Annotated in this window: 58 protein-coding genes and 1 tRNA gene (1 of these 59 running past the window's edge); 41 read left to right on the top strand and 18 right to left on the bottom strand. The window is 71.0% G+C overall.

Annotated features, from left to right (window positions below; translation table 11 throughout):
* Positions 1–259, top strand: the 3' portion of a protein-coding gene (locus ACFYOY_RS43005; RefSeq protein WP_351895516.1) for a DUF1707 domain-containing protein. It extends 545 nt beyond the left edge of the window; 259 of the gene's 804 nt are visible here — the last part of the coding sequence; its start codon lies off the left edge, out of view; its stop codon occupies positions 257–259.
* A gap of 78 nt (positions 260–337) precedes the next feature.
* On the opposite strand, the gene ACFYOY_RS43000 is transcribed toward ACFYOY_RS43005, so the two are convergent.
* Positions 338–1,645 carry an SGNH/GDSL hydrolase family protein gene (locus ACFYOY_RS43000; protein WP_351895510.1) on the bottom strand — a complete coding sequence of 436 codons (1,308 nt, stop codon included), beginning with the start codon at positions 1,643–1,645 and terminating at the stop codon, positions 338–340.
* 247 nt (positions 1,646–1,892) lie between these two features.
* On the opposite strand from ACFYOY_RS43000, the gene ACFYOY_RS42995 reads away from it, so the two are divergent.
* The 5 genes from ACFYOY_RS42995 to ACFYOY_RS42975 all read left to right on the top strand — a co-directional run bounded on the left by ACFYOY_RS42995 (position 1,893) and on the right by ACFYOY_RS42975 (position 6,280).
* Complete coding sequence (locus tag ACFYOY_RS42995) at positions 1,893–3,245, top strand: DUF445 domain-containing protein (RefSeq protein WP_388593236.1); 1,353 nt, start codon at positions 1,893–1,895, stop codon at positions 3,243–3,245.
* 49 nt (positions 3,246–3,294) lie between these two features.
* On the top strand, positions 3,295–4,059 hold the full coding sequence (locus ACFYOY_RS42990; RefSeq protein ID WP_351895503.1) for a class E sortase: 765 nt from the start codon (positions 3,295–3,297) through the stop codon (positions 4,057–4,059).
* 47 nt (positions 4,060–4,106) lie between these two features.
* Entirely contained in the window at positions 4,107–4,427 is a 321-nt protein-coding gene (locus ACFYOY_RS42985) for a DUF6412 domain-containing protein (RefSeq protein ID WP_388593263.1), read from the top strand.
* Between the two features lie 164 nt (positions 4,428–4,591).
* The gene (locus tag ACFYOY_RS42980) at positions 4,592–5,254 is read left to right on the top strand and encodes a membrane protein insertase YidC (RefSeq protein WP_351895496.1); all 663 of its coding nucleotides are present in this window, start codon (positions 4,592–4,594) and stop codon (positions 5,252–5,254) included.
* A 159-nt stretch (positions 5,255–5,413) separates the two neighbouring features.
* On the top strand, positions 5,414–6,280 hold the full coding sequence (locus tag ACFYOY_RS42975) for a fumarylacetoacetate hydrolase family protein (RefSeq protein WP_388593231.1): 867 nt from the start codon (positions 5,414–5,416) through the stop codon (positions 6,278–6,280).
* Positions 6,281–6,331: 51 nt separating this feature from the next.
* Here the strand turns inward: ACFYOY_RS42975 and ACFYOY_RS42970 are convergent, their stop codons facing one another.
* On the bottom strand, positions 6,332–6,808 hold the full coding sequence (locus ACFYOY_RS42970) for a heme-degrading domain-containing protein (protein WP_351895481.1): 477 nt from the start codon (positions 6,806–6,808) through the stop codon (positions 6,332–6,334).
* Positions 6,805–7,905, bottom strand: coding sequence for a Gfo/Idh/MocA family oxidoreductase (locus ACFYOY_RS42965; protein WP_388593227.1), 1,101 nt, complete (start codon positions 7,903–7,905; stop codon positions 6,805–6,807). Before ACFYOY_RS42965 ends, ACFYOY_RS42970 begins: the two co-directional genes overlap by 4 nt.
* Positions 7,906–7,973: 68 nt before the next feature.
* On the opposite strand from ACFYOY_RS42965, the gene ACFYOY_RS42960 reads away from it, so the two are divergent.
* Positions 7,974–9,113 carry an ROK family transcriptional regulator gene (locus tag ACFYOY_RS42960; RefSeq protein WP_351896065.1) on the top strand — a complete coding sequence of 380 codons (1,140 nt, stop codon included), beginning with the start codon at positions 7,974–7,976 and terminating at the stop codon, positions 9,111–9,113.
* A gap of 116 nt (positions 9,114–9,229) precedes the next feature.
* Positions 9,230–10,849 carry a hypothetical protein gene (locus ACFYOY_RS42955; protein ID WP_388593224.1) on the top strand — a complete coding sequence of 540 codons (1,620 nt, stop codon included), beginning with the start codon at positions 9,230–9,232 and terminating at the stop codon, positions 10,847–10,849.
* Between the two features lie 33 nt (positions 10,850–10,882).
* Here the strand turns inward: ACFYOY_RS42955 and ACFYOY_RS42950 are convergent, their stop codons facing one another.
* Positions 10,883–11,071, bottom strand: coding sequence for an antitoxin (locus ACFYOY_RS42950; RefSeq protein WP_351895461.1), 189 nt, complete (start codon positions 11,069–11,071; stop codon positions 10,883–10,885).
* A gap of 208 nt (positions 11,072–11,279) precedes the next feature.
* Here ACFYOY_RS42950 and ACFYOY_RS42945 point away from each other — a divergent pair, with 208 nt between their 5' ends.
* The 4 genes from ACFYOY_RS42945 to ACFYOY_RS42930 all read left to right on the top strand — a co-directional run bounded on the left by ACFYOY_RS42945 (position 11,280) and on the right by ACFYOY_RS42930 (position 14,794).
* Positions 11,280–12,062, top strand: coding sequence for an HAD-IIA family hydrolase (locus ACFYOY_RS42945; protein ID WP_351895454.1), 783 nt, complete (start codon positions 11,280–11,282; stop codon positions 12,060–12,062).
* A 138-nt stretch (positions 12,063–12,200) separates the two neighbouring features.
* Positions 12,201–12,776: a hypothetical protein gene (locus ACFYOY_RS42940; protein WP_351895447.1), complete on the top strand. Its 576-nt coding sequence runs from the start codon at positions 12,201–12,203 to the stop codon at positions 12,774–12,776.
* 5 nt (positions 12,777–12,781) lie between these two features.
* Entirely contained in the window at positions 12,782–13,510 is a 729-nt protein-coding gene (locus tag ACFYOY_RS42935) for a class F sortase (protein ID WP_351895441.1), read from the top strand.
* 219 nt (positions 13,511–13,729) lie between these two features.
* Positions 13,730–14,794, top strand: coding sequence for a glycoside hydrolase family 6 protein (locus tag ACFYOY_RS42930; RefSeq protein ID WP_388593219.1), 1,065 nt, complete (start codon positions 13,730–13,732; stop codon positions 14,792–14,794).
* A gap of 25 nt (positions 14,795–14,819) precedes the next feature.
* On the opposite strand, the gene ACFYOY_RS42925 is transcribed toward ACFYOY_RS42930, so the two are convergent.
* From ACFYOY_RS42925 to ACFYOY_RS42915, 3 genes are all read right to left on the bottom strand, one after another.
* On the bottom strand, positions 14,820–16,775 hold the full coding sequence (locus tag ACFYOY_RS42925; RefSeq protein WP_351895431.1) for a kelch motif-containing protein: 1,956 nt from the start codon (positions 16,773–16,775) through the stop codon (positions 14,820–14,822).
* A 3-nt stretch (positions 16,776–16,778) separates the two neighbouring features.
* The gene (locus ACFYOY_RS42920; protein WP_388593216.1) at positions 16,779–18,611 is read right to left on the bottom strand and encodes a glycosyltransferase family 2 protein; all 1,833 of its coding nucleotides are present in this window, start codon (positions 18,609–18,611) and stop codon (positions 16,779–16,781) included.
* 328 nt (positions 18,612–18,939) lie between these two features.
* On the bottom strand, positions 18,940–19,620 hold the full coding sequence (locus ACFYOY_RS42915) for an FCD domain-containing protein (RefSeq protein ID WP_351895419.1): 681 nt from the start codon (positions 19,618–19,620) through the stop codon (positions 18,940–18,942).
* A 331-nt stretch (positions 19,621–19,951) separates the two neighbouring features.
* On the opposite strand from ACFYOY_RS42915, the gene ACFYOY_RS42910 reads away from it, so the two are divergent.
* Complete coding sequence (locus ACFYOY_RS42910) at positions 19,952–20,542, top strand: choice-of-anchor C family protein (protein WP_388593213.1); 591 nt, start codon at positions 19,952–19,954, stop codon at positions 20,540–20,542.
* Between the two features lie 121 nt (positions 20,543–20,663).
* Here the strand turns inward: ACFYOY_RS42910 and ACFYOY_RS42905 are convergent, their stop codons facing one another.
* From ACFYOY_RS42905 to ACFYOY_RS42885, 5 genes are all read right to left on the bottom strand, one after another.
* On the bottom strand, positions 20,664–21,440 hold the full coding sequence (locus tag ACFYOY_RS42905) for a hypothetical protein (protein WP_388593211.1): 777 nt from the start codon (positions 21,438–21,440) through the stop codon (positions 20,664–20,666).
* Positions 21,441–21,950 (bottom strand): hypothetical protein, encoded by a 510-nt coding sequence (locus ACFYOY_RS42900; protein ID WP_351895400.1) that lies wholly within the window; start codon positions 21,948–21,950, stop codon positions 21,441–21,443.
* Positions 21,947–24,184 carry a glycoside hydrolase domain-containing protein gene (locus ACFYOY_RS42895; protein ID WP_388593208.1) on the bottom strand — a complete coding sequence of 746 codons (2,238 nt, stop codon included), beginning with the start codon at positions 24,182–24,184 and terminating at the stop codon, positions 21,947–21,949. Before ACFYOY_RS42895 ends, ACFYOY_RS42900 begins: the two co-directional genes overlap by 4 nt.
* 30 nt (positions 24,185–24,214) lie before the next feature.
* Positions 24,215–24,742 (bottom strand): hypothetical protein, encoded by a 528-nt coding sequence (locus tag ACFYOY_RS42890; RefSeq protein ID WP_351895388.1) that lies wholly within the window; start codon positions 24,740–24,742, stop codon positions 24,215–24,217.
* Positions 24,743–25,143: 401 nt separating this feature from the next.
* Positions 25,144–25,217 (bottom strand) — tRNA-Lys (locus tag ACFYOY_RS42885).
* 196 nt (positions 25,218–25,413) lie between these two features.
* Between ACFYOY_RS42885 and ACFYOY_RS42880 the strand changes: the two genes are divergently transcribed.
* Positions 25,414–26,007: a lytic polysaccharide monooxygenase gene (locus ACFYOY_RS42880; protein ID WP_351895382.1), complete on the top strand. Its 594-nt coding sequence runs from the start codon at positions 25,414–25,416 to the stop codon at positions 26,005–26,007.
* Between the two features lie 73 nt (positions 26,008–26,080).
* Here ACFYOY_RS42880 and ACFYOY_RS42875 read toward each other — a convergent pair whose 3' ends face one another.
* Both ACFYOY_RS42875 and ACFYOY_RS42870 read right to left on the bottom strand, forming a co-directional pair.
* Positions 26,081–26,290: a DUF397 domain-containing protein gene (locus ACFYOY_RS42875; protein ID WP_351895375.1), complete on the bottom strand. Its 210-nt coding sequence runs from the start codon at positions 26,288–26,290 to the stop codon at positions 26,081–26,083.
* Positions 26,291–26,307: 17 nt separating this feature from the next.
* Positions 26,308–27,192, bottom strand: a complete 885-nt coding sequence (locus tag ACFYOY_RS42870; protein WP_351895368.1) for a helix-turn-helix transcriptional regulator — start codon at positions 27,190–27,192, stop codon at positions 26,308–26,310.
* A 154-nt stretch (positions 27,193–27,346) separates the two neighbouring features.
* On the opposite strand from ACFYOY_RS42870, the gene ACFYOY_RS42865 reads away from it, so the two are divergent.
* The 6 genes from ACFYOY_RS42865 (at position 27,347) to ACFYOY_RS42840 (ending at position 32,459) form a co-directional block, all read left to right on the top strand.
* On the top strand, positions 27,347–27,748 hold the full coding sequence (locus tag ACFYOY_RS42865) for an ATP-binding protein (protein WP_351895361.1): 402 nt from the start codon (positions 27,347–27,349) through the stop codon (positions 27,746–27,748).
* 49 nt (positions 27,749–27,797) lie between these two features.
* Positions 27,798–28,187, top strand: coding sequence for a hypothetical protein (locus ACFYOY_RS42860; RefSeq protein ID WP_351895356.1), 390 nt, complete (start codon positions 27,798–27,800; stop codon positions 28,185–28,187).
* A gap of 396 nt (positions 28,188–28,583) precedes the next feature.
* Entirely contained in the window at positions 28,584–29,387 is an 804-nt protein-coding gene (locus ACFYOY_RS42855; RefSeq protein WP_351895352.1) for a hypothetical protein, read from the top strand.
* A 53-nt stretch (positions 29,388–29,440) separates the two neighbouring features.
* A complete protein-coding gene (locus ACFYOY_RS42850; RefSeq protein WP_388593202.1) occupies positions 29,441–30,331 on the top strand; it encodes a helix-turn-helix transcriptional regulator in 891 nt (296 codons plus the stop codon).
* A 488-nt stretch (positions 30,332–30,819) separates the two neighbouring features.
* On the top strand, positions 30,820–31,383 hold the full coding sequence (locus ACFYOY_RS42845) for an ABC transporter permease (RefSeq protein WP_253209705.1): 564 nt from the start codon (positions 30,820–30,822) through the stop codon (positions 31,381–31,383).
* A gap of 26 nt (positions 31,384–31,409) precedes the next feature.
* Positions 31,410–32,459 carry an ABC transporter substrate-binding protein gene (locus ACFYOY_RS42840; protein WP_351895342.1) on the top strand — a complete coding sequence of 350 codons (1,050 nt, stop codon included), beginning with the start codon at positions 31,410–31,412 and terminating at the stop codon, positions 32,457–32,459.
* A gap of 57 nt (positions 32,460–32,516) precedes the next feature.
* Here the strand turns inward: ACFYOY_RS42840 and ACFYOY_RS42835 are convergent, their stop codons facing one another.
* The 4 genes from ACFYOY_RS42835 to ACFYOY_RS42820 form a co-directional block, all read right to left on the bottom strand.
* Positions 32,517–33,776, bottom strand: coding sequence for an MFS transporter (locus tag ACFYOY_RS42835; protein ID WP_351895336.1), 1,260 nt, complete (start codon positions 33,774–33,776; stop codon positions 32,517–32,519).
* On the bottom strand, positions 33,773–34,555 hold the full coding sequence (locus ACFYOY_RS42830) for an LLM class F420-dependent oxidoreductase (protein ID WP_351895330.1): 783 nt from the start codon (positions 34,553–34,555) through the stop codon (positions 33,773–33,775). The genes ACFYOY_RS42835 and ACFYOY_RS42830 overlap by 4 nt, the downstream gene beginning before the upstream one ends.
* A 77-nt stretch (positions 34,556–34,632) precedes the next feature.
* Positions 34,633–35,649 carry an alcohol dehydrogenase catalytic domain-containing protein gene (locus ACFYOY_RS42825; protein ID WP_351895324.1) on the bottom strand — a complete coding sequence of 339 codons (1,017 nt, stop codon included), beginning with the start codon at positions 35,647–35,649 and terminating at the stop codon, positions 34,633–34,635.
* Between the two features lie 75 nt (positions 35,650–35,724).
* Positions 35,725–37,290, bottom strand: a complete 1,566-nt coding sequence (locus tag ACFYOY_RS42820; protein WP_388593198.1) for an MFS transporter — start codon at positions 37,288–37,290, stop codon at positions 35,725–35,727.
* A gap of 345 nt (positions 37,291–37,635) precedes the next feature.
* Between ACFYOY_RS42820 and ACFYOY_RS42815 the strand changes: the two genes are divergently transcribed.
* From ACFYOY_RS42815 to ACFYOY_RS42715, 21 genes are all read left to right on the top strand, one after another.
* A complete protein-coding gene (locus ACFYOY_RS42815; protein ID WP_351895311.1) occupies positions 37,636–38,385 on the top strand; it encodes a helix-turn-helix transcriptional regulator in 750 nt (249 codons plus the stop codon).
* A gap of 450 nt (positions 38,386–38,835) precedes the next feature.
* Positions 38,836–39,087 (top strand): acyl carrier protein, encoded by a 252-nt coding sequence (locus ACFYOY_RS42810; protein WP_078641653.1) that lies wholly within the window; start codon positions 38,836–38,838, stop codon positions 39,085–39,087.
* A gap of 38 nt (positions 39,088–39,125) precedes the next feature.
* Complete coding sequence (locus tag ACFYOY_RS42805) at positions 39,126–40,367, top strand: beta-ketoacyl-[acyl-carrier-protein] synthase family protein (RefSeq protein WP_351895304.1); 1,242 nt, start codon at positions 39,126–39,128, stop codon at positions 40,365–40,367.
* Entirely contained in the window at positions 40,364–41,509 is a 1,146-nt protein-coding gene (locus tag ACFYOY_RS42800; RefSeq protein WP_351895301.1) for a beta-ketoacyl synthase N-terminal-like domain-containing protein, read from the top strand. The genes ACFYOY_RS42805 and ACFYOY_RS42800 overlap by 4 nt, the downstream gene beginning before the upstream one ends.
* Positions 41,506–42,735, top strand: coding sequence for a beta-ketoacyl synthase N-terminal-like domain-containing protein (locus ACFYOY_RS42795; protein WP_388593194.1), 1,230 nt, complete (start codon positions 41,506–41,508; stop codon positions 42,733–42,735). The genes ACFYOY_RS42800 and ACFYOY_RS42795 overlap by 4 nt, the downstream gene beginning before the upstream one ends.
* On the top strand, positions 42,732–43,724 hold the full coding sequence (locus ACFYOY_RS42790; RefSeq protein ID WP_388593191.1) for a hypothetical protein: 993 nt from the start codon (positions 42,732–42,734) through the stop codon (positions 43,722–43,724). Before ACFYOY_RS42795 ends, ACFYOY_RS42790 begins: the two co-directional genes overlap by 4 nt.
* Positions 43,724–44,953: a beta-ketoacyl synthase N-terminal-like domain-containing protein gene (locus ACFYOY_RS42785; RefSeq protein WP_351895280.1), complete on the top strand. Its 1,230-nt coding sequence runs from the start codon at positions 43,724–43,726 to the stop codon at positions 44,951–44,953. The genes ACFYOY_RS42790 and ACFYOY_RS42785 overlap by 1 nt, the downstream gene beginning before the upstream one ends.
* Complete coding sequence (locus tag ACFYOY_RS42780; protein ID WP_388593188.1) at positions 44,950–46,095, top strand: beta-ketoacyl synthase N-terminal-like domain-containing protein; 1,146 nt, start codon at positions 44,950–44,952, stop codon at positions 46,093–46,095. The genes ACFYOY_RS42785 and ACFYOY_RS42780 overlap by 4 nt, the downstream gene beginning before the upstream one ends.
* A 25-nt stretch (positions 46,096–46,120) precedes the next feature.
* Positions 46,121–46,912 (top strand): SDR family oxidoreductase, encoded by a 792-nt coding sequence (locus ACFYOY_RS42775; protein ID WP_351895268.1) that lies wholly within the window; start codon positions 46,121–46,123, stop codon positions 46,910–46,912.
* Positions 46,909–47,235, top strand: coding sequence for a DsrE family protein (locus ACFYOY_RS42770; protein WP_014060981.1), 327 nt, complete (start codon positions 46,909–46,911; stop codon positions 47,233–47,235). The genes ACFYOY_RS42775 and ACFYOY_RS42770 overlap by 4 nt, the downstream gene beginning before the upstream one ends.
* Positions 47,235–47,642, top strand: a complete 408-nt coding sequence (locus ACFYOY_RS42765) for a hypothetical protein (RefSeq protein WP_351895257.1) — start codon at positions 47,235–47,237, stop codon at positions 47,640–47,642. The genes ACFYOY_RS42770 and ACFYOY_RS42765 overlap by 1 nt, the downstream gene beginning before the upstream one ends.
* A gap of 3 nt (positions 47,643–47,645) precedes the next feature.
* Positions 47,646–48,041 (top strand): hypothetical protein, encoded by a 396-nt coding sequence (locus ACFYOY_RS42760; protein ID WP_351895247.1) that lies wholly within the window; start codon positions 47,646–47,648, stop codon positions 48,039–48,041.
* Positions 48,042–48,091: 50 nt separating this feature from the next.
* Positions 48,092–49,384 (top strand): beta-ketoacyl synthase N-terminal-like domain-containing protein, encoded by a 1,293-nt coding sequence (locus tag ACFYOY_RS42755; protein ID WP_351895241.1) that lies wholly within the window; start codon positions 48,092–48,094, stop codon positions 49,382–49,384.
* A gap of 38 nt (positions 49,385–49,422) precedes the next feature.
* Positions 49,423–50,466 (top strand): ACP S-malonyltransferase, encoded by a 1,044-nt coding sequence (locus tag ACFYOY_RS42750; RefSeq protein WP_388593183.1) that lies wholly within the window; start codon positions 49,423–49,425, stop codon positions 50,464–50,466.
* Between the two features lie 34 nt (positions 50,467–50,500).
* Positions 50,501–50,755, top strand: coding sequence for an acyl carrier protein (locus ACFYOY_RS42745; RefSeq protein ID WP_211125396.1), 255 nt, complete (start codon positions 50,501–50,503; stop codon positions 50,753–50,755).
* A 1-nt stretch (position 50,756) separates the two neighbouring features.
* On the top strand, positions 50,757–51,218 hold the full coding sequence (locus ACFYOY_RS42740; RefSeq protein ID WP_388593180.1) for a 3-hydroxyacyl-ACP dehydratase: 462 nt from the start codon (positions 50,757–50,759) through the stop codon (positions 51,216–51,218).
* Positions 51,215–51,766, top strand: coding sequence for a 3-hydroxyacyl-ACP dehydratase FabZ family protein (locus ACFYOY_RS42735; RefSeq protein WP_388593177.1), 552 nt, complete (start codon positions 51,215–51,217; stop codon positions 51,764–51,766). The genes ACFYOY_RS42740 and ACFYOY_RS42735 overlap by 4 nt, the downstream gene beginning before the upstream one ends.
* Before the next feature lie 33 nt (positions 51,767–51,799).
* Positions 51,800–52,585: a 3-oxoacyl-ACP reductase FabG gene (gene fabG / locus ACFYOY_RS42730; RefSeq protein ID WP_388593174.1), complete on the top strand. Its 786-nt coding sequence runs from the start codon at positions 51,800–51,802 to the stop codon at positions 52,583–52,585.
* A 95-nt stretch (positions 52,586–52,680) separates the two neighbouring features.
* The gene (locus ACFYOY_RS42725; RefSeq protein ID WP_351895202.1) at positions 52,681–53,436 is read left to right on the top strand and encodes a DsbA family protein; all 756 of its coding nucleotides are present in this window, start codon (positions 52,681–52,683) and stop codon (positions 53,434–53,436) included.
* A 129-nt stretch (positions 53,437–53,565) separates the two neighbouring features.
* Positions 53,566–54,495: an alpha/beta hydrolase gene (locus tag ACFYOY_RS42720; protein WP_059148455.1), complete on the top strand. Its 930-nt coding sequence runs from the start codon at positions 53,566–53,568 to the stop codon at positions 54,493–54,495.
* 54 nt (positions 54,496–54,549) lie between these two features.
* A partial coding sequence (locus ACFYOY_RS42715) for a biotin carboxylase N-terminal domain-containing protein (RefSeq protein WP_344316556.1) occupies positions 54,550–54,650 on the top strand: 101 nt, incomplete at its 3' end.

Here is a 54,650-nt window from a genome sequence, read left to right as displayed (position 1 = left end):
GGTCGAGGGCGAGCCCGGCGCGCCGCGGGTGACCGTCACCGGCCTCGCGCTCTTCGGCGGGGTCAGCGTCGAGCGCAAGCTCCGTAAGGAGGAGCACAAGCGCCTCAAGGAGGAGCGTCGCCGGGTGAAGGCCGAGCGCAGGGACGAGCTGCGCGCCGAGCGCCGGGAACTGCGGGGCGCACGGCGCGATGAGCGCCGTGAGGAGCGGGAGGAGCGCCGGCTGTCCCTGGAGAAGGACCGCAGCCGCGACGACTACTAGGGCCGTCATGACGGCCCTAGGGCCGTCACGGGCCCGTAAGGGGTCCAGGGCCCTCCAGGGATCGGCGAGAAGCTCCGGCTAGAGCTCGGCCGCCGTGCGGCCCCGCAGGTGGTCCAGGTCCAGCGCCCGCGCCATCGCCCGGTAGCCGTTGTCGCTCGGGTGCAGATGGTCGCCCGAGTCGTACATCGGGCGCAGCCGCAGCGGGCTGATCGGGTCGCGCAGCGCCTTGTCGAAGTCCACGACCTCGTCGAAGACCCTCCCGGCGCGGATCTGGGCGTTGACCCGCTCGCGTACGGCGTCCAGCTGGGGCGTGTAGCCGCGGTGCCCGTAGAAGGGCGTCAGAGTGGCTCCGATGACCCGCAGGCCCCGGGCATGGGCCTGTTCGGTCAGCCGCTTCAGGCCCCACACGATCCGGTTGGGGTCGGTCTCATGGGGGATGCGCAGTATGTCGTTGACGCCCAGCTCGACGATGACGGCCTTGACGCCCGTACGGGACAGCACATCGCGGTCGAAGCGGGAGAGCCCGCTGGGGTTGTTGGGCGGGTACTGCGTGCCGTCGCTCAGCACGCGGTTCCCGCTGATGCCCTGGTTGAGCACGCCGAAGCGGGGCGCGCCGGGCTCGCTGCGCAGCCGCTCGGAGAGGAAGTCGGTCCACCGGTGGTTGGCCCCGGCGGTGGAGGTGATGCCGTCGGTGATCGAGTCGCCCAGCACCGCGACCGCGCCCTCGGCCTGCTTGGACCAGACGTCCACGCCGGTCAGATAGCGCCAGTACGGGCTCTGCTGGGTGTAGGCGGCGCCCGCCGTGTCCTCCGTACGGTCGCCACGCGCCATGTACGACGTCTGGCGGGCGTGCGGGTGGTAGGTGACGGAGCCGGACGCCTGCGGGGTGTAGGTGGTGACCAGCAGATCGGCCGAGTCCGGGACGGCGAGCCGCACCGGGTCGCTGGTGACGGCCTTACCGGGCGGGATCGTCACCCAGGAGCGGTTGTTGAAGGTGAGGCGGCGCATGGTGCCGGTCGCCGCGGTGGGGTTGCTGGGCGCGGCGGCCAGCGCCAGCGAGGCATGCGTGATCGTCAGCGGACGACTGCTGTAGAAGTTGGAGAGCTGGATACGGGCGCTGGTGCCGCCGATGGTGGTGTGCACCACGTTCCGTATCGACATGCCGGACAGGCCGCGCAGCGTCCTCGGCTCGGCGGCCGCGGCCGAGGTGGACCAGGTGCCCACCCAGGACCCGGCCGAGGCCGGGTCGGCCGAGCCGCGGGCCCCCTGCGCACGGGGGTCCGTACCGCCCTTGTCGCCACCGAGCCCGATGAATATCGCGGTGGAGACGAGGATCACCACAGCCGCCAGCGCAGCGAGCACGGCATACCCCGTGCGTCTGGGCATTGGGGGCATGCTCATGAGCGGGTTGTCTCCTCGGGCGCACGGAGCCCGAGGCTCCGGAAGTGGACGGGAACGGCGGGTGGTATCCGGCAGCGCCGATGCGGTCCGGTCGGTGACTCATGATCCCATGGTGGGACCCGGCTCCGCCTGTCGGCCTGCCCCCAATGTGCTGGGTCGCTCCCCCAGACAGACGACGGGAACTCACCGTTCGTTCCACCCATGGGCGACTGAGACCGGAAAGAGACAATGCATGAGGGGACGGGTCGACCGGGTGGAGCGTATGGAGCGAAGAACGACTGGTGAGACGGCGGCCCCGGCGTCCCGGGGTGCGGCTGTGCCCTTTGTCACGGACAGCCCCCTGGACGTGGAGCGGCGGCGCGGAGTGCGCCGGATGAAGGCGCTCGCCACCGGCATGCTGCTCGGCGTCGCACTGGTGTACGTGCTCGCCACCTGGGCGCGCTCCTCCGGTATCGACGGCTGGCCCGGCTATGTCGCCGCGGCCGCCGAGGCGGGCATGGTGGGCGCCCTGGCCGACTGGTTCGCGGTCACCGCGCTCTTCCGGCGGCCCATGGGGCTGCCGATTCCCCATACGGCGATCATCCCCACCAAGAAGGACCAGCTCGGGGCCAGCCTCGGGGAGTTCGTCGGGGAGAACTTCCTCTCCGGCGACGTCGTACGGATGCGGCTGCGCGCGGTCGGCATCGGCAGCCGGCTGGGCACCTGGCTCGTCCAGCCCGAGCATGCCGAGCGGGTGACGGCCGAGCTGGCGACCGCGCTGCGCGGCGCGCTCACGGTGCTGCGCGACTCCGATGTGCAGGCGGTGGTGGGCGAGGCGATCACCCGCCGGGCGGACGTCCAGGAGGTCGCGCCGGGCCTGGGCAAGCTGCTGGAGCGGGTTGTCGCGGAGGGCGGCCACCGCCGGGCCGTGGACCTGGTGTGCCTGCGCGCCCACGACTGGCTGGTGGAGCACAACGACTCGGTGATGCAGGCGGTGACCGGCGGCGCCCCCGGCTGGACGCCGCGGTTCGTGGACCGCAAGGTCGGCGACCGCGTCTACAAGGAACTGCTGCGCTTCGTCACCGAGATGCGCGATATGCCCGCCCATCCGGCGCGCGGCGCCCTGGACCGCTTCCTCACCGACTTCGCCGGGGATCTGCAGTCCGACACCGACACCCGGGCGCGGGTGGAGCGGGTGAAGAGCGAGGTGCTGGGGCGCGGCGACGTCCAGGACATCATCGCCACGGCCTGGGCCTCGGTGCGGGCGATGATCGTCACGGCGGCCGAGGACGAGCGCAGCGAGCTGCGGCAGCGGGCGCGGGCGGCGATTCTGTCGCTGGGCAGGCGGATGGTGACGGACCAACGGCTGCGGGACAAGGTCGACGGCTGGCTGGAGGACGCCGCCGTCTATGTGGTGACGACGTATCGGGACGAGATCACCTCGCTGATCACCGAGACGGTGGCGGGCTGGGACGCGGAGCACACCTCACGGAAGATCGAGGCCCATATCGGCCGGGATCTGCAGTTCATCCGGATCAACGGCACGGTGGTGGGTGCCCTGGCCGGGCTGGTGATCTACACGGTCTCGCGGGTGCTGGGCGGATAGCCGCGCCCTGTCTCTGGCAGGTGCGCGCGGCCTGGCCTATGGTGCGCGCGTGCGACGTCGTGGAGGGCGGGCCGTGCTCGCCCGGGGGCTGTGGACGGCCGGTGAACTCGCCGTCACCCTCGGGGTCGTGGTGCTGCTCCTGGTCGTCCACCAACTGTGGTGGACCAACCGGCAGGCGAGGGCGGGCGCACGGCACGAGGTGGGCGTACTGGAGCGGCAGTGGCGCGACGGGGCCGCCGAGTCCGCCACCCCGGGGCCGGGGGCGACACGATCCTCCGATTCCCCTCAGGGGGACGGACGCGACCGGGACCGGGCGACCGGGGGCGGGGGCCAGGGGCCGCGCCGGGACCAGGCGTACGCTGTGCTCCGGATCCCGCGCATCGGCCTTACGGTGCCCATCGCCGAGGGCATCAGCCGGGCGGCGGTGCTCAACAAGGGGTACGTGGGCCACTATCCGCGGACCGCCCAGCCGGGCCAGGCGGGCAATGTCGCCCTCGCGGGCCACCGCAACACCCACGGCGAGCCCTTCCGGCAGCTGGACGAGGTGCGCCCGGGCGACACGGTGCGCATCGACACCGCCGACGCCCGCTACACGTACACGGTCGAGCGCACCCTGCCGCGCACCTCGCCCGCCGACGGCACGGTGATCTCCCGGGTGCCGTACAGCTCCGCCCACCCCCGCTACCGCTACACCGAACCGGGCTACTACCTCACGCTGACGACCTGCACCCCCGAATTCACCTCCCGCTACCGCCTGGTGGTCTGGGCCCGGCTGCGGGCCGCCGCCCCACGGGCTGTCAGCGGGGGCCACTAGACTGGCGGAGCCAGGAGGGGAGACCGGCCGGGAGAGGGGGTGTGACGGTGTCGCGACGACTCGAAGCGCTGCGCATGCAGCTGGGTGTCTGCCTGTTTCTGCTGACCGGGGTTCTGCTGGCGCAGAGCGGGGCGGTCAGCGCCGTCGCCCTCGCCGCCACCGTGGCGACCACGGCCGCCGTCGCCACGGCGCTGCTCACCTGCGCGATCCTCGCCTCCCGCGGCCGAATACCCGCCCCCGCCGGGCGGATTCGCACCGCGATACGGGACCGCGAGCGCCGTACGGCGTTCCTGCCCCAGCGGGATCCCGACGCCTCCGGACGCCCGAGGCCGCGAGCGCCGGGCCGTCGTCTGCCGACGGCCGCGTAGGCGCACCCATTTCGCTGTACGGCGGACCCCAGCCTCTCCGGCGTTTGAGGAGCGGGGGCCGGGGCGGAGCCCCGGAAGCTCCAGCATTCGTACCGCCGCGCCACGCGGCTCGTCACGCCGATGTCTTCCTCACTCCGGCACGACGAGACCCGCGGAGGGCTCCCATGTCCCTTTTCTCTTCCCTCGGCACCCTGCTGACCACCATGGCGGGCGGCCTCGACCCGCTCTTCGGCGCGTCCGCGGCGGCGGCCGCCATCGTCCTGTTCACGCTGTGCGTCCGCGCCGCACTGCATCCCCTCGCCCGCGCCGCGGTGCGCGGTGAGAAGGCGCGGGCCGCGCTCGCGCCGAAGCTCACGGAGCTGAGCCGCAAGCACAAGGGCGACCCCGAGCGGCTGCGGCGCGCCACGGCGGAGCTGCGGGCGAAGGAGGGCGCGTCACCGCTGGCGGGCTGTCTCCCGGCGCTCGCCCAGCTTCCCGTCTTCTTCGTCATGTACCACGTGTTCTCCACCGGCAGCGGCGCCGGAGACCTCCTCGACCACTCGCTCGCCGGAGCCCCGCTCGGCGCCCGGTGGGGCGGGGCGCTCAGCGGTGCGCCGGGGCTGGTCTACCTCGGGCTCTTCGCGCTGATCGCGGCCGTGGCGACCTGGACGTACCTCCGCGCCCGTAGGACGACCGTCCCCGGGGCGCCCGGAGTGGCCCGGGCACTGCCGCTGCTGTCGTTCGGGACCCTCGTCACCGCCGCCGTGGTCCCCCTGGCGGCGGCGCTGTACCTGGCGACCAGCACCACCTGGACGGCGGTGGAACGGGCCCTGCTGCACCGCGGATGACGGCACCCATGTCGGCTCCCACAACGGCACCCGTCGAAGTCACGAGTGAGACCGCTGTCCCAGTCCGTGAATGAGGTCTTGCGGGCTGGACGCCCCTGAAGGGAGGATCGATCAGCCGGTAGGCGCCTCGCACCGGCCAGTGACCTCGGGAGTCTTGGGATGAAACTGCTGCGAGTCGGACCGGCGGGCGCGGAACGCCCCGCGCTGCTCGATCAGAACGGCACCTTGCGCGATCTGTCCGCCCTGGTCCCGGACATCGACGGCGCCCTCCTCGCCGATGAGGTCGCCCTCGCGCGGCTGCGCGCTGCGGCGGCCGCCGAGGGCGACGACGCGCTGCCGGTGATCGAGGACGGCGGGGTGCGGATCGGCCCGCCGCTCGGCCGTATCGGCAAGATCGTGTGCATCGGGCTGAACTACCACGACCACGCCGCCGAGACCGGCGCCAGCGCCCCCAAAGAGCCCATCATCTTCATGAAGGCTCCGGACACGGTCGTCGGCCCCGATGACACGGTCCTGGTCCCGCGCGGCAGTGTGAAGACCGACTGGGAGGTCGAACTCGCCGTCGTCATCGGCCGCACCGCCCGCTACCTCGACTCCGACGAGGCCGCCCTCGCCTCGGTCGCGGGCTATGCGATCGCCCACGACGTCTCCGAGCGCGCCTTCCAGATCGAGCGCGGCGGCCAGTGGGACAAGGGCAAGAACTGCGAGACGTTCAACCCCCTGGGCCCCTGGCTGGTGACCGCCGACGAGGTCCCCGACCCGCAGGCCCTGGGCCTGCGCCTCTGGGTCAACGGCGAGGTCAAGCAGGACGGCACCACCGCGGACCAGATCTTCGGCGTGGCCCATGTGGTCCGCTACCTCAGCCAGTTCATGACCCTCTACCCCGGCGATGTCATCAACACCGGCACCCCGGCGGGCGTGGCCATGGGCCGCCCCGAGCCCAAGCCGTACCTCCGCTCCGGCGATGTCGTCGAGCTCGAGATCGACGGACTGGGCCGCCAGCGCCAGGAGTTCAAGGACGCGTAGCAGGAGGCCGGGCGGGCGGCCCCGTCGGGGCCGCCCCTCCGTACGGCCGCCTCAGGCCGTCGTCGGCAGATATCGCTCCAGCGCCTCCACCACCAGCGCGTGGTCCTCGGCCTGCGGCAGCCCCGAGACGGCGACCGCGCCGATGACGCCCGTGCCGGTCACATGGAGGGGGAAGGCGCCGCCGTGCGCGGCGTACCGGTCGGGGTCGAGGCGGGAGGACTCCTCGAAGCTGGTGCCCTTGGCGCGGAAGCGGGCGCCGACGAGGAACGAGCTCGCCCCATAGCGCTCCACGACCCGGCACTTGCGCTCCAGCCAGGCGTCGTTGTCGGGGGAGGTGCCCGGCAGGGCGCGGTGGAAGAGCCGCTGACCGGCCCGGTGGATGCCGATCGTGACGGCGGCGCCGCGCTCCTGGGCCAGGTCGGCGACGAGGCAGCCCAGGCGCCAGGCGTCGTCGTTGTCGAAGCGGGGCAGGCGCAGTCGGCGCTCCTGCTCCTCGATGCGGGATATCAGTTCGGCGTGCTCACTCATGCGGGGACCTCGATCCGGACGGTACGGCGCTCCGCGGCCGACACCCGGGCCGCCTCCAGCACATGCAGGGCGGCCGCGGCCTCGGCGGCGGTGACCGGGGGCGGGGTGCCGTCGCGGAGGGCGGCGGTGACGGCGGCGTAGTACGCGGGGTAGTCGCCCGCAAGAGTCGGCACCGGGACCCCGCCGCCGGTCAGCGGCGACTCTCCGGCGCCCAGCCGGCCCCATTCGCTCTCCGGCTCGGTGCCCCATGCGGTGGACGGGTCGCCGGGGCGCAGCCCCTCGCGCAGGGCGGCCTCCTGCGGGTCGAGGCCGTACTTCACATAGCCCGAACCGCTGCCCAGCACCCGGAAGCGCGGGCCGAGCTGGGCGGTGATCGCGCTCATCCACAGATGGGAGCGGACGCCGCTGGTGTGGGTGAGGGCGATGAAGGTGTCGTCGTCGGTCTGCGCCCCGGGGCGGCGCACATCGACCTCGGCGTAGACGGACTCGACGGGGCCGAAGAGGGTGAGTGCCTGGTCGACGAGGTGGCTGCCCAGGTCGTACAGCAGTCCGCCGACCTCGGCCGGGTCGCCGGACTCCCGCCAGCCGCCCTTGAGCTGCGGCCGCCACCGCTCGAAGCGGGATTCGAAGCGCTGCACGTCGCCGAGCGCGCCCTCGGCGAGCAGCGTGCGGAGGGTGAGGAAGTCGTTGTCCCAGCGGCGGTTCTGGAAGACGCTCAGCAGCAGCCCGCGGGCCTCGGCGAGCGCGGCCAGCTCCTCGGCCTGGGCGGCGGTCGCGGCCAGCGGCTTGTCCACGACGACCGGCAGCCCCGCCTCGAGGGCGGTGCGGGCGAGCGGGACATGGGTGCGGTTCGGGGAGGCGATGACGATCAGGTCCAGCTCATCCGCCCGGCCCCACAGCTCATCGGCGGAGTCCGCGAGACGGACATCGGGGAACTCGGCGCGTGCCTGCCGTTGCCGCTCCGGGCTGGAGGTGACGATGGTGTCCAGGACCAGTCCCTCGGTGGCCGCGATCAAGGGGGCGTGGAAGACGGATCCGGCCAGGCCGTAGCCGATCAGTCCCACGCGGACGGTGCTGCTGTCATCCATGGCATCCATGAAGGCCACTTTGACAACAGTGTTGCTAAAGCGCAAGCGATGGCCACAATGGAGGGGTGAACAGCACCATGTCGGGGGCGGCCGGGCCCGGAGCCAATCTGACCGCCCTGCGCAGCCATAACGCCGCGCTCGTCCTGCGTCTGCTGCGCGACGCGGGTGAGGACGGCGTCAGCCGACCGGAGCTGGCCGGCCACACCGGCCTCACCCCCCAGGCCGTCAGCAAGATCACGGCGCGGCTGAGGACGGAGGGGCTGGCGGTGGAGGCCGGGCAGCGCGCCTCGACCGGAGGCAAACCGCCCGCCGTACTGCGCCTGGTCCCGGGCGCCCGCCATGCGATCGGGCTGCACCTCGACCGCGATGAGCTGACGGCCGTTCTCGTCGACCTCGCCGGCACACCGGTCGCCGCCCGCACGGCGCCCTTCGACTTCGGCGCGGAGGCGGAGGAGGCGCTCACGGCGGCCACCGCCGAGGTCAGGGCGCTCCTCGCGGACGCCGGGACCGGCCTTATGGAGACCGGCACGGAGACTGGCGGCGCGGCGGGCGGCGGGCTGGGCGGTGGGCTGCTCGGCGTCGGCGTCGCCGCGCCAGGACCGCTCGACCACGGCTCGGGCGTACTGCACCGCGTCACCGGCTTCCCCCAGTGGGACGGCTTCCCGCTGCGCGACGCGCTCGCCGAGCGGCTCGCCCTGCCCGTCGTCCTCGACAAGGACACCAACGCCGCGGCGCTCGGGCTGGTGACCGCCGGGACCGCACCCTCGGCCGCGTATCTCCATCTGGGCACCGGCCTCGGCGCCGGTCTGATGCTCGGCGGGGACGTCTACCGGGGGGCGCGGACCGACGCGGGGGAGTTCGGGCATCAGGTGATCCAGCTCGACGGGCCGCCCTGCGAATGCGGCAATCGCGGCTGCCTGGAGGCGCTGTGCCTCGCCGCCGTCGCACGCGACGACCATAGGGACGCGGCGCGGCTGCTCGGGGTCGGCGCGGCCAACCTGGTACGGCTCCTCGACATCGACCGGGTGCTCCTGGGCGGCCGGGTGGTGCTGGCCCACCCCGAGCCCTACGTTCGCGGTGTGGCCACGATGATCGCCGAGGACTCCGCCCGCGCCAGCCGCCTCACCGTGCCCGTGGATGTGGTGGAGCGGGGCGGGCGAGCCGTCGTCGAGGGCGCCGCCCGGCTCGTACTCGCACCGCTGTTCGCACTGGGCTGATCGAGGGGGATCCTGACCGCCAGTCGGGGGCAATCCGGGCCTGGTGCGGTGTGTCGGCGTGCGGACGCGGAATGTAGCGCAGTGCTCGGGGAAACCCCGCACAGCAGAGGTCACTCATGCGCTTGCCCACCGCACTGTCCCTACGAGCTGTCCTTCCGGCGGCCGCGCTGGCGTTCGCCCCCGCCCTCTATGGAATCCCGGTGTACGCCGCCGAGGCCGAGTCCGCCGCCTGCGGGGGCCGGAACGCCTCCGACTTCCCGATCGAAGCCCATCTGCGCGATGGGCCGGATCAGTACGCCCGGGGCGGCGGCTGGCGCGGCTGGCACCTCGAACTGCGCAATGCCACGGACACCGGCTGCCGCGCCATCCACCCCATCGCCGTCCTGATCGACGAGGCCCGTGAACTGCGGCCCCGTCATATCGGTTTCGAGTTCCTGGCCCCGTCCGCGGAGGGCGGCGCCACCTGGCGGGCCGTCTCCTTCCAGACGACGGACGAGGACGAGAACATCGGGGTCTTCGACAACAGTCATTTCAAGGGTTTCACCGTGCCCGCGCACAAGACCGTCGACGTCCAGGTGCGCACGCGGTTCACCGAGGACGCGCCCGAGGGGCCGGTCACGGCCAACGCCATCGCCGTACAGCGGCACGCGGACGACGGCGACTGGGTGGGGCAGTCGAACGACTACGCATTCCGTATCGGCCCGGCGGCGACGGGGGCGGCTTCGGGTACGGGCGCGGGTACGGAGGCCCTGACGGGCACCGGAACGCGGACGAGGGCGGCTACGGGCGCCGTCAGGGACAGGGAGACGGATACCGGTGTCGGTGCTGGAGCCGCTACCGACGGAGCTACCGAGACAAAGCCCGCTCCGCAGCCGACCACCCGCTCCAAGAGCCCCACGGCCGTTCCGACGCGAACGCCCGAGAAGACCCGGCCCTCCGCCGCGCCGAGCCGGACGCCGAGCGTCGGCGCAAGCCATAAGGAGAGCCATCCGGCCGCGGTGCCACCCCGTGCCGACAGCGACGCTGATGCCGACGCGGAGGCGGAGGTCGACGTCGACACCGATCCCAGTGCCGAAACGGACACGGGGACCGGAGCGGATGCCGAGACGGATACGGATGCCGATACGGGCACCGGTACCGAGCCGGGGGCGGATGCCGACACGGAGGTGGGCACCGACGCGGACGCGGACCTCGGCTCGGACGCGAGCGCGGACACAGGTGCGGGCGCCGACACCGAGGCAGGTACCGACACCGAGACGGACGCCGACGCCGGTACCGGTACCGACCTCGACGAGGGCCTCGACACCGACACGGACCTCGGTACGGACACCGACCTGGGCACCGACACCGAACTAGGCACGGAGACCGACGACCCCAGCGCCGAATCCGACCTGGGCACCGACACCGAACTAGGCACGGAGACCGACGACCCCAGCGCCGAATCCGACCTGGGCACCGAGACGGACCTGGGCACCGACCCCGGAGCCGAGACCGATCCGGGCACCGAAACCGACCCCGGAGCGGAGACCGACCCCGGACGGGAGTCCCAAGCCGACCCCAGCACCGGCACCGACGGACGTCACGAGGAGGACGGCGGCCACGAGCGCGAGCGGGTGCCCGAACTCGCCGCGACGGGTCGTCACACCGCCCTGCTCGCGGGGCTCGGCGTCATCAGCGCCGCGCTCGTGACCTGCGGCACCGTCCTCGTGGTGAAATCCCGGCGCTCGGGGACCTGAAGCCCCGACGTCCCCGACGCCCTCAACTCCGAGCTACTGGCCCCGGGGCCCCTCGCCCCGGCGGCGCAGCTCGTCGTCGATCCTTTCCGAGCCGGACTGGATCTGCTCCGAGTGCTTGCCGCCCGTCTTCTTGTCAGCGGCTTCGGCCCCCTTGCGAGTGCCCTTCCGAGCCTTGTCCGGGTTCTTGCTGATCGCGCCCTTGAGCTTGTCCATCATGCCCATCGCGGCCTCCTTACGGTCCGGCTCGTTCCAGGGAGGGCGGAATCCGCCCCCCTCAGGATCAGACACCTGTGCGGATCTGTCGCGCTGGGACGGGGCGCGAACGGACGGCGAACGCATTGTGCTCCCGGACACGGGGCGGTCTCCCCAGGGCTTTCCCCGGTTAGGCTGAGGTCGTCGCCAGAGGTCGATTCCGAGCGGAGAGCAACCAGTGGCAGAGCGCAAGCCGATCGAGTCGTGGCTCACCGACATGGATGGTGTCCTGATGCACGAGGGCATACCGGTGCCGGGCGCCGATGCCTTCGTCAAGCGGCTGCGCGAGTCCGGCACGCCCTTCCTGGTGCTCACCAACAACTCCATCTACACCCCGCGCGACCTCCATGCCCGGCTGTCCCGGATCGGGCTGGACGTCCCGGTGGCCAACATCTGGACGTCGGCGCTGGCCAGCGCCCAGTTCCTGGACGAGCAGCGCCCCGGCGGCACCGCGTATGTCATCGGGGAGGCGGGGCTGACCACCGCGCTGCACGACATCGGCTACGTCCTTACGGATGTCGAGCCGGACTATGTGGTGCTCGGCGAGACCCGTACCTACAGCTTCGAGGCGCTCACCAAGGCCATCCGGCTGATCAACGACGGTGCGCGGTTCATCGCCACCAACCCCGATGAGATCGGCCCCTCGGCGGAGGGTGCGCTGCCCGCCACCGGTTCCGTGGCCGCGCTGATCACCAAGGCCACCGGCCAGAAGCCGTACTTCGTCGGCAAGCCCAATCCGCTGATGATGCGCTCAGGGCTGAACGCGATCGGTGCCCACTCCGAGACCAGCGCGATGATCGGCGACCGGATGGACACCGATGTCCGGGCGGGGCTCGAGGCAGGCATGGAGACCTTCCTGGTGCTCACCGGGGTGACCAAGGCGGCAGAGGTGGACCGGTATCCGTACCGCCCGTCCACGGTCGTCGACTCCATCGCGGATCTCGTGGAACGCATCGTCTGACCCGCCATCGCCTGACCCGCCGGGGCCCCTGCCTGACCCGCCGGTGGCCCCTGTGCCCCGGATGGCGCAGCAGGCGCCCGCAGCGGATGCGGGCCCCTGCCGGGCGCGTGAGCCTCTTGGTATCGGGAGGTTCTCACCATGCGCATCGTCGCACTCACTCTCTGTACCGCAGCATGCGCCGCCGTCACGGCGGTGACGGCCGCTGCTCCGGCCCTCGCCGACCAGCGCCACTCCGCCACCACCACGATCCGGATCAGTCCGCACGCCCTCGCCCCCGGCGCCGAGGTGGAGGTCTGGGCCTTCGGCTGCCCTGACCGGGAGGCCACGGCCTCGTCACCGGTGTTCGTGGACGACGCGGAGCTGACGCCCCAGGGGGGCGCGCTCTTCAGCGAGGCGACGATCCGATCGACGGCGACCAAGGGGGCGCACCGGGTCACGGTGGACTGCGCGGACGGCCTCGCGCGAGAGGACCGTGAGGCACGTGAGGACGGTAAGGGCGGCATGAGCGGGGTCTCCCTCGCCGTGGAACGCCCGCCCTCGCCCGTCGCCCCCGTCCGCGCGGGCGGAGGCGGCACCGCGCCCGATGAGACCCGGGCACGCGATGACATCGGCGGTGCGGAGGCGTACGGCCTGGTGCTCTCGGGCGGGACGGCCCTGGCCGTCGGCGGCCTCGCGGTCCACCGCCGCCGTCATCCCTCCGGTACGGCGGGCTGATCGCCATGGACATGGATACCGAGATGGACGGGAACGTGGACGGGAATCGCTTCTCCGGCCTCGGACGGCTGGCCACGGGGGTGGCCTGGGTCGCGCTGCTGCTCGGCCTGTGGATGTGGGGCCGGGACACCACGGAGGGAACGGGCGGTCCGGCGCCGATGACCGGGGACGTGGCCGCGGTCGGACGGCCGTCCGCCCATCCGCTGCCCCCGGCGCATGCTCCGCTGGCGTCCGCCCGGCCGAAGCGGGTCGTGATCGAGGCGGCGGGGGTCCGCGCCCCCATCGTCGCCAGTGGCCTCGACCGCGATGGAGCGGTGAAGCCCCCGTCCGTCAGCCGCCCCGGCACGGTCGGCTGGTACCGCGCCGGCCCCGAGCCCGGCTCCCCGGGCGCCGCCCTGCTGGTCGGCCACCTGGACACGAAGAGCAAACCGGCGGTCTTCCACGGGCTGAGCGACCTCAAGCGGGGGGAGCGGGTACGGGTCGCGCGATCAGACGGTACGACGGCGGAGTTCACGGTCGAGGACGTCGAGGTGGTGCCGGAGAAGCACTTCGACGCGCGACGGGTGTACGGGTCGCGGTCCCATGACCGTGCGGAGCTGCGGCTGATCACCTGCGGAGGGAAGTTCAACCGCTCGACCCGGACGTATACGGCGAACGTCGTGGTCTCGGCCTATCTGACCGGCACGACGGGCACCCCCCACAATGTGTCGGCCGGCAGCCGCAATGCGCACTAGGCGGTGCGGGTGCACCCCCACTCGGGGCTCCGCCCCGGACCCGCTGGGCCCCGCCCCTGCCGCGGAGCGCATCGCGTCATGGCGTACGGGCGAAAAACGGGGTGGGTTGTGGATGAGCCCACGGTGGTTCGGGCTGGTGTGTAAGGATTGATTCGACCGGTCTTGTCCCGCCGGGGGATCACCGCCTGTTCCCCGGAGCGTGCACCCAAGGGGGAGTGGATGTACGGCAGTTGCACCGGCCCTTCGCGTCACGTTGCCCGTACCCGCACCCGCGCTCTCTCCGCCGCTGGGGCGCTGCTGTCGTGTGTGGCGCTCTCCGGGTGTTTCGGGGCCTCGAAGGGGGACAGCGACCATGCCTCCCTCGCCGGGCAGGCGAAGCAGCGGCCCAAGTCCACGATTCCCTACTGGGTGAATCCGGATGGCAGCGCGGCGCGGCAGGTGGCGGCGTATCGCAAGAAGGGGGCGGACGGCGAGGCCAGGCTGATACAGAAGATCGCGGAGCAGCCCGTCGCGGAGTGGCTCGGGGTGGACGATCCGGAGGGGCAGGCGCGGGGGTTCACCGTGGCGGCGGATCAGGTGAACCGGGACGCGCTGCTGGTCTTCTACAACATCCCGCACCGCGACTGCGGGCAGTACTCCAAGGGCGGCGCCGCCGACGGCAACGCCTATCGCACCTGGCTGGACAAGGCGGTCCGGGGGATCGGCGACCGGCGGGCGACGGTCATCCTGGAGCCCGACGCGCTGCCGCACGTGGTGGACGGCTGTGCGCCCAAGCAGTTCCACGAGGAGCGGTACGACTTACTGACCGGCGCTGTGGACAAGCTCAAGGGGCTGCCGCGCACCAAGGTGTATCTGGACGCCGGAAACCCCCGCTGGATCAAGGATCCGCGCCGGATGGTCGAGCCGCTGAAGCGGGCCGGCATCCGTAAGGCCGACGGCTTCGCGCTGAACACCTCCAACTACCAGACGACCCAGGAGAACAGGGCGTACGGCAAGAGGCTGTCCGTGCTGACCGGCGGCAAGCCCTTCGTGATCGACACCAGCCGTAACGGCAATGGCCCGGCCCCCGGTAAGGACGACCCGCAGGCGTGGTGCAATCCGAAGGGCCGGGCACTGGGCGAGCGGCCGACCACCGACACCGGGGACAAGCTGGTCGACGCCTATCTGTGGATCAAGCGTCCGGGCGAGTCGGACGGCACCTGCAAGGGCGGTCCCACCGCGGGTCGGTGGTGGCCCCGGTACGCGCTCGATCTCGCCCGTAACGCCAACCGTAAGGACAGCTAGGACGGCTAGGACAGTCGGCCTGCTGTCACTTCTTCGGGGGCGCGGGCGCGGGCACCTTTACCCACACCGCCTTCGACGGTGTGCCCTGGTCGTCCACCGCGTTGAGCATGTACCACCCCGGTGGCACCAATGACGCGTCCTTCGGCAGCTTCACCGTCACCCCGTCCTTCGTCCGCGTGAAGTCGAGCGCGATCGACCGCTGCTCGACATTGGTCACATGGGTGAAGGACCCGGGCCGGATCAGCCGCATCTTGGTGATCGCCGATGCGTGTGCGGTCCGGTACGTGGTCTTCGCGCCCGGCTTGACCGTCCTGGGCGCGGTGTCGGTGAGCTTCGGACGGGAGTCGCGGAAGAGATATGGCGGGGTGTAGAGGTCGATCTGCTGCTGGAACTCACCCGGCTTGGTGTTGGCCTTGTCGCCGAAGAGCGAGTCCGAGCCGAAGGTCATGACCCGTCCGTCCGGCAGGAGCAGCGCCCCCGAGTGGTAGTTGCGGCCCACCAGCGGGTCGGCAACCGAGCGCGCGGTGTTGGTCTTCGGGGTGTAGAGCTCGGCCTTGAGCACATTGGTGTCGCCGCGGCCCCGGTAGTCGCCCGAGCCGTTGGTGGTCAGGACGGTGTCATCGGGCAGGATCACACTGCTCGGATAGCGCGCCTTCGCATAGAGATCCGGACCGTTTTTGAAGCGCGGCTTATCGGCACGCAGATCGGCGATCCGGGTCTTCGCCGTGGACTTGGCGTCCTCGCCGACCCCGCCCCCGCCCAGCACCATGTACCGCTGGTCCTGCGCGGGCGGCAGCAGCACGGACATCGAGGTCTCCAGGGCGTCCGGGTCGCTGATGCCCGGGACCACGTCGAACCGATTGCTCTTCAGATCCCAGATGCCGGGGGTGCGGCCCTTGTCGTCCGGGCCGTATCCGGCATTTGAGCCGGTGTAGAAGATCCGGCCCTTGCCGGTCAGGAACAGCGCGGGATACGTCGGGAAGAAGCGCTGCTTGGGCAGGTACTTCCACTTCTTGGTCTTGGGGTCGTAGATCTCGTTCTTCCCCGGGACCACCTGGCCGATCTCGTCCAGTCCGGAGACCGCGAGCACCTTGCCGTCCTGGAGGCCGGTCAGGGTGGGGTACCAGCGGGCCTCGTTCATCGGATCGACCGGGATGTACCGTTCGGCCACCGGGTCGAACTCATACGCCTGCTTGATGCCCTGGAAGTCCTTCTTGTCGAACGACAGCTTCTGCGCGATGCCGTAGAAGTTCTGCCGGTCCTTGCCCTTCAGCCCGGCGATCCGGTAATTGTCCTCGGTGCCGGTCTGGTACTTCCTGCCCTTGCGCAGCGCCTCCACATAGACCCGTGCCGTGCTCGCGCTGACCGTGACCTTCTTGGTCTTCTTGTTCGTTTTCTTCGTCGCGCGCGGAACGAGAAGCGGGTCCTTGGACACGAAGGTCTTGCCGCTCTCCTTCCCGGTGAAGCGGGTTCCGGCGGGGAAGGTCCTGGACTTGTCGGGGTCCTCGTTGTGGACGAACATCAGTCCGCCCGCCTTCTCGACATCGCCCTTGAGCTTCTCGTAGCGCTGGGTGCCGCCCGCCACCAGCAGCTTTCCGTCCGGGAGCTGGGAGTGCCCGGAGCAGAAGAGGTCCTTGGGGGTCGGAATGTTGGTGAAGGTGTTCTTCTCCGGGTCCCACAGGACACTGCGGAAGGATTTGGCGGCGAAGTTCTTGGCGTTGTTCCCGGAGCCGGCCACCAGCAACACCTTGCCCGTATGCAGCAGGGCGGCGTGGATCGTATTGATCCGGTATTGCTCGGGGACGTCGACCACATCCCAGTGGCCGTTCTCCGCCTTGTACTCCGGTTGGTTGATTTTGTACGCGTGGTACTTGTCCGAGCTGAAACGGTAGAGAGCCGGGCCGTTCATCCCGGCCAGCACGATGATTGCCGCCGCACCGATCCCGAAGCGACGGGTGCGGCGACTCGGTCGGTACTTCACTTCTTATCGTCCCCCAAGAGCGGGCTGCGGGTTCCGTTTCTCCTGGCGGACGGTCCACCGCCAGGCGATGATCGGCGCGGCTGTGACAGCCAGGGCAATTGATGCCCAAACGGTCATCGCTGGATGACTGTGGCCGAAGTAGAAGGAAGAGGCTAGCGACCCGCCGAAGACCGCCAGGAAGAAAAGATGGGTCCGGAAGGTGCCGAAGAGGGTGTCGGGGCTCGCGGAGTCACCCTTCGGCGTCACCACGAAGCGGCTCTTGCGGCGCAGCACGGTGTCGAGCAGCGAGCGGGCGTAAATGGGCGCGGCCAGCGCCGACATCACCATTCCGGCTACGCCGCCGGACCCCTCCGGCTCATGGGGAGAAACGTTGTGTCGCCGGTTCCAGACATAGAGGCCGATCTGGAGCGCGGAGGCATTGCCGTACAGCATCATCCAGATGGCGGGATCGATCTCGACGCCGGAGGCGCCGAAGCCCAGGAACAGCGCGCAGCTCAGGGCGGCCAGGATCCAGTTGAGCGCCGACATCGGATAGAAGATCACCAGCAGGGAGTAGTTGAAGAGCCTGCCGGGCGGCAGCGAGAACGGCGCCTTCCAGAACTGCTTCACGATCGTCTCGTAGGTCCCGCGTGACCAGCGCAGCTGCTGGGTGAAGAAGTCCGTCCAGGCGTTCGGCCCCTCTCCGACCGCCAGGACATCGGGGGTGTAGACCGACCCCCAGGGGCGGCCGGTGGCCGGATTGCGGTGGCGGTGCAGCTCGAATCCGGTGGCCATGTCCTCGGTGATCGAGTCGTACAGCCCGCCGATCCCCTTGATGGCGCTGATCCGCACCGCGTTGTTGGTGCCCACGAACATCGGCGCCCGATAGGCGTTCCCGGCCCGCTGGATCAGGGCGTGGAAGAGGAACTGCTGGCTCTCGGCGGCCTTGGTGACGGCCGCGTCGTAGTTGCCGTAGACCTGCGGGCCGACGACGAAGGCGATGTCCGGATCGCGGAAGTAGCCGAGCATCCGCTCCAGATAGTTGGGCAGCGGCACATGGTCGGTGTCGACGGAGGCGAAGAAGTCGTACTCCTCGCCGTGCGCGTCCAGCCAGGCGTTGTAGTTGCCGTGTTTGGTCCTGGCGCGGTGCGGCCCCTTGGGCTGGTTCCACTTCTCGACGCCCTTACGGGTGAAGTGGTAGACGTTCAGCCGCCGGCAGACCTCCTTGACCTCCGGATCGTCCCCCTCGTCCAGCAGCCAGACATGCATCACCCCGCGGTGCCGGACGCGGATCGCGGCCTCCAGGGTCTTGCGCACCATCTCCAGCGGTTCCTTGCCGGGCACATAGGTGGTGATGAAGGCGACCTTGGTGCCGGTCTCGGGCACGACGGGGACGGGGTCACGGGCGACGAGCGTCGCATGCGCGTTGGACGCGACGTTCATCGTGCGGAATAACTCGATCAGCCCTATCGAGACCAGCATCACCACGTCCATGACCGCCAGGACCGGGCTGGTGCCCTCCCGGCTGGTCCAGTGCGCGGGCTGCATCAGCCAGATCAGCAGCCCCAGTGAGACCAGCGGCGCGGCGCCGAGCAGCAGCGCCGCGCGGATCCGGTGCGGCTCCTCGGCGAGCAGACTGCGGTAGCGCACCCGGTACGGCGTGCCGGGGTCGGGCTGGGTCAGCGGTCCGGCGAGCCTGCTGTAGTGCTCGTAGTCGTACTTCGGCAGCGGCCGCCGCCGGGGCCGGTGCCGGTCCGGTGCGGTCTGGTGCTGCCGCGGGATCCGCAGGCGTGTGGTCCTGGATGAGTCGTACCCGCCGTACGACGGATGGCGGGCGCCCGTCGGCGTCGACGTCATGAGTTATCCCCCCGCACGCATGACTGAATGCGTGCCGTCACGTTCTGTCGGCCCCCCGGCCCCCCTTCGGCCGCAGGGGAACGATAGTGGAGGCAGCCGACCTTACGGACATGGAATGGCTACCTTCCGGATGTTTGCGCGGTAAACGAACTCGCTTGGTCTGCAACCCCCGGAGCATGTCTCAACGGCCCGCTGGTCAGGCGGAGTTGAGGAGAGTGCGCCTCACTGCAGGGTGTCGAACAGGCGCCGATGATCGCAAGTGTGAACGGTCTGTTTATCGGACAAACGTGGGCAAGGGTCGGGCGTCGAGTCCCGGCTTGAAATCGGCCTACTCGCGATGCGCCGAACGCAGTCGGATGCGGATGTTCCCGAAGTGGTCGCGGATCGCGTCCTCGGCCCGCAGGGCGTCCCCCGAGCGCACCGACTCCAGGATCTCCCGGTGCTGCTTGCAGGTGACCCTCGGATCCGTGGGCACGTCCACGAGGTCGGTGCGCACCCGGTGGAAGGCGTCCCAGAATGCCTCCAGCACCTCGCTCAGCAGCGTGTTGTCCAGACTCCCGTAGAGCGCGGCGTGAAACGCCCGGTCCGTCTCGGCCCGCACCGAGCCCTCCGCCGCCTCCGCCTCCATCCGCCGCACGACCGCGTCCAGCTCGGCGAGATCCGCCTCCGGGATCCGCCCGGCCAGCCGCGCGATCAGCCCGGTCTCGACGGCCTCGCGCAGCTCCAGCAGCTCCAGCAGGCTGTCCTCGCCCCGGTAGTGCCCGGCGACGGTGCGGAAGATCAACCCCTCGATCATCGGCGCCATCGACATGGGCCCGACGTACGTCCCGAAGCCGTGCCGGATCTCCACGATGCCCATCGCCTGCAGCGCCTTGAGCGCCTCGCGCACGGAGTTACGGCTGACGCCGAGCAGCTCCATCAGCTCGGTCTCGGTGGGCAGCGGAGCGCCCGAGGGGAGCCGCTGGTCGATGATCAGCCGCTTGATGCGTTCCTGGATGTCGTTCGTCATCCCCCGCGAAACCCCCCGCGCAGGGGAATGCGAATGCGAATTCGAGTGCGAATGTGAGTGCGCCGCCACCGCCACCTCCGATCCGAACAGCTTAGCGGCGGCGGCGCGAGCAGGTCAGATGTGCTGCGAGGAAGGCGGCCCGGGCTGCCGCGGCGCCACCCCGTTCCCCGAGGGGCGGCCGGCGTGATCAACCGGCGCGCCAGCCGCACCTGACCCGGTCCGCACCACCATGCGCCGGGGGTGGTGGTCTGGTGTGTGTCCCTCTGGTGCGGAAGATTCTGCCGCGCAAGCAATTCGGTGCATTGCCGAATGTGTCGCACTGGAGGGGAACATGTCGCCTATTCGCATTTTTGTCGCGTCGCTCGCCGTCGCCGGCGTGCTGGCCGGTACGGGGGCCGGCGCCGCGGCGGCCGCCGCCGTCAGCCGTTTCGACGACGGCAGCTTCGAGACGCCCGCGGTGGGGGCCAACACGTTCACGACCGTGGTGGCCGGAGGGACCATCGGGCCGTGGAAGGTCACATCCGGAAACGTGGACCATATCGGGGACGGCTTCTGGCAGGCGGCCGAGGGGGGCCAGTCCGTGGACCTCAACGGTACGGGCGCCGGCACGGTGGCGCAGACCTTCACGACGGTGCCGGGGAAGAGGTACACGGTGACGTACTCGCTGGCCGGCAATCCGGCGGGCGGTCCCACCGTGAAGACCGGATCGGTGCTGGTCGACGGGCAGAACTTCCGGAACTTCACCTTCGACATCACCGGCAAGTCCTTCGGGAACATGGGCTATGTGACCCAGGAGGTGACCTTCGTGGCCCGGGGGACCTCCACGACGCTGGCGTTCGCCAGCACGAACAACTCCGCCTACGGGCCGGTCATCGACGACGTGATGGTCCGGGACTGCACGCCCTGTCCGTCCTGCGGCTGATCGCGAAAAGGGAGCTCCCGGCGCCCCACGCGCCGGGGGCTCCCCGTCCTCTACGGGCGCGCACTTCATCGGCCCGCGCCGATCAGGCGCGCACCTCATGGGCGCGCCCGCGGCCCGCCGCTCAGGCGGCCGCGCGCTGGCGGTGCGCCAAGGACGCCGCCGCCTTCCGGCGCCCCGGCGCGAGGACGTCCACGGGGGTACCCGCCCCGCTGCCCGGCGTCTCGCGCCAGCGGTCCAGCCTGGCCACCACCTCGGCCAGCCGCCGATCGCCGGGTTTGACGGCGAGGTAGAAGAGCGACTCGTCCGGCTTCCGGTCGTCCCCGCCCCAGCGGGCCACGCCGTCGAGCTCGGCGAGGATGTCGCGGATCACGACCTCCTGCGGGGGGAAGAAGCCGCCCTTGACGCCCGACGGGTAGTGGCCGGGGCGGATCCGGACCGCCGTACCGGACGCCAGGTTGCCCTCCGGCAGCCCCTTGCGGACCGTGCCGGGGCTGCGCCAGCCCACCACATCGCCCTTGCGCAGCTCGTCGATCTCGTAGTGGAAGCGGCGGATCACATGGACCAGCACGGCCTCCGGTGCGCCGATGCGGACGGTGACGCCCTCCAGTGGGGTGCCGGGTACCGGGCGGGACCAGATGGTTCCGCCGCCGTCGGTGACCTTCTCCATCTCCCAGCCGTTGGGGCTCGGTCTGCCCGTCAGCACCCGGGCCTGGTTCGCCTGGAAGCGGCGGTATGCCTTCCGGATCTCCTCGCCGGTGGGCGTCTTGGAGTGCGAGGACGCGGCGTACGCGGGCGTCGCCAGCAGGGCCGAACCGGGGAGCGAGGCCAGGGCCGCCGCGCCGGCCAGCGCACCGGAGCGGATGAGCAGCTGCCTACGGGATGGGTCGAACACGCTCATTCATCGTCCCCTCGTGACGGTAGGGCTGGTGGACCGGTCCTGGTCGCGGGCCACTACGGATACGGCGCCCGTGGCGATGGCCAGGATGAAGGCGATGGCCGTGGCCGGGTTGACGTATCCGGGGACCGCGGCGTCGTAACTTCCGCCCTCGTCGATATGGCAGGTGAAGCGAAGGGGAAGGTAGTGCGCTTCATAGCGGTCGACCTGAGCCGCCTTCGCCGCCCCGCCCGCCTTGGCGCACTCCTCGCGCATGTTGGCGTTCTCCATGAACATCACGTGGAGTGCGCCCCAGATGTACAGGGCGATGGTCGCGCAGACGGACAGCAGGGCGATTCCCCCGAGCCAGTCGGCCCGGGTCTTCCGGCGGCCGGTGCGTTTGGAGATGCCGGAGCCGAGTATGCCGATCAGGGTGAAGATGACGATGACCCCGATCAGGCAGGTGAAGAGCAGCAGGATCGAGTTGTGCCCGCCCGCCGAATCGGCCGCCAGCAAGGAAGGTGCTTCGCTCACCGCATCATCCTGTTGTACTTCTCGAAGATGTAGTAGAGGGGCATGCGCTTCTTGGCGTCGGTGAACGCGGGCTCCTTCGGGCCCTGGTAACGCCGCAGCACCTCGTAGATCTCCGACTCCTTGTAGTCCAGCGAAGGCCGGCGGATCGCCGTTTCCGCGTCGACACTGCCCGGCTTGCCGTCGGCTCCCCAGATGTGGGCGTGGCCGACGGAGGTGAGCGCGAAGTCGTTGTCCGTACGGAGCTTGTCCCACACCGAGAAGACGTCGGCGTCCTTGTCCGGGTCCTTCGGAGTGCCGGTCACCAGACCGGTTCGGATGGAGTTGTTCCAGGTCAGCACGCCCACCAGACCGAACATCTGGGCCACACCGGTGCTGCTGTCGCGCAGGCTCACCACGCCGGGCAGGTCCTTGGCCCAGTCCGGCACATAACCGTTGTGGTAGAGCCACACCCCCGCGTCCTTGACCAGGTCCTCATTGCCGTAGTGCCGGAACTCCCAGAACGCCGTCGTCTGGATGAGCGCCTTGCGCATGCCGTAGGCCCGTGCCGTATTGGTCACGGCGACATCCCCGGCGATGATGGTCTCCAGGCACTGGGTCGTGGTGTAGATCCGGCCGTCCTCCTCGGGGAAGCCGATGGATTGCATATACGTCTGGACATCGGCGAGAAGCCCCGGGAAATAAGCCTGGTTGAAGAGGCTGTCCGGCATCGACGCCACCGGGGGATTGAAGGACCCCTGTCCGGTGTCCAGTCCGGAGGCGATGTTGTTGTCGATGTTGATCGAGCCGTCGCCGGAGCCGATGGTCTTGGTGACGATCTGGTCGAAGGCCCAGTTGGGCGGCAGCGGATAGCCGTAGTTCCCGGAGAAGCCGCTGGACATGTCGGAGACGAAGCTCGCCGTGGCATGGCCCGCCTCGGAGACCCGGATGCACACATTGCGCGGCCCGTAGACCCCGATCTTGTACCGGTTCCCGGCGATGGCCATGCCGTCCACGATGCCCTTGAAGTGCGGCAGGACATTGTCGGTGACTTCGTAGTCGTAGGCGTCGAAGTCCATGGCGAAGTAGATCCGGGTGCCGTCCTTGAAGCCGTGGTCATCGGCCGCGTTCGCCGCCGCGATGGCCGCAGCGTTGCCGGCGGTGTAGTTGAAGCCCGAGGCGTCGCGGCCGAAGGTCTGATAGATCGGGAAGCATCTGAGCCCGTTGTCGGTGAGGGTCTGGAGCTCGCCGATCTGGATGGCCTTCTCGGGGAGATCGGTGGTGCTGGGGTTGGTGAGATAGCGGCCGATGTACTTGTACCCGGCGGCCTTGAGGGTGTTGGCACGGGCCTGGGTGATCTTGGTGACGCCGTCGCATGCCTGGCCCTGGCGGTCCTGGTCGCCGTAGGAGACCAGAAGCGACGCCCAGGTGGAGTAGTCGCCCTTGCCGGTGACCGGCAGCTTGGCGAAGCTCTGGAAGCTGTTCACCGCGGAGCCGAGCGCCGATCCGAACGAGGAGCTGAACGGCACATTGGGCCGCTGGTTCAGGATCATCGCCCCGGAGAACAACTGCACCCACTTGCTGGTTTCGCCCGAGGAGACGGGGTGCTGCCTCAGCCCGGACTGGGTGCCGGGGCCGAAGTTTCCGTTGGCCACGCCATCGGCCATGCCGAGTTCGTACTGGACGGCCAGGAGCATGGACTTGGCGACGGTCCGTGAGTGGTGTCCGTCGCACGGGATGACGAAGTAGTCCTGGCGCTTGATGTAGTTGGCGTTGAGATACTGCTGCACCGTGCGGATATCGGCGCCGCCGTCACCGGTGACGACATAGGCGTCCATGGTGAGCAGCCCCTTGAAGACCTTGGGGACGAGGCTGCCCGCCTCGAAGACACCCGCCACGCCCATGTCGGTCATCAGCTCGGTGATCGAGCCCGCCACCGTGGAGCTGAACACCCCGTCGATTCCGCCGCCGTTGTACCCCTTGCAGTACAGCCCCGACTGCACGATCTTCGTGAACTTGGTCGAGGGCGTCGTACTGGCGTTGACCTTGGGGTACTTCGACTGCAGCGTGCTCAGGGTGGTGGGGCCGAAGCTGTCGGAGAGGCTGGTGATGCCCAGTTCGTACTGGAGCGCCCGGGTGAGCGCGTACATCACGGTCCAGCTGGTCTTCCCGTCGACCTCGAGTGCCGGAATGCCGAGCTTCCCGGCGTACGTCTCGTGGATGAACTGCTGCGCCCGCATGACCATGGCGTCGGCCATGACGTCTCCTTCAGTGCCGGGTGACGGGGGTCAGTTGCACGGGAAGACGTAGTCGGACGAGTAGTTGATGTAGAGACTGCTGGAGGTCTTGCCCATCTTGGCGGTCACCGGGGCGCAGGCGATGCTGGAGACATAGACCGGGCCCGCGTACTCGCTGAAATTGCCGGAGTCGGTGTCGCAGCCGGTGCCGTCCACCTTGCAGACCTTGAGGTACATGTACTGCGAGGCGCCGTAGTTGTTGTCGAGGATCGCGCAGCCCTTGCCGCCGTTGGTGTAGCTGAACAGCGTGGCCAGGCGCTGGCTCGGGTCGGTGCCGGCGGGCAGCGGAATGGCCTTGTTCAGCGTGTAGCCGGTGCCGCACACGGTCGCGGCGGTCGCGGTGGGAGCCGGGTTGGCCTTGGCGAACGCCTTGGTCTCGGCGGAGGCGGACGGCGCCACCTTGACGCTGGGGGCCGCGGCGCGCTCGGCGGCCGACGCCTGGGGCGCGGTGAGGGTGAGCACGGCCGCCGCGGCGGAGGCGAGGGCGGCACCGACGGTGGATCTGAGGATCGTGGACATGGACGTACCCCTCCCGTAAAGGCTGCTGAAAGCGGAGATCGCCGGGGCCTCTCCCCAAGGCCCGGACGCGGGAACAAGCGCTTTCCGCGCTGTGGTCGCACGGAACATATGCACTGGTCATGGCCTTGGACAAGAGGTCTGGACGGGCATGGGGAGCGGAGCCGGACCTTCCGCCGGCGGGTGGTCACGGAGGAGGTATGGGGTGCGTCGCCGTGCGTCCCCAATGAAGGGATAAAGCGACTCATGTGCCACGAGCTCGGTATACAGAGGGTTGAGATGTGTTGCTGGTCACTATCTCTGGACTCGGCGGGCGGGCGTCCCGGCGGCCATGACACCCCGTCACAAAACGAAAGGGGCTCCTCGGAGAACCGAGAAGCCCCAGGTCGGTGGCCAAGCCGCGGTGCGCCGCCAGGGACTCGAACCCCGGACCCGCTGATTAAGAGTCAGCTGCTCTAACCAACTGAGCTAGCGGCGCCTGCTGACGTGGAAATCCTACCCGACCTCGGACACTGGTCAGGCCCGACCTCGGACGGTGGTCAGGACGTCGCGAGGCCCGTCGCGGCCTTGCGCCATTGGTATGGACATGACTATTGGCCCTGGATACTCTCAACTTGGTCTAGACCGCCGTGCACGGCTCATCGAAGCACTCCCCACGTCTTCAGGAGCGAAGCATGCGCAAGAAGATCAGCGCCGCCGTCATCGGCATCGGTCTCGCGGCGATTTCCGTCCTCGCGACCGGCGGCAGCGCCTCCAGCCACGGCTACACCGACTCACCCATCAGCCGCCAGAAGCTGTGCGCCAACGGCACGGTGACGGGCTGCGGTGACATCCAGTACGAGCCCCAGAGCGTCGAGGGTCCGAAGGGCTTCCCGTCCGGCGGTCCCGCGGACGGCGCGATCTGTGCGGGTGGCAACAGCCGGTTCTCCCAGCTCGACGACCCGCGGGGCGGCAACTGGCCCGCGACCAGGATGACCGCCGGGCAGAGCTACACCTTCAACTGGCGGTTCACGGCCTCCCACGCGACCACGGACTTCAAGTACTACATCACCAAGAACGGCTGGAACCCCAGCCAGAAGCTCACCCGTGCGAGCCTGGAGTCCCAGCCCTTCCTGACCGTTCCGTACAACGGCCAGCGTCCGCCGTCCACGCTCTCCCACTCGGGCACCATCCCGAGCGGTAAGAGCGGCAGACATGTGATCCTCGCGGTGTGGACCATCGCGGACACCTCGAACGCCTTCTACGCCTGCTCGGACGTCCAGTTCTGATCGTTGTCCGGTCGATCCGGTAGCGCGGATGGGTGCGGTGCCGTCCCGGGACGGCACCGCACCGACGTGACGATCAGGCGTCGAACGCGCCCGCCTTCGCGCTGCGGACGAAGGCGGCCAGGACTGGTGGCACGGTGGTCAGGACGGTGCCGGGGGCGTCGCTCTCGCGCAGCTGGACGCGGCCGCCGGTGACGGCGACCTCCACGCACTGGCCCTCGCCCGCGGAGTACGAGGACTTGCGCCAGTGGGGGCGGTGGTGCGTGGTCGTTTCAGAGGTGTTCATATGTGGGGCCCTCTTTCTCATACCAGACCAGCGATGAGGGCCTTCGTGCCATCCGCGGACAGCGCGCAGTCCACGATATGGCCGAAGGCGTCGGCGAAGACGTTGACGTCGTCGACTCCTTCGACGTACGAGGGGCCGCGCAGGTTCTCCTGTGTGACCACATCCGGCATCGGGCCCGGGAAGGCCACAAGTGTGAACGCGCCCGCGTCCCCCGGGTTGGGCGCCGCGTCGATCGGCATCACCTGCAGCGTGACGGTGGGCCACTCCGCCACCTCCAGCAGCCGCCGCAGCTGAGCGGTCATGATGTCGGGCTGCCCGGTGAACCGGCGGCGCAGCGCCGCCTCATGGATGACGGCCCACAGCCGCAGCGGTTGGCAGGAGCGGGTGAGGACGGCCTGGCGGGCCAGGCGCACCTCGGCGAGAGCGTCGACCTCGGCGGCGGTGCGGGCCACGGCGTTCGCCGCGATGGTCTCGCGGGCGTAGTCGGCCGTCTGCAGCAGACCGGGGACGACCAGCGGGGCGTAGTCGCGGACGCTCTCCGCGTCGCTCTCCAGCGAGATGTAGTCGGCGTAGGCGGGGGCGACGACGCCACGGTAGGTCTGCCACCAGCCGCGTTTGCCCGCGTCCTTGGCCAGTCCCTCCAAGGCGACACGGGTGGTGGGGTCGGTGATGCCATAGGCTCTCAGCAGGGTTTCGACCTCGGTGGCGCGGATCGTGGCGTTGGCGTTCTCGATCCGGGAGAGCTTCGGCGCGGTCCAGCGGCGGGCGTCGGCCGATCCGTTCGCGGCCGCGTTGAGGGCCGCGGCCGCCGCGTCCAGTGTCATCCCCGCTTCGGTGCGCAGCTGTCGCAGCGTGGAGCCCAGGCGCCTGCGCCGAACGGTGGGCACTGGCTGGTAGGACATGTCGCCAGTCTGTCGTATTGCCAACTACGCCTACCAGCCGGGCATATGCCAGTCTTGTGCGACTGGGTCGAAACATTGCGAGTGGGACGTTCCATAGGCCAGGATCGCTAGGGGACACGGCAGCGCGCCGTGGTGTGGAGGGGCCCCGGATCATATGGCTGAGAACATCTCGCAGCGATACGAACTGCGCCTTCGCGCTCATCCGCGGATGCTTGCCGACATTCGCCGTGCCGTCGGTGCGCGCCTGCGGCTGTGGGGGCGAGAGGAGCTGATCAGCGCGGCGGGGATGTGCGTCACCGAGCTGCTGTCCAACGTCCACAAGCACGCGGCCTCTCCCGAATGCGTCCTCACCCTGGAGAAGCTTCCGCACGGGATCCGCGCGGCGGTCAGCGACTCCGAGTCGGCGCTGCCGGTGGTCAAGGAGCCGGACTTCCTCTCCGAGAGCGGCCGGGGGATGTTCCTGCTCAGCAAGACCGCCCATGAATGGGGCACGGACCTCACCCCGACGGGCAAGACGGTCTGGTTCACCCTGCGCGCGGAATCGGTGGAACCGTGACCAGCGGCGCCGGTAGCGTGGAGCCGCGCACGAGGGCAGGGGGTGGGCCATGGACCCGGTGACGGCGGGAGCGCTGGTCACGGCGGTGAACGCGGCGGTGTCGGGCGCCGGCGGCGAGGCCGGGCGGCGGGCCCTGGAGTCCTTCGGCACGCTGGTCCGCCGCGTGCTGCGGCGGGGCGAAGGCGAGCCGGCCGGTGAGCCGGAGCCGATGGCGATTCCTTACGACGATGGCGAGCGGCTGCGCCAGTTGGCCGATCTGCTGGTCGAACGGGCCCGGCAGGACCCGGGGTTCGGCCGTGACCTGGCCTCCTGGATGCGGGAGCACGGCACGCCGGCCGGCGAGGCGGGCGCCGTGCGCAACACCATCACGGGCAACGCCCGCATCACCGGCCCGGTCATCCAGGGACGGGACTTCCACGGGCCGATCAGCTTCGGCTGATCCAGGCGGCCGCCCCGGGACGGGGAGGGGAGGTCCGTGCCGAGCTGGCAGCAACCGGACACCACCCCCCACTCCGCGTCGTCGAACGGAGCGGAATCGCTGCGGTCCGTAGTCCCGCCGTGTCCGGGACCCGGACTCGCCGGTAACTTGTGGACATGCGCCCCCGGCGTATCGGCGGCGCGACCGTAAGATACGAGCCGCCGCACCCGGTTTGGTCAACTCTTTACCTCACGCCCCGCGTTGACGTGGTCGCTGTGCGCGAATTAGTGTCGTCATGGATTTCGCACAATGCTGCCTCCGCAATTTGGGGCAGGGAAATTGACGAGAATCAGGCCGGTATTCGCATAACCAGGTCACTGTCGCCCGGCAGGGGAAGTCATGGTTGGTCTTGTGAGGGTGCCCGAGCCTTCGCCTCTGAGCACGGAGACTCCCTCGTCAGGCGCCGTCGACTATGTCGAGCACGCGCTGCTGGCCGCCCGTGATCTGATCGAGTCGACGGTCACCCGGCACCGAAGGGAGCTGGCCCAGGACTCCTGGGCGGGAACGGCTCTGGGGAAGGTGCCGCTCGCCGAGGTCGTCGACACCCTGGTCGACTGCGCCGAGCGGACCGTCAGCGTGGTGCTGTCGGGGAACGAGGAGCAGACGCGGGCCGTCTGCGCCGCGCTCGCCCGCCCGGCCAGGGGAAGCCGGCGCGCCGTCGTCGTACGGCTGTTGTGCGAGGAGTCGGTGCTGGCCTCGGGCGCGGTACGGGCGCTGGCGCGCACCGATCCGCGGTGCGAGATCCGGATCTGCGACGGCGGGCTGCCGCCGTTACCCGAGGCGCTGCTCATCGACGGCCAGGTGGTCTACCTCAGAAGGGGGCCGTCGGAGCCGGGGCGGGGTCCGGGCCAGGCGTCGCTCGTCGAGGACCCCGCCACGGTGCGGGCCCTGGAGATGATGTTCGCCGGGACCTGGGGGAACGCCGTGGCGCTCGCGGACCATCCGCGGCTGGGCGGGCGGTTGTGCCCGGAGTCCGTACGGCGGATCCTGGAGTGTCTGCGCACCGGCCACACCGATGAGGTGGCGGCGCGCACGATGCAGGTCTCCTTGCGCACCTACCGCCGGTACGTCGCGGAGATCATGCGGGAGCTGGGGGCCAACTCCCGCTTCCAGGCGGGGGTGCGGGCGGTGGAAATGGGGCTGCTGCCCGGCCGTCACTGACGGCGCTCGAGACCTTGACCACGTCACGGGGCGGGAAGTACGGGAATGTCGACATGAAGGACCGCGGACGCGATCCTGGACCGGAGGCCGCGCTCGCGGGGGACCTGCTGGAGGGGACGCTACGGGAGGTACGGGACCTCATCGAGTCCACGGTGATCCAGCACCGCGCCCGGCGGAGCCGGGACGCGCGGTTCACCGAGGTGGGGGTGGAGGACGCGGCGTTCCTCGCCGCCGCCGAGGAGGTGATCGGCCAGGCGGGGCGGAGCGTGGACGCCGTCTTCCCCGAGTGCTCGGCCCGGATGGCGCCGGTGCAGGCCGCGCTCGGCGCGCTGGTGGAGGACCTCGGTGACCCGGTCGGGGTGCGGGTGCTGCGCGGCAGATCCGCTCCCGGTTCCGGATCCGCCGGATCCGGGCCCGCCGTCTCCGGAACCGGCCCCGGCACCGCCGCCGGAGCGTCGCCCGGGCCCGTGCCGCGGCCCATCCCCGGGCCCGCGCCGCCCGCCGAGGCGCCCGGCGCCGACGCGGCCGCGCGCCCCGTGCAGGTGCGGATCGCGGCGGTGGCGCTGCCCACCGCGGTGATCGCCGACGGCCGGACCGCCCTGGTGTGCACCGAGGCCGAGGAGGGGCGGCAGACCTCGGTCATCGAGGACCCGGTGGTGGTCGCGACCCTGTACGGCATGTTCGGCTCCATCTGGGGCGGTGCGGTGCCCGCCGCCCGCCCGCTCGACTTCGGCAACCGCGCCCGTACCGAAATGGTGCGCCGGGTGCTGGCCCGGCTGCGCGACGGGGTCACCGACGAGGCCGCCGCCCGCGACCTGGCGATCTCGGTGCGTACGTACCGACGCTATGTCACCGGGATCCTGGAGCTGCTGGAGGCCAACTCCCGTTTCCAGGCGGGGGTGCGCGCCACTGAGCTCGGCATCCTCGGAAATACGTCCACATGATAATTTCGTTTTCCCCATCGACATTGTGATCCGGAGCGTGCTGGCGATAGGTTGCCTGCGGGCGTGCCGAGATCTGGCAACAGCCGGTAATGCAAGGGGATTTGGGGATGACCGAAGGGCACGGAAGGGGCGCGACCGCCACGGCGGGCGCGGACGGGGAGCCGAGTACGGAGGAGCCGCATTCACCCCGACCGGGACATGCGCGAAAGACCGGCGACAGCGGCGGAAATGGTGAGAAGTCCTGGGCCGGTGACAGCCGGAAAATGACCGGAGCGGCATCCGGCGCAGCCTCCGCCGACCGGCGGAGAACGCTGTTCCGGGGTGTGCTGCCGCCGCTGGTATTCGGGCTGTTGCTGCTTGTCGTCTGGGACATCGTGACCCGGACCGGCGCCGTTGCGGAGTTCTATCTTCCGGCTCCGCTCGACCTCGCGCGGCATTTCCTCGACGACGTGTTCCACGGTGATCTCGTCGACTACACCAAGGAGACGGTGTGGGAGGCGCTGGCGGGCAGCGGTATCGGGATCGCGGTGGCGCTGCCGCTCGGCTATCTGATCGCCCGCAGTGAGCTCGCGGCGGCCGCGCTGCAGCCGTATGTGGCCGCTTCGCAGGCCATGCCCGCGGTGGCGCTGGCCCCTCTGCTGGCCCTGTGGATCGGATACGGACTGCTGCCCATCGCGGTCCTCTGCGCGCTGCTGGTCTTCTTCCCCATCCTCGTCAATACCGTGCTGGGGCTGCGTTCGCTGGACCCCGATGTGATGGGGGCCGCGCGGGTGGACGGGGTGGGGTGGTGGGGGATGCTCTGGTACATCGAGCTCCCGCTCGCCCTGCCCAGCGTTCTCGCGGGGGTGCGCAACGGCCTCACGCTCTCCATCACCGGCGCGGTCGTCGGCGAATTCGTGATGGGCGGCGATGGACTGGGGCAGCTGCTGTCGGTGCAGCGCCAGGAGGCCGACACCATCGGACTGTTCTCGACGCTCGTCATGCTCGGCCTTCTCGCCGCCGTCCTGTACGGAGTGGTCCGCCTGGTCGAGCGGCTCGTTCAGCGCGACTGACAACTTTCATCCCAGAGGAGAAGTACGTGCGTTTCGTGCAGACGTCCATGGGGCGTGCTCGCAGACACCGGGTCATGGGCGCGGCCCTCGCGTCGATGGTGGCCCTGGCCACGTTGACCTCATGCGCCGAGGAGCCGAAGGACGCGGAGGGCAAGGGCGGGACAAGCATCACGGTGGGGCTGACCTACACCCCCAACATCCAGTTCTCCCCGTTCTATGTGGCCGCCGAAAAGGGCTACTACAAGGACGCCGGACTCAACGTGACGCTGCGCCACCACGGCGCGGCCGAAGATCTCTTCGGGGCCCTCTCCTCGGGCAAGGAAGATGTGATCTACGCGGGCGGTGACGAGATGCTCCAGGCGCGCGCCAAAAATGTGCCCGTCGTGGACATCGCCACCTTCTACCAGAAATATCCGGTGGGGCTGATCGTGCCCAAGGATTCCGAGATCCGCACCCCCGCCGACCTCAAGGGCCGGAAGATCGGCACACCCGGTCCCTTCGGCGAGACCTATTTCGGTTTGCTGGCGCTCCTCAAGGAGGGCGGCCTTTCCGCCAAGGACGCCAAGGTGCAGAACATCGGCTTCACCCAGCAGGCAGCCCTCACCGGAAACAAGGTGGAGGGGGTGATGGGCTATCTCAACAATGACGCCGTCTCGTTCAAGGAGGCCGGCAAGGACGTCCGGTCGATTACCCTCGACTCGGGCGCGGCCGGAGATCAGCTGGTGGGCGTGGGTCTGGGCGCCAAGAAGAAGACGCTCGACAAGCGCGGTGACGACATCGGGAAGTTCGTCGACGCCTCTTTGCGCGGATTGCGCTATGCGATCGACCACCAGGACGAGGCCATCGAGCTCAGCGAGAAGTACGTACCGGGGCTGCGCGGCGAGAAGCAGCGGAACAACGCCCGCGCGGTGCTCAAGGCCACGGCGCCGCTGATGAAGAACGACCAGGGTGAGCTGGGCGCGATCGACCCGCAGACCTGGACCCGGATGGCCGACTTCATGTACGACCAGGGGCTCTTGGAGAAGACGGTCACGCCGGAGGACGCCTACGACACGTCCTACCTGCCCAAGTCGTAGGTCTTTTAGGGGAGTTCGGGAGTTCGGGAGTTCGGGAGTTCGGGAGGCGGCGGGCGGTCAGCTGTCCGCCGACCGGCTGTGCAGCGCGGCGGTCACGGCGAACGCGGCCGCCGCGCCCAGCGCGAGCGCCAGCCAGCTGCCCGTCGCCGAGGCGTGGGCGACGATGAACAGCCCGAGCGGCGGCCCGGAGGCCGTGCCCAGGTTCCAGGCCAGCGACGCGAGCGCGCTCGCCCGGCCCACCGCTTCCTCGCCCGACCAGCGCAGCAGTAACGGATAGAAGGCGGAGGAGTACATCAGCTCGCCCGCCGCGAAGACCACCGCGAAGGCCAGCAGCAGCCCGTACCGCACGGCGGCCGGGGCCGCCTGCCCAGCCAGCGCCGCGCCCAGACCGCAGCCGAACGCCACCGCCCACAGCACCGGACCGCCCGCCAGGACCACGGTCTCCGGCAGCCGCTCCAGCCGGCCGCGCAGCAGCGGCTGCAGGGCGATCAGGGCGAAGGAGTTGGCCGCGACCACCACGCTGACCCAGCCCAGCGTGACCGCCATCCGGTCATGCAGCAGCAGCGGTACGGTCGCCTCGATCTGGGTGAAGCCGACGATCGCGAAGAGTGCCTGGGCCAGGATCAGCAGGGCCATGGGGCGGGCGCGCAGCAGGGAGCGATAGGTCGGCCCGGGCCCGGACGGCTGTGCGCCGTCGGGACGTTCCTGCGCCTCGGGCCGGGTCCGGGGCCGTACGCCCAGGATCACCGCGATCAGCGGCAGCGCCGCCAGCCCGTTGGCCAGGTACAGCCAGCGCAGTGTCCCTGCCGGGGTGTCCGCGCCGTGCAGCGCGAGCCCCGCCGCGACCGAACCCAGCCCGATCCCGGCGTTGTTGACGATGTGCCGGATGGCGAAGGCCGCGCGGCGGCCGCTCTCGGGGACGGCCGTGTCCACGATGCCCACGATCGAGGCGTAGAAGAGCCCGAAGCCGACCCCGACGCACACCCCCGAGGCGAGCACCAGCGGCACCGAGCCGGCCGGCGCCAGCAGGGCGTAGCCGGCCGCGAGCGCCGCGGCGCCCAGCGCGCCCACCCGGTGCGGGCTGCCCCGGTCGGCCAGCGGCCCGCCGGCCAGGGCTGCGGCGAAGCTGGCCGCGGCCATCGCGATGAAGTAGCCGCCCGCTGCCCGGCCGCCGAGCCCCAGCAACTGGCTGATGTAGATCGAGGTGAACGGGAAGCACAGCCCGTTGCCCAGGCTGGAGAGCAGCAGTGCGCCCATGAGCAGGCCGAAGCGGCGCCCCAGGGGCGTGCGGGGCGCCGTCGCGCGGAGGGCCGTCACGTGGTGAGCGCGGCGCGCACCTTGAGCAGCTCCTCGGCCTTCCGCAGGTCGTACGGGGCCGGGAGGGAGAGCACCACATGGACCGCGCCGGCCTCGGCGAACCCCTCGACCAGCGGCAGTTGGTCCGGGTTGACCATCACCGTGCGGGCGACCTGGCCCGGGTCCCGGCCGACCCGCTCGCACCACTGGTCCAGGACGCCGCTGAGCTCGCGGAAGTCGGCGACGGGGTCCTCGGAGGCCCAGCCGTACCAGTTCCACCAGTCGGCCTCGCGGGCCACCAGCTCCAGGGTGCGCCGCCGCCCGGCGCCGCCGATCAGCAGCGGAAGCGGGCCCGCGGGACCGGGGTTGAGCTTGGCCAGCCGCTCCTTGACGGCGGTGACGGACGCGGCGAAGGCGTCCATGCGCCCGGCCGGTCCGGGGAAGGGCAGCCCGTACTCGGTGTGCTCGGCCTCGAACCAGCCCGCGCCCAGCCCGAGCACCAGCCGCCCGCCGCTGAGCTGGTCGACGGTGCGGGCCATGTCCGCCAGCAGATCCGGATTGCGGAACGCGGTGCAGCTCACCAGCGGCCCGATGGTGGCCCGCTGGGTCTCGACCGCCATCGCGGACAGCAGCGACCAGCACTCGTAGTGGCGCCCGGCGGGGTCGCCGGTGTGCGGCAGGAAGTGGTCCCAGGTCCACAGCGAGTCGACCCCGAGGGCGTCGGCCTCGCGCCACGCGGTGCGCAGCTCGGCGATTCCGGTGTGCTGGGGGTGAAGTTGCACGCCTACGCGCAGGGACACGGAGGTGAATCCTTTCTGTTGGCGATTGGCGATTGGCGACGGGCGACTCTGCTGGCGATGCCGCCGAAGCGGAGCCGTTACGGCGTGACGACCACGCGGTAGACGGGGGTTTCGGCGGCCTGCTTGAGCGCCTTCTCGACCTCGTCCAGCGGGTAGCGCGCCGTGACCAGCGTCTCCAGCCGTGCGGACAGCCGGCCGCCGCGCAGCAGTTCGGCGGCGGCGCGCCAGTCGTCCGGCTCATGGCTGAAGGAGCCGGTGACGGTCAGCTGGCGGCGGTGCACCTCGTAGCCGGGGAGCTCGGCGGGCGGGCCGCCGGGGCCGCCGCCGTAGAGGACGATCGTGCCACCGTCGGCGACCGCGGCGAGGGCGGCGGCGATGGCCTCCTTGGACGCGATGGTCACGACGACCACGTCCGCCGGGGGCAGCCCGCCGATGTCCTCGGGGGTGACGGCCGCGTCGGCGCCCGCCGCCGCGATGGCGGCCAGCCGCTGCTCGTCCCGTTCGACCACCGCGACCCCGCGGGCCTGCAGATGCGCGGCGACGGCGAGGTGGAGATGGCCCATGTAGCCGGCGCCGATGACGGTGACCCGGTCGCCGGCGCGGAAGCCGCCGCGGCGCAGCGAGTGGACCACACAGGCCAGCGGTTCGCCCATGGCGGCGACGGCGGGATCGGTGTCGCCGACCGACCACACGCGTGAGGCGGGCAGGGCGATGTACTCGGCGAGCCCCGCGCCCATGGTGATCGCGCCGTCCTCGCGCTTGTGCCCCTGGAGGGCGACACAGATGGCGGTCTGGCCGCGCCGGCAGCTGCGGCAGGCCCCGCAGCGCGGCAGCCCGTCGAGGGCGACGAGGGAGCCGACCGGGGGCATGTCCTCCAACGTGGCGGCCTTGGCGCCGATCCGCTCGACCCAGCCGGAGATCTCATGTCCGGCGGCGGCCGGGTAGACCGTCATCCGGCCCGCGTAGAGATTGGCCTCCATGGTGCAGATACCGCAGGCCGCGATGCGTACCAGCACCTCGGAGTCACCGATGTCGGGGACAGGTATCTCTCTGGTCTCCACCTGGCCTGCCGCCGTGATGACAGCTGTACGCATGTGAACTGCCTTCCGGATTACGGATGTTGTGCCGGGAGGCTATGCCGGGGCGACAGGGGTGGCAAGGAAGAACGATCACATGCTGGATCGCGCACCGGAAGACGTCCTGCGGAACGCCCACCAGATGATCACTGCTCCGGCCGCGGCGGCGGCCGCGCCGACGACGGAGGCCACATGCATGGCGTGGACGAACCCCTCGTCGGCGATGTCCGACAGCCGGGGCAGCCGCATCTTCGCGCCGAGCAGCCGGGTGGCCTCGGGCGACTCCCCGGCGGCGGCGGCGTCACCGGAGGGCAGTCCGCTCAGCCGGGGGGTGACCCGGTCGCGGTAGACGCTGACCAGGACGGAGCCGAGGACCGCCACCCCGAGGACCCCGCCGATCTGCCGCAGTGAGTTGTTGACGGCGGAGCCCGCGCCGGTCCGGTCGGCGGGGAGGATGGCCATGATCGCCTCGGTGGTGGGCGCGACGGCGGCACCCATGCCCAGGCCCTGGAGGATGAGGAAGACCCAGAACAGCGGCAGTCCGCTGCTCTCGTCCAGGAAGACGTAGGCGACGAAGCCGGTGGTGGCGATCAGCATGGCCGCGGTGACGACCGGGCGCACCCCGTGGTTGCGTACCAGCTTGGCCGAGAGCGGGGCGCCGAGCAGCACGCCCAGGGCGACCGGGGCGATCGACAGCCCGCACTCCAGCGGCGTCTGTCCCTGGACGCCCTGCAGATAGAAGCTGGTGTAGTACATCGAGCCGTTGAGCCCGAAGAACGTGAGCATGACGGCGACGCTGGCGCCGGTGAAGCGGATGTCGCGGAAGAGCCGGACGTCGAAGCTGGGGTTGGCGACGCGCAGTTCGACGAGGACGAAGACCACGACCAGCAGCACGCCCCCGGCCAGCGAGGCGACGATGGCCGGATCGGTCCAGTCGTTGCGGTGGCCGCCCTCGATGACGCCCCAGACGATGGCGAAGAGCCCGGCGGTGGAGAGCACCACGCCCAGCGGGTCGAACTTCTGCCGCACCCGGGTGACCACACCGGGCAGGAAGACGAACGAACCGGCCACGCACAACACCACGATCGGCACATTGACCAGGAAGACCGACCCCCACCAGAAGTGGTCGAGCAGCGCTCCACTGAGCATCGGCCCAGTGGCGATCGCGATTCCACTGGAACCCGACCAGATGGCGATGGCGGTGGCCCGGTGCCGCTCGTCGAAGACCTGGGCGATCAGGGCGAGGGTCGCGGGCATGATCAGGGCGCTCCCGATGCCCATCGCGCCGCGGGCCACGATGAGTTCGGTGGCCGAGCCGGAGTAGGCGGCCCAGGCGGAGGCCGCGCCGAAGAGCACCATGCCGGTCAGCAGTAAGCGGCGGTGGCCGTAGCGGTCGGCGAGCACGCCGCCGGTGAACAGCAGCACCGCGAAGACCAGGGTGTAGGAGCTGATGCTCCACTGGAGCTGATTGGGGCTCGCCCCGAGCCCTTCGTTGGGATCGGCGAGGGTTTTGAGGGCCACATTGAGCACGGTGTTGTCCAGCCACACCGCGAGTTGGGACAGGACGAGCACCGAGAGCGCGAGCCATTGGCGGCCGGTGGGGGAGTGCGCGGAACCGGCCTGCGCGGCATCGGTGGTCGCGGTGTTCTGTGCAGCCATGGGGGCGGCGCCTTTCGGGACCCTGGGGAAGGTGGGGGGGTCCGCGTCGTATGGCAAGGGATGGCGTGCTGGCTCTACAGGAAGTTACCAATCCGCCCAGCGGGGGCGCAGCCCCTTGCCGACACGGGGAGGTGTCGTGGCCGGAACGCGAGGGTATTTCCCGGCGGGAAGTGTCCCATAAGGAACGATCTTCCTTGCCGTGTGCCAGGGGGCTCGTTACTGTTCCCGGAAAGGGAACGGGGGTGTCCTTTGAGCCATTTCGGAATTCAACCAAATGGGCGAGTGCCTATTGACGGATTTGACGCGGAGGTGGGCGCGGGGAGAGCGGTTCGAACGGAGCCGGACATGGGGTCGGACAACCTGGAGGAGACTCTGGGCCAGGCGTTACGCCTGCTGGAGTCCGCAGTGCACCACCACCGCCGCTCCGCGCTGGCCTCGGCGTCCGCCGAACTGCCGGTGGCCGGGGAGGCCGTGGCCGGGTGGGTGGCGCGGCTGGTGCTGCGCGCCGAGCGGGATGTGATCTGGAGCCTGCCCGAGGTGACGGGCGAGGACCACGCCCGGCTGGTCGGACAGACGCTCGCCCAGCTGGCGGGCAAGGGGGTCAGGACCCGGATGCTCTGCCCGCCGGGCGTCATCCGGGGCGCGGCGTGGCAGCGCTCGGTGGGGACCGTGGCGCGGCTGGAGGTGCGCGTCTGCGAGGGGGCCCGGCAGGAGCTGGTGGTCGTGGACGGCACGGCAGTCATCGCGCCCGACGCCTCGCCGGGCGAGCCCGGCGGCTCCCGCGCCTCGATGATCCAGAACTCGACCGTGGCAGATATGCTGCACCAGCTGCTGAGCGGCATGTGGGACACGGCCCAGCGCCCGATGCGGCCCCTGTCGTTCGAGGGCGGCGCGCGCGGCCGGGTGCTGCGCGAGGTGCTGAAACTGATGGCGGAGGGCTACAAGGACGACGCCGCGGCCCGCAAACTCGGCCTTTCGGTGCGTACCTACCGTCGCTATGTGGCTGACATCATGCGGGACCTGCAGGTCGAATCGCGGTTCCAGGCCGGAGTGCGCGCCGTGCGCGCCGGGCTGATGGAGTCCGACCCCGACTAGGGCCCTTCTGGCGGATCTCCGCGGCGTCGCGGCGTCCGGCACGCTCTCTCGCCGCACCGCGCGAAAACCCGAGTAGCTCCGCTGCGAGGGCCTCCGCGCGGGATGCCGAGAGCACGCACCGGACGCCGCTCCTTCGCCCACGGAGATCCTGCAGAAGGGTCCTGGGGGCGAGCCGCACACTCGGGCGGCAGCCGAGTTGTTGGTGGTTTGAACGTTATTGGCACGCTTCTGTCCGCTGACGACCTGGCAGCTTCCTGCAGAATCCATCTTCTGACCGCGGGATAACCGGCTGCCGTCTGCAGCTTTATGACACCCGGACCAGTCGAGCACCGGTGTTCACCGGGCATGTGACAGCTAGTGGACTCTGGGGTTGTCCCCTCCCGGACCGGCGCCTAGCGTCAGCGGAAGCTTCGTCGCTTTGCCCATGCCCGAAAATGGAGGTGCGCGGTAATGACCGCCATCGTCGAAGAGCGTCGTGAAACCATCAAGGAAATCGTCACCGATATTCTTGAGATCGACCCCGACGAGGTCACTGAGACCAGTCTCTTCAAAGAAGAGCATGACGCGGATTCACTGCGTGCCATTGAAATACTCGCGGCTTTGGAGAAGACCTTCAATATCGTCATAGAGCAGTCCGAACTCAGCCGGATGGTGAACCTTCAAGGCGTCTATGAGGTTGTCTCCGACGCGGCGGGCTGGTGACCGCCGGATCTTGGCGGTCTCTCGGAAGGCAGGGCGAAATGCGTGGTGAGCCGGGTCGCAGGGTCGTCGTCACCGGCCTCGGTGCGGTGTCCGGGATCGGCATCGGCGCGGCGGAATTCCTCGCCGGACTGCGCGCCGGGAAGAGCGCGGCGGGCCCCATCACCGCGTTCGACACGGAGGGCTTCGACCGCTCTACGGCGTGTGAGGTCAAGGATTTCGAGCCGGACCGGTGGATTCGAAATCTCGATGTGCGGACCCTGGGCCGGGCGAGCCGGTTCTCGGTCGCGGCGGCCCGTATGGCGGTGGCCGACGCCGGATTCGCCGAGTCGGAGAGCGCGCTGCGCGACATCCCCTGTCTGATCTCCGTCGGCACGACCGACGGCGAGTCCAGGGACCTGGACCATTTGGTCGAGGAGGAAGTGGACCTGGGGCCCGAGCGGATGGATCCCACGGTCGCCCGGCGGGTGCCCGCCGGACGGCTTTCGAGCGCGATCGCCCAGGAGTTCGGCCTCACCCGGGCCGAGGCGGTCACCCTCCCCACCGCATGCGCCGCCGGGAACTACGCGATCGGCTACGGCTTCGACGCCATCCGCGCCGGGGACGTGGACCTCGCGCTGTGCGGCGGGGCCGACGCCCTGTGCCGGAAGACCTTCACCGGCTTCTACCGCCTCGGCACCATCGCCCCCGAGCGCTGCCAGCCCTTCGACAAGGACCGCAAGGGCATCCTCACCGGCGAGGGCGCGGGCATCCTGGTGCTGGAGAGCCTGGAGTCGGCGCTGGCCCGGGGCGCCCGTATCTACGCCGAGGTCCTCGGCTACGGACTCAACTGCGACGCGGACCACCCCGTGGCCCCCAACCAGGACAGCGTGGCCCGCTGCATGCGGCTCGCCCTGGACAACGCCCACGTCAAGCCGGAAGAGGTCGACTTCATCTCCGCGCACGGCACCGGCACCAAGGCCAACGACATCACCGAAGCCCGCGCCATCCGCCAGGTGTTCGGGGACGCCGCCCCGCCGCGCACGGTCTCCATCAAGTCGATGATCGGCCATTCCATGGGCGCCGCCGGGGCGCTGGCCTCGATCGCCTGCGCCCTCGCGCTCACCGAGGGCTTCATCCCACCGACCATCAACCACCAAGAGACCGACCCGGAATGCGGTCTGGACTGTGTGCCCAACCAGGCCGTGGAGGCCGATCTGAAGGTGGTCCAGAACAACGGTCTGGCCTTCGGCGGCAACAACGCCGTCGTCATCTTCGGCAAGAGCCGAGCGGACTGGTCATGAGTCAGCTGGTGACCGGCGCCGGGGCCGTGGCGAGCGTGGGCGAGGGCGTCGACGAGGTCTTCCAGGCTCTGTGCGCCGGCATCAGCGGACTCGGCGAACTGCGCGGTTTCGACCGGGAGCAGTACCGGACCCGCCACGCGTACGAGATCGACGACCGCCCCGCGCCCGGCGCCGACCTCCCCGGCCGCGCCACCGACTGGCTGCTGCGCGCGGTCGGCGAGGCGGCGGCCCAGGCGGGGCTCGGCGAGGACCTGAGCGAGGTGCCCGTCCTCGTCGGCACCGGGCTGCGGGAACTGCGCTCCGCCGAACTCGCCTGGCGCGACGGCGCGCCCTTCGACATCGGCCGGCTGCACTTCGGCACCGCGCTGCGGACACGTTTCAGCGCGGTCCGCACCCACACCTTCTCCGGGGCCTGCTCGGCCTCCCTCTACGCGCTCGCACTCGCCGCCGACCTGCTGACCACGGGGGCCGAGGACACCGTGGTGGTGGCCGGTGTGGACACCCTCACCGAGTCGATGTACGGGCTGCTGGACCGGGTCAACAGCGAACCCCCCGACCGCGTCCGGCCGTTCGACCGGGACCGCCGCGGGGTGCTGATGGGCGACGGCGCGGCGGCCGTGGTGCTGCGCCGCGAGGAGCCCGGCGCGGGGACCGGCGCGCTCGGCCGGGTGCGCGCCGTCAGCATGAACTGCGACGCGCGCCATGTGACCGCCCCCGACCCCCGGGGCATCGCGCGGGCGGTGCACGAGGCGCAGTGGCGGGCGGGCGTCAAACCGGGCGATATCGATCTGGTGCTGCTGCACGGCACCGGCACCCAGCTGAACGACGCCGCCGAGGCGGCCGCGATCGCCGAGGTCTTCGGCCATGAGGTGCGCGGGCCCCTGATGACCGCCATCAAGTCCATGACCGGTCACACCTCGGGCGGCTCCGGTCTGCTCAGCCTGATCGTCGCGTTGGAGTCCCTGGCGTCGGGCCGGGTGCCGCCCACCTTGGGCCTGGCCGAACCGCTGCCCGAGGCCGAGGCGTTCCGGTTCGTCCGGGAGGAGGCGCGGGACGGCGGGGATCTGCGGGTCGCGCAGATCGACGCGTTCGGCTTCGGCGGTGTCAACGCGGTCGCCATCGTGGAGAGGGCCGGCCGATGACGCAGGGCCCCGGTGAAGTCGTCGTCACCGGCGTCGGCCTGGCCCTCCCGGGCGCCGACACCCCCGACGCGCTGCTGCGCCGCACCGCCTGCCCCGTCACCGGACCCGCCGCCGAACCGTTCGATCCCGCCGCCCGGATCGGCCGCCGGGGCCACCGCTACAAGGACCGGGCCACCCGGCTGGCGCTGTGCGCCGCGCTCGACGCGTTGCGGAACGCCCGCCTGATCCCCTCCGACGGCGAGGAGGTGACGGTGCCCGGCGACACCGTGGGCGTGGTCGCCAGCTCCAACCTGGGCAACCTCGACACCGCCTGCCTCACCGCCGCCGCCATCGCCGAGCGTTCGGCCGTGGACCTGAGCCCCATGAGCCTGCCGAACGCCTCCAGCAATGTGATCGCCTCGTGGGTGGCCATCCGCCACGGTCTGCGCGGCCCCAACCTGATGCTGTGCAACGGGGCGACATCCGGCCTGGACGCCGTCCACTGGGGCGCCGCGCTGGTCGCGGCGGGCCGGGTCCGGCGCGCGGTGGTGATCGGTGTGGAGACGCACAACGCCGTCGTGGAGGATCTGCTCGGCCGGTCCGCCGATGAGCTGCTGGACGGCGCGGCCGCCCTCGTGGTCGAGGGCGCCCGGTGGGCCGAGGGCCGGGGGGCGCGAGCCGCCGCCGTCCTCGGTCCGTACGAACGGCGGGCCGGGCTCAGCGGCTGTGTGGAGGCCCTGCTGCCCGGCGGCGCCGCGCCCGGCGTCTGGTTCACCCCCGAGCGTTACGCCGAGGGGCCGGCCGGGGCCGGGACCGAGAGGTCCGCCGGGGCCGTACCGGTGCCGGAGTCCGTACCGCGCTACGACGTCACCAGCGCGGTGGGCCGGGCCTCCGGGGCACTCGGGGTGCTGCAGTGCGTGGCGGCCATCGGGTGGCTGGCCCGCGCCGAGGCCGGGACGGACGCCGAGACCGGCGCCGGGCCGCAAGACGGCGGGCCGCAAGACGGCGGGCCGCAAGACGGCGGGCCGCAAGACGGCGGGCCGGAAGCGGGAGCCGGGAGCGGTACCGGCTTCGGCGCCGGTCCCGGGGCCGCGCCGGGCCCGGTGCCCGCGTCCCGCCAGGCGCTGATCACCAGCGGTGACGACACCGCGGACGCCGTGGCCGGACTGCTGCTGCGCCCCACGCCCGACCGGTGCCACCCGCACCCCCCACGTGCCCCCCTTATCTCCATGGAGTGTTCCCGATGACCGCCGCCGCCCCGCCGATGTCGACCAAAGCCCTGCTGACGGACGCCACCACCGTCCGGCTGCGCCCGCGCTACGAGGGCTCGAACATCTGCACCTGGATCGGCTTCAAACACGTCAACTACCTCGTCGAGGAAGCCGTGCTGGTGCACTTCGCGGACTCCGGGGCGCCCGCCCGCCGGCTGTACGAGGAGCACGGTCTCGGGCTGGACATCGTCGCCCTGGAGACCCGCATCCTGCACGCCTTCCACATGGACGACGTGGCCGAGGCCGAGGTGGCGCCGGACACCGCCGACGACGACCGCACCCTCGGCTTCCGGGTGACCCTCCGCGTGGAGCGCGGCGGCTCGGTCCTCAAGGCCGTGGCCGCCAAGGTGCGGGTCTCGCTGCGCGCCGACGCCTATCTGCCCGAGCCCGCCGAACCCCCTGCCGAATTCGCGCCGTTCGTGGTGGACCGGCTGGGGGCCGAGGGGGCCACCGGGGAGCTCGCGCGGATCCGGGTGCCGCTGCCGGACGGGGACGAGGACGCCGTCCTGGCCTCGCTGACCGAGGGCCGCAACGCCTACGCCTGGAAGTGGACCATCCCCTATCCGTACTGCCACTTCACCGAGCGGCTGCAGATGTCCGGCTATCTGCGGCTGTTGGAGGAGGCCAAGGACCGCTTCGTCCTGGACCGCGGCATCTCCATCAAGACCCTGCTGGACGACCGCAGGTGGATACCGGTCGTCCCCCAGTCCTCGGTGCGTGTCATCGACGAGGCGGTGATGGAGGAGGACCTCTACACCGTCTACACGGTGGAGGAGATCTTCAAGGACCTCACCTACACCGCCCGGATGGACTGCTTCGTCGTCCGCGACGGCGCGCTCACCCTCACCGCCACCGGCCGGATCACCCACGGCTACGCGCTGATCGAGAACCGCAGTGACTGGCGGCTGGTCCCCTTCGACCAGCGGGTGCTGGACGCGCTGGCCGGAAAGCAGAGCGGCACCTGATGGACGACGTACTGGTCACCGGCCTCGGCGCGCTGTCCCCGCTGGGCACGGGCGTCGACGCCTTCTGGCGGGGGATGCACGCGGCGGACAGCGCGCCGGTGCGGGTCCCCGATCCGCTCGCGCAGATGGACCATCCGCTGATGTACCTGGTGCCGGAGGCTGACCTCCCGGACGGTCCTGAGGAGCAGGACGGGCTGCCGCTGGGGCGCGGCTCCCAGTTCGCGCTCGCGGCGGCGCGCGAGGCGGTCGCCGACGCGGGGCTCGCCGCGCCGCCGGGGCCGGACGCCTCGGGCACCACGGAGGCCGGGCTCGATCCGCGCCGGGTGGCCGTCGCCCTCAGCACCGGCATGGGCGACACGGATCTGCACGAGGGCTGGTGGACCGGCCAGGCCCCCGCGTCCGGCCGCTGGGCGCCCGCCTTTCCCCTGGCCTCGGTGGTCGGCGGGTGGTTCGGCGCGCAGGGCGTCAACACCTGCGTCAGCAACGCGTGCGCCGCCAGCGGCTACGCGCTCTCGATGGCCGCCGATCTGATCCGCTCCGGCGAGGCCGACGTGGTCATCGCGGGCGGCGCCGAGGCGTACTCCCGGGTCGCCCTCGCCTGCTTCAACCGGCTGGGCGCCATCGACCCCGAGCGCTGCCGCCCGTTCGCCGCCGAGCGGCGCGGCACTCTCTTCGGCGAGGGTGCCGCCGTGCTCGTCCTGGAGTCCGCCTCGCACGCCCGCGCGCGCGGCGCGCGCACCGTCTACGGCCGTCTGGCGGGCGCCGGTTGGAGCTGCGACGCCTACCACGCGACCGCCCCCGAGCCCTCCGGTGAGCAGATCGAGCGCGCGATGCGCGTGGCGCTGCGGGAGGCGGGGGCCGGGGCAGGGACCGAATCCGGCTCGGGCGGGCTGGGGTTCGTGATCCCGCACGGCACCGGCACCGCGCTCAACGACGTGGTGGAGAGCCGGGTGCTGGACGCGCTGACCCCCCGGACGCCGCTCTACAGCGTCAAGGCGCTCATCGGGCACACCGGCGGCGCGGCGGGCGCGTTCGCCGCGCTGGCCGCCAGTTTGGTGCTGCACCACAAGACGCTGCCGCCGAATGTGCCGGTCGGCACGCCGGATCCGGAGTGCGCGGTGCCGCTGCCGTACGGCTCCGCGCCCATGACCGCGGCGTACGGGCTGGTCAACGCCTACGCCTTCGGGGGCAACAACATCTCGCTCGTCTTCGGGGAGGCCGCCGCGTGAGCGACGCACGTGCGGCCGCCGGGCCGCGGATGGCGACGAAAGCCGCGCCGCTGCGCCGCGTGGGCGGAGAAGCGAACAAGGAGGCGGCGCGCAGCGAACCGGCCGTCGGCCTGGTGGTGACGGGCATCGGCACCGTGGGCGCGGACGGCTTCGACTTCCGTACGGCGCTCGGCCGGCACGGCTACAAGTACCTGCCCGCCGCCTCCCAGTACTTCCTCGCCGCGGCCAAGGGCGCACTGGCACAGGCGGGCCCGGACGCCCTGGCGGCGGTCGGGCCCGAGGAGCGGGGCGCCGCGGTGGGCACCAACAGCGCGGCCGTCGCCCTGCACCACACGATGGACCGTACGGTCACCGCCACCGGGGCCGGGGATCTGTCCCCGGTCACCGCGCCCTACTTCTCCATCAACCTCTTCGGCAGCCGACTGGCCACCGAACACGACCTCAAGGGCTTCAACCTCACCTTCACCAGCCCCCGCGTCGCGGGCCTCGAAGCGCTCCAGAACGGCCAGCGCGCCATCGTCACCGGCCGGGCCCGGCGGCTGCTGGCCGGGGCCACCGAGGAGGCGCTGCCCGAGGGCGAACCGGGGGCCGGCACCTCGGAGGCCGGAGCCGTCGCGCTGGTGCTGGAGCCCGAGACGGCCGCCCGGAGCCGGGAGGCGGCGGTGTTGGGCCGGGTGGGCGTCCGCTCGTTCTTCCTGCCGCCGCGGGTGGCCGCCTCCGCCGAGGGGGCCGAGCTGGCCGCGGCGCTGCTGCGGGACGCGCTGGACGCCCTCGGCCACCGGCCGGACCAACCCCTGGCCGTCACCGCCGTCCTGGACGGCTCCCCGGTCGGCGAGGCCGTGGCGGCGGCGCTGGAGGAGAAGGTGCTGGACGAGCAGGCGCCGGGCGGGCGGACAGCGACCGGGAAGCCCGAGCGGGTCCCGGCGGGCGCGGGCGCCCTGGAGCCGGTGGCGCGCGTGGCCGCCGCCCTCGGCGCACCGGCGGGCCACGCCCATGCCGTCGTCACCGCGGCGGCGGAGGGGAACGCCGCGGTCTGCCTGGTCATCCCGGGCGGGGCGGGCGTCATCCCGGACGGTCCCGGTGCCACCCCGGGCAGGGCCGCCGGAGCGGAAGCGAGCAGCGCGGAAGCGAGCAGCCGATGAGCGGACGACGGAGGGCGAGCGGCCGATGATCACCCGACTCGAAGGTTCCTGGTGCCTGGTCCTGGGCGCCTCCAGCGGTATGGGCCTGGCCATCGCCCATGAACTGGCCCGCGAGGGCGTCCACATCCTGGGCGTCCACTTCGACACCACCGACGGCCAGGAGAAGGCCGCCGTCGCCCGGGAGGAGATGCGCGGCCACGGCGTCGAGGCCCACTTCTTCAACGCCAACGCGGCCTCCGCCCGCACCCGCGAGGAGCTGCTGCCCCGGTTCGAGGAGCTGACCGGCGGCACGGGCATCCGGATCGTGGTGCACTCCCTGGCCTTCGGCACCCTGCTGCCGTACGTCGGCGCCGAGGGCGAGGACAGCCTGACCGCCCGCCAGATGAACATGACGCTCGACGTGATGGCGCACTCCCTCGTGTACTGGACCCAGGACCTGTTCACCGCGGGGCTGCTTCGCGAGGGCGCCAAGGTGTACGCGATGACCAGCGCCGGGGGCACCCGGGTGATGCCCCACTACGGCGCCGTCTCCGCGGCCAAGGCCGCCCTGGAGTCCCACGTACGCCAGCTCGCCCTGGAGCTCGCCCCCTCCGGCATCGCCGTCAACGCGCTGCGCGCCGGGGTGACCCCGACCCCGTCCATGGAGCGCATCCCCGGCAGCGACCGGCTCGCCGCCCACGCACGGGACCTCAATCCGCACCGGCGGCTGACCCGCCCCGAGGACGTCGCCGAAGCCGTCTCGCTGCTCTCGCGCACCGACTCCTCCTGGATCACCGGCAACGTGATCGGCGTGGACGGAGGTGAGCTGTTGACATGACGGCCCATCTGCTGATCGAGACGGGCGGGCCGCAGACCGGACCCGCCTGCGAGCGGTTCCTCGGCGACGCCGCGCGGCTGGCCAGGGACGGCCACCAGGTGGTGCTGTTCCTCGTCGAGAACGGCGTGACCGCCGCCGTCCCCGGCACCGCCCCGGGCATCGAGACGTTCCTCGGCGACGGCGGCGAGCTGTGGGTGGACTCCTTCTCCGCCGCCCAGCGCGCCCTGCCCGCCGCCGATCTGACGCCCCGGGCGCGGCTGGTGGAGATGGACGACGTGGCCGCCAAGCTGCTGGAACCGCGGGTCAGGGCGGTGTGGCACTGATGCCCAGGCCCGTCCCCCGTACCGATGTGCTGCTCAACCTCTTCGGCGCGCCCCACCAGACCGACCTGGTCACCTCGGCGCTGCGGCTGGCGTCCGCGCTGCTCGACCGGGGAGCCCGGGTGCAGATCTGGACCTGCGGCGACGCCACCCGGCTGACCGGCGCGGCCCTCGGCGACACCAAACCGCGCGACTACATCGACCTGGGGCGCGAGCATCCGTCCACCGCCCGTGTCGTCCGCGAGCTGATCGAGGATCACCCCGACCGGCTGTACTGGTACGTGTGCCGCTTCTGCGCCGAGGAGCGGGGCGCCGCCGACCAGATACCGCAGGTGCGCACGCGGGCCCCCTTCGTCTTCGCCGAGCATGTGAACGCGGCGGACAAGAGCCTGCTCATGGGGGTGTGCTGAGCCATGGGCGATCAGGCGCGCTGGCTGGTGATCGTGGAGAAGGCGTACCGGGGCTCGATCGAGACCCAGTACGCCGACGTGCTGTACTGCGTGCCCGATCTGCACCGGCAGAGCGGCGGCTGCGATGTGGCGCTGCGCGGCCCCGCCGTCGGCTACGCCCTCGACACGGGCCCCCGGCCCTCGCTGCGCCTGGGCACCCGCACCCTGGACACCCTGCCCCACCCACCGGCCTCCGTGGCGAAGCTGCTGGCCGCCGGGGTGACCGTGCTGGTCGAGGAGGACGGCCTGGCCGCGCTCGGCCGCACCGCCGCCGAGCGGCTGCTGCCCGGCGTACGCGTCATCGAGGGCGACGACCTCGCGGCGCGCTGGCCCTCCTACGAACAGGTGTGGTTCCTGTGACCCGCCCCTCCCACGGCCCCCGGGCCTTTACCGAAGGAGTACCCGAACCCATGGTCAACGCCCTCGGCGGGGCAGCCCCGGTCATCTCGGCCTGGACCGCCGTATCGCCCCTGGGACTGCGCGGGGCCGACTTCACCGCGGCCCTGCGGTCCGGCCGCGCGGCCGGACGTCCGCTGGACCCCGAGGAGTGGTCGGTGCCGTTCCGCGAGGCGAGCCTCGTGCCCGACTTCCACATCCGGCAGATCCTCGGCCGTAAGGGCACCCGCTCCATGGACCGGGCCACCGGACTGGCCGTCACCGCGATCCGACATCTGCTGACCGGGGAGGGGGAGCCCGACGAGGCCGAGCGGCTGCCGGGGGTGGGCGAGGAGACCGGCCTGGCGCTCGGCACCAGCACCGGCTCCGCCCAGAGCATCATGGACTTCACCCGGGACTCGCTGGTGGGGAAGAAGCCCTTCTACGTGGACCCGGCCCGGTTCCCCAACACCGTGATGAACTGCGCGGCCGGTCAGTCCGCCATCTGGCACGGGCTCAGGGGCCCCAACACCACCATCGCGGGCGGCCGCGCCACCGGACTGCTCGCCCTCCGGTACGCGCTGCGGCTGCAGCGCGCCGGACGGGCCCAGGCCGTCCTGTGCGGGGCGGTCGAGGAGTTCTCCTCCGCTCGCGCCTGGCTGGAGTGGCACGCCCGCACGGATGAGGAGAGCGCCGACAGCGCCGCCGTGCTCGGCGAGGGCGCGGCCGTGTGGCTGCTGGAGCCCGAAGCCTCGGCGCGCGAGCACGGCCGTAAGGGGCTCGCCGAGGTCCTGGGCCTGGAGTTCGGCTGCGCGGCGGACGCGAAGCAGGCCCGTACGGTGCTCGCCGCGGCGATCGGCCGGCTGCTGGACCGCACCGGCGTGGCCCCCGGCGAGCTGAGCACCGTCGCCGACTCCGGCGCCCCCGGCGCCGAGGGGGAGGCCGAAGGCGCCGCCCTCGCCGACGCCCTCGGGGGTGCGGAGCCGCCACGGATCACGGCCGCCGACACCGTCGGGGACACCTGCGCCGCCGCGGCGGCCTTCCAGATCGCCGCCGTCCTGGCGCTCGCCGAGCGCGACCCCTCTGCTTCCTCGGCGAGTGAGCCGAAGGAGCGCGGCGCTGTCGAAAGGGAGAGCGCCCACGGGCCCCTGAGGAACGAAGGGGCCGAGCACGGCCGACCGTCGACAGGGGGCACCTCCCAGCGGCAGCTGGAGGAGACTGAAGCGCCCCGGAGGCGAACCGAGCCTCTGAAAAAAGGCGACATCGCTCTGGTCACCACCGTGGACCGGGACGGCGTGGTCGGCGCGGCCCTGCTGCGGATCCGGTGACGGGCCGGCCGCCCCCTGAGCTGAAGGAGCTGGTTGAGATGACGGACCCAGAGACGACGGGCGGCGCCCTCGACGGCGCGGCGCCCCGTACGGCGCTGGTCTTCCCCGGGCAGGGCGCCCAGAAGGCGGGCATGGGCCAGGCGTGGCGGGACACCGCGTCCTGGGCGCTGGTGGCCGAGGTATCGGAGTACACCGGTATCGACGTCGAGGAACTCCTGCTGAAGGCCGACGACGAGACGCTGCGCCGCACCGATCTCGCCCAGATCGCCGTCTTCACCACCGAGGCGCTCGCCCACCGCGAGGCGGAGGCCTCCGGGCTGCTGGCCGGGGTGGTGGCCTGCGCCGGGCACAGCCTGGGCGAGTACACCGCGCTCCACGCCGCCGGCGCCCTGCCGCTCGCCGACACCGCCCGCCTCGTCGCCGCCCGCGGCCGGGCCATGCGCGCATGCGCCGAGCGGTCGCCCGGCACCATGGCCGCCGTGGTGCGGCTCGGTCCCGAGACCGTGGAGGCGCTGGTCGCCCAGGTCCAGGAGGACGGCGGCCAGGTCTGGATCGCCAATGTCAACGCACCGGGCGCCATCGTCCTCTCGGGCACCGCCGAGGCCGTGGACCGGCTCGCCGAACTGGCCGTCGAGAGCGAGGGCAAGGTGATCCGGCTCGCCGTCGGCGGCGCCTTCCACAGCCCGCTGATGGCCTCGGCCGCCGACGACGTGCGCGAGGCCCTGGCCGCCGTGCGCTTCGCCCCCGAGCACCTCCCGGTGGTCGCCAACGTGGACGCCCGCCCGTACGCGAGCGGCGAGCACTGGCGGGAGCTCGAACTGAACCAGCTCACCAGCCCGGTGCGCTGGGAGGAGAGCGTCCGCACGCTCGCCGATGAACTGGGCTGCACCCGGTTCGTGGAGCTGGGCCCCGGGCGCCAGCTCACCGGCATGATCCGCCGGATCGCGAAGGGCGCGCTCACCGTCCCGGTCGAGTCGGCCGCCGCCCTCGCCGGGCTCACCAGCCCTGAAACCGCTGAAAGCTCCGAAACCCCTGAAGCCCCCGAAAACTCAGAAACATCCGGAACCCCCGAACCCCGCTGAGCCTCACCCTTTGAGAGCGGAAGGAGACCCCCGCATGGCCGACGCCACCGCCGCCCTGGACATGGACGAACTGCGCACCTTCGTCGCCGATGTGCTCGATGTGGACGAGGAGGACGTCACCGACGACGCCGACTTCGTCAAAACGCTGGGCGTGGACTCCCTCATGGCCCTCGAGGTCATGGTCGTCCTGGAGAAGAAGTACTCGGTGAAGCTGGAGGAGCGGGAGATGAAGGACATCACCACGCTCCGCAAGGTGCACGACCTGCTCGCCTCGAAGCTGGGGAAGTGAGATGACGGCGGCCGTGTGCGGGCCGGTCGACGGCACCGTGGAGGTCGTGGACCCCGGCGTCCCCGGTGAGCGGCCCGCCCGGTGCGTGGCCGTGGTCGGCGCGTCGGAGAAGGTGTTCGCCGGGCACTTCCCGGGGTTCGCCATCTTCCCCGGAGTATGTGTCGTGGAGTACGTCCAGCGCGGCGCCCTCGCCACGCTGCCGGAGCGCGAACCGGGCGGGCGGTGGGTCCTGGCGGCCGTCGAGTCCTCCCGCTTCCTCAGCCCGGTCTACCCCGGAGACGAGCTGACCAGCGAATACGTCTGGTCGCGCAAGGACGGTGCGGTGCGCTGCCGGGCCTCGGTGGCCACCGGGCGCGGACCCGCCGCGCAGATAAGGCTCCGCTTCGAGAACCGGGACGCCCAGGGCGCGGAGGCCGGGGCGGGGGAGTGGAGAGACCAGGGCCGAGGAGCGGACGCCGGATGATCACCGTCGATGAGATCAAGCGGGTGCTGCCGCACCGCTACCCCATGCTGCTGGTCGACCGGGTCACCGAGCTGGTGCCGGGCGAGCGGGCGCGCGGGCTGAAGGCGGTCACCTGCAATGAGCCCTGGTACGAGGGGTTGCCGGACACCGCGTCCGAGGAGGACTACCACTATCCGTGGACGGTGCTCATCGAGTCCTGGTGCCATGTGGCCGGGGTGCTGGTGGCCTGGGACCGGCCCAACCCCGATGTACGCAAGGGCAAGGCGATGCTGCTCGGCGGCATCACCGACGCCGAGTTCCACCGCCCGGTGGTGCCGGGCGATGTGGTGGAGCATCATGTGCGATTGGCCCGTCAGGTCGGCGAGACCTTCGTCTTCGAGGGCGAGAGCCTGGTCGGGAAGGAGACCGTCCTCACCATCGGGCGGCTGACGATGACCATGCGCCCGGCCTCCGACCTGGACGCCCCGCCCATGGCCGCCTCGCCCGCGACCGACCCGCCGGCGGCCGCGCCGCCCGTGCCCGACCCCCCTGTGCCCGACCCCCTCTGACCGACACCACCTCCGGGAGAAGGACCTCACCGTATGTCCGACCGAATATCCGACGACACGGGCCGCGCATCCGGTGACAAGGAGCCGACACCGCGCGTCGCGCTGGTCTCCGGCGGCTCCCGCGGCATAGGCCGGTCCACCGTGCTGCGGCTGGCCCGGGACGGCTTCGACGTGGCGTTCTGCCATCACTCCAGCCCCGACGCCGCCCGCGAGCTGGAGGAGGAGGCGGCGCGGCACGGCGGCGGGCGAGTGATCGGCCGGCAGGCGGACGTCCGCGACGCGGGCGCGGTGCGCGAACTGGTCGCCTTCACCGAGGAGTCGCTGGGCCCGGTCGACGTCGCGGTCACCTCAGCCGGGATCACCCGGGACAATCCGCTGCTGCTGATGAAGGACGAGGAGTGGCGGGACGTCCTGGAGGTCAACCTGGACGGCACCTATCACGTGTGCCGTTCCGTGGTGTTCGGAATGATGAAACGCAAGTCCGGATGCGTCATCAACATCTCGTCGGTCGCCGGTGTCCACGGCAATGCGACCCAGAGCAATTACGCGGCTTCCAAAGCGGGGATCATCGGCTTCACCAAGTCGCTTGCCAAGGAGGTCGGACGGTATGGCATACGGGCCAATGTGGTGGCGCCCGGCTTCGTCGAGACCGATATGACGGCGGAGCTTTCCGAACGGGTGCGCAAGGAGGCGGAGCAGAGCATCCCGCTGCGCCGCTTCGGCCGTCCGGAGGAGGTCGCCGACATGGTCGCGTACCTGGTCGGAGCGGAGTATGTGACGGGAGCGGTGTTTCAGGTCGACGGCGGCATCGTCCTCTGACGGGCACCGTCGGCACCTTTGTTCGAGTGGTGTTCGCCGGCTGAGGGCCGCTCAATGAGCGTCATGCACGAGACGGACGAGCGAGGGGGCAGGACGTGGCGGCCAAGCGCAGCAAAGTACCGCGCTTCTATTTCAATTTCCGCAGCCCGTACAGCTGGATCGCCTACCGTGATCTGATGGACCGCTATCCGGATGTCGCACAGGCGGTGGAATGGCACCCGTGGTGGGAGCCGGACGCGGATGGTGAGCGCCGTATGGCCGAACAACGCCATCACTTTCCGTATACGGCGATGTCCCGGGAGAAGCATCTCTATATCCTCCAGGATGTGCGCCGGCTGACGACCGACCGCGGCCTCGCGGTCAACTGGCCGGTGGATCTCGACCCGGTCTGGGAGGTGCCGCATCTGCCGTACTTCCTGGCGCTGGACGCGGGGCTCGGCCCCGCCTACATCGAGCGCGTCTACCGTGCGCGCTGGCAGGAGGGCCGCGACATCTGCGACCGTACGACCATCGCGGCCATCGCCGGTGAGCTGGGGCTTCCGTCCGACCGGGCGGCGGCAGCGGCCGATGACGAGGAGCTGCGCGGTGGCCGGGGACTCCAGGCCCTGCTCGCGCTCAGCGACGACGGGGCGTTCGGCGTGCCGTTCTTCACCCACGGCTATGACAAGTTCTGGGGCGTGGACCGGCTGGCGGCCTTCGTCGACGCGGTCCGCTCCGGCTCCGGGCCGCGCCCGGGCTCCGGCGACCGGTCCGGCACCCGCTCCCGGGACACGCCCGCCACCGTGCTGTCGGACACCGACTTCGCCGCCGCCCGGTCGGCCGATCCGGGCCATGCCGGAGGCTGTGGCTGACTCTTCGCCCGCCCGCTCGTTCACACGTTGTCGCCCGTCCACCGCCCGTCCCGACCGCCCACCGCCCGCCGCGACCGAGACGAGAACGCCCTGACCGCCGACGGACACTCCCCCTCCTGGAGGACGCAGATGCCCGAGCCACGCCAGACGTCGGCGCGCTCCCCCTCCCTGGGAGCCCGCGCCCTCTCGGCCGCGGCCCTGCCGATCGCCCCGCTGTACGGGGCCTCGCTGGCGTATCTGGCCTTCCACCCGCGGCGCCGGGAACAGCGGGAGCACCCACGGGATCACGGGCTGCCCTGTACGGAGCTGAAGGTCCCCTTCGCGGCGCGGAAGCACCTGGACACCTGGTTGTGCCCGGCGTCCCCCGAGAAGGTGGTGGTGCTCGGGCACAGCATGGCCACGGCGAAGGACCACAGCCTGCGCCATGCGAAGTTCCTGCACGACGCCGGGTACACCGTCTGTCTGTTCGACCACCGTAACCACGGGGCCAGCAGCGACGACCGGGCGCTGTTCGGGCTCGGCGACCGGTTCGCGAGCGATGTCACCGCCGTGGTGTCCCATCTGCGCGACCAGCGGGGGTACGGCACGGCGCGGATAGCCTTCTACGGCTTCTCGTTCTCGTGCTTCTCGTCCATGTGGGCGCTGACGCACGACGGATTCGAACTCGACGCGCTGGTGTGCGACAGCGGCCCGGGGCACGACGTCCCGCCGCTGCTGCGCAAGTTCCTGGAGGCGGAGGCGCTGCCGCTGCCCGCTGTGCTGAAGGGCGAGCCGGCCCGTTCGGTGGTGGCGCGGACGCTGTGCGCGGTGGGCCCGGCCATGCTCCGGGCCCAGTGGCCCCCGCCCGCGACGGGCAAGTTCGCCAAGATCCCCCTGTTGTTCATGTCGGGCGAGCACGATGCGATCGTGCCGCCTTCCTCGGTGGACGCGCTGGCCGAGCGCTATGCCCAGGCCGAGACGCACGTCCTGCCGGGAGCCGAGCATCTGCTCGGGCTGGAGACCGATCCCGAAGGCTACGCGAGCGTGGTGCTGGATTTCCTTGAGCGGGCCCTGGGGTAGCAACCTTGACCGTCCCTCTCGGGACGGAACTTTTCGGAAGAGGGAAGAGAGAGCATGCAAAAGGTGCTCATCGCCAACCGTGGCGAGATCGCTGTCCGTGTTGCCCGTGCCTGCCGGGATGCCGGGATCGCGAGCGTAGCCGTCTACGCCGATCC

The organism is Streptomyces sp. NPDC007875 (assembly GCF_042868035.1).
GTDB lineage: Bacteria > Actinomycetota > Actinomycetes > Streptomycetales > Streptomycetaceae > Streptomyces > Streptomyces antimycoticus.
The sequence above is the reverse complement of the archived record's forward strand: the minus strand, read 5'-3'. Positions and strand labels throughout refer to the sequence as shown.

What these genes read in the sequence shown, in the direction of transcription:
- ACFYOY_RS42790 (WP_388593191.1), top strand. Translation starts at nt 42,732, where the DNA reads ATGACCGCCGCCGCCCCGCCGATGTCGACCAAAGCCCTGCTGACGGAC.
- fabG (WP_388593174.1), top strand. Translation starts at nt 51,800, where the DNA reads ATGTCCGACCGAATATCCGACGACACGGGCCGCGCATCCGGTGACAAG.
- ACFYOY_RS42820 (WP_388593198.1), bottom strand. Translation starts at nt 37,290, where the DNA reads ATGGCTGCACAGAACACCGCGACCACCGATGCCGCGCAGGCCGGTTCC.
- ACFYOY_RS42760 (WP_351895247.1), top strand. Translation starts at nt 47,646, where the DNA reads ATGGGCGATCAGGCGCGCTGGCTGGTGATCGTGGAGAAGGCGTACCGG.
- ACFYOY_RS42895 (WP_388593208.1), bottom strand. Translation starts at nt 24,184, where the DNA reads ATGGCCGACGCCATGGTCATGCGGGCGCAGCAGTTCATCCACGAGACG.
- ACFYOY_RS42850 (WP_388593202.1), top strand. Translation starts at nt 29,441, where the DNA reads ATGAAGGACCGCGGACGCGATCCTGGACCGGAGGCCGCGCTCGCGGGG.
- ACFYOY_RS42785 (WP_351895280.1), top strand. Translation starts at nt 43,724, where the DNA reads ATGGACGACGTACTGGTCACCGGCCTCGGCGCGCTGTCCCCGCTGGGC.
- ACFYOY_RS43000 (WP_351895510.1), bottom strand. Translation starts at nt 1,645, where the DNA reads ATGCCCAGACGCACGGGGTATGCCGTGCTCGCTGCGCTGGCGGCTGTG.
- ACFYOY_RS42915 (WP_351895419.1), bottom strand. Translation starts at nt 19,620, where the DNA reads ATGACGAACGACATCCAGGAACGCATCAAGCGGCTGATCATCGACCAG.
- ACFYOY_RS42795 (WP_388593194.1), top strand. Translation starts at nt 41,506, where the DNA reads ATGACGCAGGGCCCCGGTGAAGTCGTCGTCACCGGCGTCGGCCTGGCC.
- ACFYOY_RS42775 (WP_351895268.1), top strand. Translation starts at nt 46,121, where the DNA reads ATGATCACCCGACTCGAAGGTTCCTGGTGCCTGGTCCTGGGCGCCTCC.
- ACFYOY_RS42905 (WP_388593211.1), bottom strand. Translation starts at nt 21,440, where the DNA reads ATGAGCGTGTTCGACCCATCCCGTAGGCAGCTGCTCATCCGCTCCGGT.
- ACFYOY_RS42810 (WP_078641653.1), top strand. Translation starts at nt 38,836, where the DNA reads ATGACCGCCATCGTCGAAGAGCGTCGTGAAACCATCAAGGAAATCGTC.
- ACFYOY_RS42865 (WP_351895361.1), top strand. Translation starts at nt 27,347, where the DNA reads ATGGCTGAGAACATCTCGCAGCGATACGAACTGCGCCTTCGCGCTCAT.
- ACFYOY_RS42860 (WP_351895356.1), top strand. Translation starts at nt 27,798, where the DNA reads ATGGACCCGGTGACGGCGGGAGCGCTGGTCACGGCGGTGAACGCGGCG.
- ACFYOY_RS42880 (WP_351895382.1), top strand. Translation starts at nt 25,414, where the DNA reads ATGCGCAAGAAGATCAGCGCCGCCGTCATCGGCATCGGTCTCGCGGCG.
- ACFYOY_RS42870 (WP_351895368.1), bottom strand. Translation starts at nt 27,192, where the DNA reads ATGTCCTACCAGCCAGTGCCCACCGTTCGGCGCAGGCGCCTGGGCTCC.
- ACFYOY_RS42975 (WP_388593231.1), top strand. Translation starts at nt 5,414, where the DNA reads ATGAAACTGCTGCGAGTCGGACCGGCGGGCGCGGAACGCCCCGCGCTG.
- ACFYOY_RS42920 (WP_388593216.1), bottom strand. Translation starts at nt 18,611, where the DNA reads ATGACGTCGACGCCGACGGGCGCCCGCCATCCGTCGTACGGCGGGTAC.
- ACFYOY_RS42755 (WP_351895241.1), top strand. Translation starts at nt 48,092, where the DNA reads ATGGTCAACGCCCTCGGCGGGGCAGCCCCGGTCATCTCGGCCTGGACC.
- ACFYOY_RS42770 (WP_014060981.1), top strand. Translation starts at nt 46,909, where the DNA reads ATGACGGCCCATCTGCTGATCGAGACGGGCGGGCCGCAGACCGGACCC.
- ACFYOY_RS42765 (WP_351895257.1), top strand. Translation starts at nt 47,235, where the DNA reads ATGCCCAGGCCCGTCCCCCGTACCGATGTGCTGCTCAACCTCTTCGGC.
- ACFYOY_RS42740 (WP_388593180.1), top strand. Translation starts at nt 50,757, where the DNA reads ATGACGGCGGCCGTGTGCGGGCCGGTCGACGGCACCGTGGAGGTCGTG.
- ACFYOY_RS42805 (WP_351895304.1), top strand. Translation starts at nt 39,126, where the DNA reads ATGCGTGGTGAGCCGGGTCGCAGGGTCGTCGTCACCGGCCTCGGTGCG.
- ACFYOY_RS42750 (WP_388593183.1), top strand. Translation starts at nt 49,423, where the DNA reads ATGACGGACCCAGAGACGACGGGCGGCGCCCTCGACGGCGCGGCGCCC.
- ACFYOY_RS42970 (WP_351895481.1), bottom strand. Translation starts at nt 6,808, where the DNA reads ATGAGTGAGCACGCCGAACTGATATCCCGCATCGAGGAGCAGGAGCGC.
- ACFYOY_RS42965 (WP_388593227.1), bottom strand. Translation starts at nt 7,905, where the DNA reads ATGGATGCCATGGATGACAGCAGCACCGTCCGCGTGGGACTGATCGGC.
- ACFYOY_RS42875 (WP_351895375.1), bottom strand. Translation starts at nt 26,290, where the DNA reads ATGAACACCTCTGAAACGACCACGCACCACCGCCCCCACTGGCGCAAG.
- ACFYOY_RS42720 (WP_059148455.1), top strand. Translation starts at nt 53,566, where the DNA reads ATGCCCGAGCCACGCCAGACGTCGGCGCGCTCCCCCTCCCTGGGAGCC.
- ACFYOY_RS42980 (WP_351895496.1), top strand. Translation starts at nt 4,592, where the DNA reads ATGTCCCTTTTCTCTTCCCTCGGCACCCTGCTGACCACCATGGCGGGC.
- ACFYOY_RS42930 (WP_388593219.1), top strand. Translation starts at nt 13,730, where the DNA reads ATGTACGGCAGTTGCACCGGCCCTTCGCGTCACGTTGCCCGTACCCGC.
- ACFYOY_RS42955 (WP_388593224.1), top strand. Translation starts at nt 9,230, where the DNA reads ATGCGCTTGCCCACCGCACTGTCCCTACGAGCTGTCCTTCCGGCGGCC.
- ACFYOY_RS42735 (WP_388593177.1), top strand. Translation starts at nt 51,215, where the DNA reads ATGATCACCGTCGATGAGATCAAGCGGGTGCTGCCGCACCGCTACCCC.
- ACFYOY_RS42960 (WP_351896065.1), top strand. Translation starts at nt 7,974, where the DNA reads ATGTCGGGGGCGGCCGGGCCCGGAGCCAATCTGACCGCCCTGCGCAGC.
- ACFYOY_RS42745 (WP_211125396.1), top strand. Translation starts at nt 50,501, where the DNA reads ATGGCCGACGCCACCGCCGCCCTGGACATGGACGAACTGCGCACCTTC.
- ACFYOY_RS42890 (WP_351895388.1), bottom strand. Translation starts at nt 24,742, where the DNA reads ATGTCCACGATCCTCAGATCCACCGTCGGTGCCGCCCTCGCCTCCGCC.
- ACFYOY_RS42815 (WP_351895311.1), top strand. Translation starts at nt 37,636, where the DNA reads ATGGGGTCGGACAACCTGGAGGAGACTCTGGGCCAGGCGTTACGCCTG.
- ACFYOY_RS42825 (WP_351895324.1), bottom strand. Translation starts at nt 35,649, where the DNA reads ATGCGTACAGCTGTCATCACGGCGGCAGGCCAGGTGGAGACCAGAGAG.
- ACFYOY_RS42950 (WP_351895461.1), bottom strand. Translation starts at nt 11,071, where the DNA reads ATGGGCATGATGGACAAGCTCAAGGGCGCGATCAGCAAGAACCCGGAC.
- ACFYOY_RS42910 (WP_388593213.1), top strand. Translation starts at nt 19,952, where the DNA reads ATGTCGCCTATTCGCATTTTTGTCGCGTCGCTCGCCGTCGCCGGCGTG.
- ACFYOY_RS42935 (WP_351895441.1), top strand. Translation starts at nt 12,782, where the DNA reads ATGGACATGGATACCGAGATGGACGGGAACGTGGACGGGAATCGCTTC.
- ACFYOY_RS42800 (WP_351895301.1), top strand. Translation starts at nt 40,364, where the DNA reads ATGAGTCAGCTGGTGACCGGCGCCGGGGCCGTGGCGAGCGTGGGCGAG.
- ACFYOY_RS42995 (WP_388593236.1), top strand. Translation starts at nt 1,893, where the DNA reads ATGAGGGGACGGGTCGACCGGGTGGAGCGTATGGAGCGAAGAACGACT.
- ACFYOY_RS42940 (WP_351895447.1), top strand. Translation starts at nt 12,201, where the DNA reads ATGCGCATCGTCGCACTCACTCTCTGTACCGCAGCATGCGCCGCCGTC.